The organism is Escherichia sp. E2586 (assembly GCF_005781105.1).
GTDB lineage: Bacteria > Pseudomonadota > Gammaproteobacteria > Enterobacterales > Enterobacteriaceae > Escherichia.
The window spans coordinates 114,218-171,888 of the sequence record NZ_VATN01000007.1 but is presented as its reverse complement, the minus strand read 5'-3'; the positions used below and the strand labels follow the sequence as shown (position 1 = coordinate 171,888).

45 protein-coding genes and 2 pseudogenes (2 of these 47 running past the window's edge) are annotated in these 57,671 nt (G+C 48.2%); 13 read left to right on the top strand and 34 right to left on the bottom strand.

What is annotated here, in order from left to right; all coding sequences use genetic code 11:
- From FEK50_RS08710 to tssB, 4 genes and pseudogenes are all read right to left on the bottom strand, one after another.
- A pseudogene (locus tag FEK50_RS08710) lies at window positions 1–421 on the bottom strand (OmpA family protein) (its annotated part extends 257 nt beyond the left edge of the window); the annotation flags it as partial.
- Between the two features lie 2 nt (window positions 422–423).
- Window positions 424–690: pseudogene (gene tssK, locus FEK50_RS08705) on the bottom strand (type VI secretion system baseplate subunit TssK); the annotation flags it as partial.
- Window positions 691–708: 18 nt separating this feature from the next.
- Window positions 709–2,256 carry a type VI secretion system contractile sheath large subunit gene (gene tssC, locus FEK50_RS08700; protein ID WP_130207939.1) on the bottom strand — a complete coding sequence of 516 codons (1,548 nt, stop codon included), beginning with the start codon at window positions 2,254–2,256 and terminating at the stop codon, window positions 709–711.
- 33 nt (window positions 2,257–2,289) lie between these two features.
- A complete protein-coding gene (tssB, locus tag FEK50_RS08695) occupies window positions 2,290–2,787 on the bottom strand; it encodes a type VI secretion system contractile sheath small subunit (protein ID WP_130207941.1) in 498 nt (165 codons plus the stop codon).
- A gap of 641 nt (window positions 2,788–3,428) precedes the next feature.
- On the opposite strand from tssB, the gene FEK50_RS08690 reads away from it, so the two are divergent.
- The 8 genes from FEK50_RS08690 (at window position 3,429) to FEK50_RS08655 (ending at window position 12,928) form a co-directional block, all read left to right on the top strand.
- Entirely contained in the window at window positions 3,429–3,920 is a 492-nt protein-coding gene (locus tag FEK50_RS08690; protein WP_131162482.1) for a hypothetical protein, read from the top strand.
- Window positions 3,917–4,252 carry a lysozyme inhibitor LprI family protein gene (locus FEK50_RS08685; protein ID WP_130207945.1) on the top strand — a complete coding sequence of 112 codons (336 nt, stop codon included), beginning with the start codon at window positions 3,917–3,919 and terminating at the stop codon, window positions 4,250–4,252. The genes FEK50_RS08690 and FEK50_RS08685 overlap by 4 nt, the downstream gene beginning before the upstream one ends.
- A gap of 722 nt (window positions 4,253–4,974) precedes the next feature.
- The gene (locus tag FEK50_RS08680; RefSeq protein WP_130258027.1) at window positions 4,975–5,958 is read left to right on the top strand and encodes a KpsF/GutQ family sugar-phosphate isomerase; all 984 of its coding nucleotides are present in this window, start codon (window positions 4,975–4,977) and stop codon (window positions 5,956–5,958) included.
- 71 nt (window positions 5,959–6,029) lie between these two features.
- Window positions 6,030–7,178, top strand: a complete 1,149-nt coding sequence (locus FEK50_RS08675) for a capsule polysaccharide export inner-membrane protein KpsE (protein WP_000905920.1) — start codon at window positions 6,030–6,032, stop codon at window positions 7,176–7,178.
- 23 nt (window positions 7,179–7,201) lie between these two features.
- Window positions 7,202–8,878, top strand: coding sequence for a polysaccharide biosynthesis/export family protein (locus FEK50_RS08670; RefSeq protein ID WP_032226219.1), 1,677 nt, complete (start codon window positions 7,202–7,204; stop codon window positions 8,876–8,878).
- A 9-nt stretch (window positions 8,879–8,887) separates the two neighbouring features.
- Window positions 8,888–9,628, top strand: a complete 741-nt coding sequence (kdsB, locus tag FEK50_RS08665; protein ID WP_131162483.1) for a 3-deoxy-manno-octulosonate cytidylyltransferase — start codon at window positions 8,888–8,890, stop codon at window positions 9,626–9,628.
- Window positions 9,625–11,652: a capsular polysaccharide biosynthesis protein gene (locus FEK50_RS08660; protein ID WP_131162484.1), complete on the top strand. Its 2,028-nt coding sequence runs from the start codon at window positions 9,625–9,627 to the stop codon at window positions 11,650–11,652. Before kdsB ends, FEK50_RS08660 begins: the two co-directional genes overlap by 4 nt.
- A 34-nt stretch (window positions 11,653–11,686) precedes the next feature.
- Window positions 11,687–12,928 carry a capsular biosynthesis protein gene (locus FEK50_RS08655; RefSeq protein WP_131162485.1) on the top strand — a complete coding sequence of 414 codons (1,242 nt, stop codon included), beginning with the start codon at window positions 11,687–11,689 and terminating at the stop codon, window positions 12,926–12,928.
- 120 nt (window positions 12,929–13,048) lie between these two features.
- Here the strand turns inward: FEK50_RS08655 and FEK50_RS08650 are convergent, their stop codons facing one another.
- From FEK50_RS08650 to glcD, 28 genes are all read right to left on the bottom strand, one after another.
- Window positions 13,049–14,389: a glycosyltransferase family A protein gene (locus FEK50_RS08650; protein ID WP_131162545.1), complete on the bottom strand. Its 1,341-nt coding sequence runs from the start codon at window positions 14,387–14,389 to the stop codon at window positions 13,049–13,051.
- A gap of 128 nt (window positions 14,390–14,517) precedes the next feature.
- On the bottom strand, window positions 14,518–15,687 hold the full coding sequence (locus FEK50_RS08645; RefSeq protein WP_130207959.1) for a nucleotide sugar dehydrogenase: 1,170 nt from the start codon (window positions 15,685–15,687) through the stop codon (window positions 14,518–14,520).
- Window positions 15,688–15,822: 135 nt separating this feature from the next.
- Complete coding sequence (locus tag FEK50_RS08640) at window positions 15,823–16,950, bottom strand: polysaccharide pyruvyl transferase family protein (protein WP_130207961.1); 1,128 nt, start codon at window positions 16,948–16,950, stop codon at window positions 15,823–15,825.
- Window positions 16,947–19,016, bottom strand: a complete 2,070-nt coding sequence (locus tag FEK50_RS08635; protein WP_131162486.1) for a glycosyltransferase — start codon at window positions 19,014–19,016, stop codon at window positions 16,947–16,949. Before FEK50_RS08635 ends, FEK50_RS08640 begins: the two co-directional genes overlap by 4 nt.
- 410 nt (window positions 19,017–19,426) lie before the next feature.
- Window positions 19,427–21,196: a sulfotransferase family protein gene (locus FEK50_RS08630; protein WP_131162487.1), complete on the bottom strand. Its 1,770-nt coding sequence runs from the start codon at window positions 21,194–21,196 to the stop codon at window positions 19,427–19,429.
- A 55-nt stretch (window positions 21,197–21,251) separates the two neighbouring features.
- A complete protein-coding gene (gene galE, locus FEK50_RS08625) occupies window positions 21,252–22,277 on the bottom strand; it encodes a UDP-glucose 4-epimerase GalE (protein WP_130207967.1) in 1,026 nt (341 codons plus the stop codon).
- A gap of 20 nt (window positions 22,278–22,297) precedes the next feature.
- The gene (locus tag FEK50_RS08620) at window positions 22,298–22,966 is read right to left on the bottom strand and encodes an ABC transporter ATP-binding protein (RefSeq protein WP_130207969.1); all 669 of its coding nucleotides are present in this window, start codon (window positions 22,964–22,966) and stop codon (window positions 22,298–22,300) included.
- A complete protein-coding gene (locus FEK50_RS08615; protein ID WP_130258018.1) occupies window positions 22,963–23,739 on the bottom strand; it encodes an ABC transporter permease in 777 nt (258 codons plus the stop codon). Before FEK50_RS08615 ends, FEK50_RS08620 begins: the two co-directional genes overlap by 4 nt.
- 1,142 nt (window positions 23,740–24,881) lie before the next feature.
- On the bottom strand, window positions 24,882–25,418 hold the full coding sequence (gene yghD, locus FEK50_RS08610) for a GspM family type II secretion system protein YghD (RefSeq protein WP_131162488.1): 537 nt from the start codon (window positions 25,416–25,418) through the stop codon (window positions 24,882–24,884).
- 1 nt (window position 25,419) lies between these two features.
- On the bottom strand, window positions 25,420–26,598 hold the full coding sequence (gene gspL, locus FEK50_RS08605; RefSeq protein ID WP_131162489.1) for a type II secretion system protein GspL: 1,179 nt from the start codon (window positions 26,596–26,598) through the stop codon (window positions 25,420–25,422).
- A complete protein-coding gene (gene gspK, locus FEK50_RS08600; protein ID WP_131162490.1) occupies window positions 26,595–27,572 on the bottom strand; it encodes a type II secretion system minor pseudopilin GspK in 978 nt (325 codons plus the stop codon). Before gspK ends, gspL begins: the two co-directional genes overlap by 4 nt.
- Window positions 27,569–28,174, bottom strand: a complete 606-nt coding sequence (gspJ, locus tag FEK50_RS08595) for a type II secretion system minor pseudopilin GspJ (RefSeq protein WP_131162491.1) — start codon at window positions 28,172–28,174, stop codon at window positions 27,569–27,571. Before gspJ ends, gspK begins: the two co-directional genes overlap by 4 nt.
- Window positions 28,171–28,542 carry a type II secretion system minor pseudopilin GspI gene (gene gspI, locus FEK50_RS08590; protein ID WP_131162492.1) on the bottom strand — a complete coding sequence of 124 codons (372 nt, stop codon included), beginning with the start codon at window positions 28,540–28,542 and terminating at the stop codon, window positions 28,171–28,173. The genes gspJ and gspI overlap by 4 nt, the downstream gene beginning before the upstream one ends.
- Entirely contained in the window at window positions 28,539–29,102 is a 564-nt protein-coding gene (gspH, locus tag FEK50_RS08585; RefSeq protein ID WP_131162493.1) for a type II secretion system minor pseudopilin GspH, read from the bottom strand. Before gspH ends, gspI begins: the two co-directional genes overlap by 4 nt.
- Window positions 29,103–29,105: 3 nt before the next feature.
- Window positions 29,106–29,561, bottom strand: coding sequence for a type II secretion system major pseudopilin GspG (gspG, locus tag FEK50_RS08580; protein WP_001087289.1), 456 nt, complete (start codon window positions 29,559–29,561; stop codon window positions 29,106–29,108).
- A gap of 16 nt (window positions 29,562–29,577) precedes the next feature.
- A complete protein-coding gene (gene gspF, locus FEK50_RS08575; protein ID WP_131162494.1) occupies window positions 29,578–30,801 on the bottom strand; it encodes a type II secretion system inner membrane protein GspF in 1,224 nt (407 codons plus the stop codon).
- The gene (gene gspE, locus FEK50_RS08570; RefSeq protein ID WP_000249356.1) at window positions 30,801–32,294 is read right to left on the bottom strand and encodes a type II secretion system ATPase GspE; all 1,494 of its coding nucleotides are present in this window, start codon (window positions 32,292–32,294) and stop codon (window positions 30,801–30,803) included. Before gspE ends, gspF begins: the two co-directional genes overlap by 1 nt.
- On the bottom strand, window positions 32,294–34,354 hold the full coding sequence (gene gspD, locus FEK50_RS08565; protein ID WP_130207989.1) for a type II secretion system secretin GspD: 2,061 nt from the start codon (window positions 34,352–34,354) through the stop codon (window positions 32,294–32,296). Before gspD ends, gspE begins: the two co-directional genes overlap by 1 nt.
- 29 nt (window positions 34,355–34,383) lie before the next feature.
- The gene (gene gspC / locus FEK50_RS08560; protein ID WP_131162495.1) at window positions 34,384–35,343 is read right to left on the bottom strand and encodes a type II secretion system protein GspC; all 960 of its coding nucleotides are present in this window, start codon (window positions 35,341–35,343) and stop codon (window positions 34,384–34,386) included.
- A gap of 15 nt (window positions 35,344–35,358) precedes the next feature.
- Window positions 35,359–35,769, bottom strand: a complete 411-nt coding sequence (gene gspS2, locus FEK50_RS08555) for a type II secretion system pilot lipoprotein GspS-beta (RefSeq protein WP_001324279.1) — start codon at window positions 35,767–35,769, stop codon at window positions 35,359–35,361.
- A 65-nt stretch (window positions 35,770–35,834) separates the two neighbouring features.
- Window positions 35,835–36,644, bottom strand: a complete 810-nt coding sequence (pppA, locus tag FEK50_RS08550; RefSeq protein WP_131162496.1) for a prepilin peptidase PppA — start codon at window positions 36,642–36,644, stop codon at window positions 35,835–35,837.
- Window positions 36,645–36,839: 195 nt separating this feature from the next.
- On the bottom strand, window positions 36,840–41,387 hold the full coding sequence (sslE, locus tag FEK50_RS08540; RefSeq protein WP_131162497.1) for a lipoprotein metalloprotease SslE: 4,548 nt from the start codon (window positions 41,385–41,387) through the stop codon (window positions 36,840–36,842).
- A 495-nt stretch (window positions 41,388–41,882) separates the two neighbouring features.
- Window positions 41,883–43,565 (bottom strand): glycolate permease GlcA, encoded by a 1,683-nt coding sequence (gene glcA, locus FEK50_RS08535; RefSeq protein WP_106991688.1) that lies wholly within the window; start codon window positions 43,563–43,565, stop codon window positions 41,883–41,885.
- A gap of 355 nt (window positions 43,566–43,920) precedes the next feature.
- Complete coding sequence (gene glcB / locus FEK50_RS08530) at window positions 43,921–46,092, bottom strand: malate synthase G (RefSeq protein WP_131162498.1); 2,172 nt, start codon at window positions 46,090–46,092, stop codon at window positions 43,921–43,923.
- Window positions 46,093–46,113: 21 nt separating this feature from the next.
- Window positions 46,114–46,518 carry a GlcG family protein gene (locus FEK50_RS08525; RefSeq protein WP_000853256.1) on the bottom strand — a complete coding sequence of 135 codons (405 nt, stop codon included), beginning with the start codon at window positions 46,516–46,518 and terminating at the stop codon, window positions 46,114–46,116.
- Window positions 46,519–46,522: 4 nt separating this feature from the next.
- On the bottom strand, window positions 46,523–47,746 hold the full coding sequence (gene glcF / locus FEK50_RS08520; RefSeq protein WP_131162499.1) for a glycolate oxidase subunit GlcF: 1,224 nt from the start codon (window positions 47,744–47,746) through the stop codon (window positions 46,523–46,525).
- Between the two features lie 10 nt (window positions 47,747–47,756).
- Entirely contained in the window at window positions 47,757–48,809 is a 1,053-nt protein-coding gene (gene glcE, locus FEK50_RS08515) for a glycolate oxidase subunit GlcE (RefSeq protein ID WP_131162500.1), read from the bottom strand.
- Window positions 48,809–50,308 (bottom strand): glycolate oxidase subunit GlcD, encoded by a 1,500-nt coding sequence (gene glcD, locus FEK50_RS08510; protein ID WP_125097517.1) that lies wholly within the window; start codon window positions 50,306–50,308, stop codon window positions 48,809–48,811. Before glcD ends, glcE begins: the two co-directional genes overlap by 1 nt.
- Window positions 50,309–50,558: 250 nt before the next feature.
- Between glcD and glcC the strand changes: the two genes are divergently transcribed.
- On the top strand, window positions 50,559–51,323 hold the full coding sequence (gene glcC, locus FEK50_RS08505) for a transcriptional regulator GlcC (RefSeq protein WP_130208005.1): 765 nt from the start codon (window positions 50,559–50,561) through the stop codon (window positions 51,321–51,323).
- 6 nt (window positions 51,324–51,329) lie between these two features.
- On the opposite strand, the gene yghO is transcribed toward glcC, so the two are convergent.
- Window positions 51,330–52,472, bottom strand: coding sequence for a protein YghO (gene yghO / locus FEK50_RS08500; RefSeq protein ID WP_171021407.1), 1,143 nt, complete (start codon window positions 52,470–52,472; stop codon window positions 51,330–51,332).
- 371 nt (window positions 52,473–52,843) lie between these two features.
- On the opposite strand from yghO, the gene FEK50_RS08495 reads away from it, so the two are divergent.
- Genes FEK50_RS08495 through FEK50_RS08480 form a run of 4 tightly spaced genes read left to right on the top strand, consistent with a single transcriptional unit; the run spans window position 52,844 to window position 56,928 of the window.
- Window positions 52,844–54,565: a fatty acyl-AMP ligase gene (locus tag FEK50_RS08495; RefSeq protein ID WP_240780288.1), complete on the top strand. Its 1,722-nt coding sequence runs from the start codon at window positions 52,844–52,846 to the stop codon at window positions 54,563–54,565.
- Window positions 54,562–55,476: an NAD-dependent epimerase/dehydratase family protein gene (locus tag FEK50_RS08490; RefSeq protein WP_131162501.1), complete on the top strand. Its 915-nt coding sequence runs from the start codon at window positions 54,562–54,564 to the stop codon at window positions 55,474–55,476. Before FEK50_RS08495 ends, FEK50_RS08490 begins: the two co-directional genes overlap by 4 nt.
- A gap of 31 nt (window positions 55,477–55,507) precedes the next feature.
- On the top strand, window positions 55,508–55,756 hold the full coding sequence (locus FEK50_RS08485; protein ID WP_001697422.1) for an acyl carrier protein: 249 nt from the start codon (window positions 55,508–55,510) through the stop codon (window positions 55,754–55,756).
- The gene (locus FEK50_RS08480; RefSeq protein WP_130259438.1) at window positions 55,756–56,928 is read left to right on the top strand and encodes an aminotransferase class I/II-fold pyridoxal phosphate-dependent enzyme; all 1,173 of its coding nucleotides are present in this window, start codon (window positions 55,756–55,758) and stop codon (window positions 56,926–56,928) included. The genes FEK50_RS08485 and FEK50_RS08480 overlap by 1 nt, the downstream gene beginning before the upstream one ends.
- 34 nt (window positions 56,929–56,962) lie before the next feature.
- Here FEK50_RS08480 and lptG read toward each other — a convergent pair whose 3' ends face one another.
- On the bottom strand, window positions 56,963–57,671 hold the 3' portion of the coding sequence (gene lptG / locus FEK50_RS08475) for an LPS export ABC transporter permease LptG (RefSeq protein ID WP_131162502.1). It continues 371 nt past the right edge of the window; 709 of the gene's 1,080 nt are visible here — the last part of the coding sequence; its start codon lies off the right edge, out of view — the gene reads right to left on this strand; its stop codon occupies window positions 56,963–56,965.

The window sequence follows — 57,671 nt, the reverse complement described above, 5'->3', positions numbered from 1 at the left end:
TTAGTTGTGCGTTCCCGGTGTTATCCGTGTGGCCAGCGACCACAATCAACCAGCCCGGTTTTGCTCTGACTCCCACCAGTGAATTAACCAACATTTTGGTGGACCCGGCCTTCAGCACCGATTTGCCGGAATCAAATAGCGACATACTGTCGAGGCGGATAATCTTCTGCCCCGGGACGATTTTTTGGATAACAGGTGAAGAGAACGACGGTGGTGCCAGGTCATCCATGACGGCTTCAATAACAGGTACAAGACGCAGTCTCTGATACAGTCCGAGGCGATAACGCACAGGCTCACCGCGACGATGCCAGTCATCCAGCAGTGCACCATCAGCGCGCAGACGCTGTTGGGCCTGGAGTTTAGGTTCTGCCGGTGTGTCAGTAAGATGGTGGTATAAGGCAAGGTGGTCGCCGACATTGCGACGGATAAATCACAAACCGGAGGAAGATTATCCGCCAGGTCGGTATCAACAATCGTGCCATCCTGGAAACGTACCACCAGACGGGTAGCATTTAGCCGTGACAGCGCCAGGGCGGCGGTGTCAAATTCAGCATTCACCACGCCCCAGGGATGGGAAATCCCCATCCTTGCAACGGTATCGGCAACGTGCGCATTCCAGCGGGCCTGCTGCTGGAACTGTTGCGGGGCCAGCGCAGCCCCGTCCTCCCAAAGTGGGCGAAAAATTTTCATCCTTGATTTCCCCTCGCCTTACGACTTGGCTTTTGGCATCTGGGAAACCAGTGATAGGTTGATGTCCATCCCTTCCACCTGGAAGTGGGGGATAGCAAAGAGTTTCACGCGGAAGAAGCCTGGGTTATCCCCGATATCTTCCACCAGCACTTTCGCGTCACGCAGCGGGTGAGAAGCCTGCAAGTCATCGCCCGGATCGGTCATTTCTGTCACAAGACCACGAACCCAGGTATTAAGCTCCAGTTCCAGCAGACGACGATCCTTGGTTGTACCAATGTTTTCCCGTTGAATCAGCTTCAGGTAATGAGCGATTCGCGACAGCAGGAAGATGTACGGCAAACGCGCATTGATGCGGCTATTTGCAGTGGCATCAGCAGTGTCGTAGAGCGCAGGTTTTTGCGTGGAGTTCGCCGAGAAGAAACAGGCATAATCGCGGTTTTTGTAGTACGACAGGGGAATAAATCCAAGATTTGCGAATTCAAATTCGCGGGTTTCCGGGATCATCACCTCTGACGGAATTTTGACCTGATTACCCGTACCGAGATCATACAGATGAATGGGCAAGTCCTGCACTGCCCCCCCGGCCTGTGGGCCACGGATTTGCACGCACCAGCCGTTGTTGATGAAGCTTTTCACCATGTTGGCCGCAAAAGCGAAGGAGGCATTGGTCCACAGGTATTTATCGTGATCCGGGCCTTTTACTTCTTCAACATAGTTAAAACTACGTACCGGTACTGTGTCCGGGCCATACGGCAAACGGCCCAGCACGCGAGGCATGACCAGCCCCATGTATCGGGAGTCATCCGTATCCCTGAAACTTTTCCATTTAATGTACTCGGCGCGATCAAAGTAGTTACCAATATCTTTGATGGCCGCGACCTCTTCCATTGACTCTTTCAGGAAAAATTTCGGCCCCGCAGAACCGATAAAGGGCATATGTGCCGCAGCAGACACTTTCGACAAATTACGCATCAGCGCCACGTCCTGCGCAGAAGCATCAAACTCGTAAGAGGAAATCAGCGCGGCAATCGGCTCGCCGCCCGGAGTGTCATACTCATCGATGTATGTGTGTTTGTACAAACCACTCTGGATAATTTCCGGGCTATCTTCAAAATCCTGGCGCAGGTCTTCTTTAGAGATATCCAGCAGTTCAACTTTCACGTTCTGGCGGAAATCGGTTTTATCAACCAACGATTTCACGCCCCGCCACAGGCTTTCTACCGCCTGAAAGGCCTCATGATGCATAACTGCATCAAGTTGACGACTTATCTGGTAATCCAGTTCAGCGATATGGTGGTCAATCAAATTTTTGTCGAGCTTTTCAACTTTAGAGCCGGATTTAGTCAGACATTCCAGGAACACTTGCATCCCGGCCGTTAAACGTTCATCCGCGGTCGCATCTGACATCGCCTGTGCATCCTGCCAAATATCCAGTGCACTCAACTCTGAGACTGGGCTCAGATTAATTTTTTCAAACAGGGACGCATAAACTCCACTTGCCACAGGACGTTCAAGGACCACACTCTCGCCAGCAGTGGCATTCTCATTATTTACAGACATCAACATATTCCTTATTAATCCGTTAAATCGTCATGATCGTTATGGCTGTTTTGGGGCCAGGGCTGAGAGTTCGGCTCTGAGTTCTGCGCTTAATGCCGGGTCCAGCAGAATATTTTCCAGTTCTTTGCGGAAAGCCTGGTTATCCAGAAGATTTGCTTTTAAATCACGAAGTAAATTACGCATGGAAAGCATGGCCTTCAGCTGCGGTATTTGTCGGGAGACTTGTTCCGGGGAGAAATCCTTTATACTGCGGAATGTCAGTTTGATGCTGTCTTCGCTATCGTCATCAGCAAGCGTATTTTTAACGATAAGATTTACTTTTGGGGAATAATCAAAAAGGACTGCATCAAAGTTATTTTTGTTAAGATTAACTTTTTTACGTTCTGATAATGGCGCGGATTCCTGACCATTACTAAAATCACCCGCAATAAGTAACTTAAGGGGTAATTCCATTTTTTTGCTTGCGCCACCTGTATGCAGTTCTAATTTTAGATTAATACGGGCCTTCGGGATCTCCCGCTGGAAGCTGTCACTCATAGTTCCCTCACGTAATTCAGTTAAAGTCAAATTAACAACAATATTTCCTTAACCAGATACTAGGGCAATATCAATTTCAAAAAAACAATATAGATCAATAAATTGAGTATAAAAAACAATAAGAAATCTGCCAAAAAACAAAAATAATTTCAGACATATCAAGCAATTAAAAACGACTCTATACATGTTCTGAATTATATTTTCATTACGTAACTACATTATTTTTATACCCTAACCCAGATTGTACAAAGTGCGAAATGTTGACTTATTATATAACAACATTTTTCATGATCCTCAGGCGGCAGCCCTGAGTGTTTTTGCGATGTAATATCGAAGTAATTCGTTTGTATATAAAACCTATCACTAAAGTAAACCGTGAATATTCACCGTGCACTGGCATTTTCTCTTTGCACGCTCCAGCTTAAAGTCAAACCAGTTTCTATTAGGTTAAATACCGTAGAAAGAAGGTTTACTTATTAATATTTTTATTTAAGACAATCGGAATTTTGCATTTTTGCATCCAAAAGCCTCTTCAGGAATACTCTGATTAAGCATAAACATTGATGCAGCGCAGCAAATTATTTATTTTCACCACTTATATTCACATAGACATTGTAATTGCACAGTAAAAGTAGGTACTTATGCGTAATGGAGTATTTCGGATTAGTAAGTATTTGGTTGTTATTACTGCGATATCCTGTATGTATACCGGATTTGCATTTGCAACGAACGTCACATTGAACTCTGTCCAGGTAAAACATCTGAATAGTGTTATCAATCGTGAGGTAAAAGGGACGAATGACCGTAATTTTGTCAATAACAACTGGACTGAAGCTCAGCGCGTAGCCGAATTTATTTGCCGACCGCTCGCACTAAAAGAGCTGCAGAAGCAGTACCCCGACGTAGATAAGGTTATTTTCGATCAGGGAAAACATAATATGCAGCGACTGCTCTCACCTGCACTACTGACAGGCAATGGCCAGTACCGTAGGGGGATTAGCTGGACGCCGTTTCACTTCGAATGTCAACTGTCAGTAAAAACCGGGGAAGCAACAGGATTCAGGCTGACGAGAAACAGAGCCCTGACCATGGCTCCAGGGCCAGTTATTCTTTCTGAAGGAGCCAACCAGTGAAAAATATACTTACGGCATTTCTCATCATTACGTTGCCTGCTTTCTCTGTCACGGCAGCCAGTTTTGACTGTCGACTGGCCCGCAGTGCGGATGAAAAAGCGATTTGTGCATCGCGTACCCTCAATGACATGGATGTGGAGATGAGCGTTAAATACAAATTTCTCCATGGGCTTTACGCAATGGGTGCCGCCGGGGAACTAAAAGAATCACAGGCACAGTGGCTGACAGAACGACGCCGTTGTGGCAGTGACAAACCCTGCCTGAGAGAAATATACAGAAAGCGCTTAACAACGTTGAACCATCTTTATGACGCGATTAACAAACCACTCTGAATCCAGAGTGGGCTCGTTGGTTGTTGGAAGTGCCTTCGTGCGAGGCACTTCCTTATCAGTGTGCACAGTTATTGGTTAGCGAATGATAATCCCCATCATTATTTTTTAATTTAATAATAGTTTCCACAGAAAATATATACGGTGATAAATGCGCCCCTGTTTGATTTAAAAACATATTTATCGCCATAAATAATCAAGCGCAAAACTATCATACTAGTCAATATTCACCGCAAAAAATTTGTTATTCTCTTCTGCTTTACAGGGGGATTGTCAACCTGTTTATTATATTCAGCTTAAATAGTTAATCACAAAATATCATCGCCATTACTGACGTGTTTTATTTATTGATAACAGTGACATACGTTCTTTTTTTATAAGCAAACAATCAATCGCTAAATTGTTTTTCGACTTAATAGTTAATCGCGAAACATTTTAATGATTGATAAAAATCCTAAATTCCTTGTTCATAATGTAGGTGTGTGTTAAATAGGTGGGCAAAATTTGGTTCCCCCTTCTCGCCTGTAATATTGCAGCATCTTCGCACTTCCACGAGACATTGCGACTTAATAAGAAGGTGATAAGCCCAACATAAGCACATGGGCTGACCATAGTTTTATATTCATTAAAACACTTTGTTATAACCAATTGATTTAATATCAATAATTTATTGTTGGTTCGGGTTTGTTGTGACTATGGCATTATTTCCGAGCAAAGGAGTTGATATGTCTGAAAGACATTTACCTGATGACCAGAGCAGTACTATCGATCCATATTTAATTACCTCGGTTTGCCAGACTCTGGCAGAACAAGGTGCTGCATTACAAAACTTGTCCAAACAGTTGGATTCCACTCAGTACCAGCGTGCTCTTGAATTGATAATTAATTGTAAAGGACACGTTATTCTTTCGGGAATGGGTAAATCAGGGCATGTTGGTCGAAAAATGTCTGCGACTCTGGCCTCTACGGGTACGCCGAGTTTCTTTATTCATCCCGCAGAAGCTTTCCATGGCGATCTGGGCATGATTACGCCTTATGATCTTCTGATCCTTATTTCTGCCAGCGGTGAAACAGACGAAATCCTGAAGCTCGTCCCGTCACTGAAGAATTTCGGCAACCGAATTATCGCCATTACCAATAATGGAAATTCCACGCTGGCGAAAAATGCCGATGCCGTGCTGGAACTCCACATGGCGAATGAAACCTGCCCGAATAATCTTGCACCAACAACGTCTACCACGCTGACCATGGCGATCGGCGATGCGTTGGCGATTGCCATGATCCACCAACGCAAATTTATGCCGAATGACTTTGCGCGCTATCACCCGGGCGGTTCATTAGGCCGTCGCCTGCTGACCCGCGTTGCGGATGTCATGCAGCATGATGTCCCTTCGGTTCATCTGGATGCGCCCTTTAAAACGGTGATTCAACGTATCACCAGCGGTTGCCAGGGAATGGTGATGGTAGAAGACGCAGAAGGCGAGCTGGCGGGCATTATCACCGACGGAGACCTGCGTCGCTTTATGGAAAAAGAAGATTCTCTGACATCCGCCACGGCGGCGCAGATGATGACGCGTGAACCGCTGACGTTGCCAGAAGAAACCATGATCATCGAAGCGGAAGAAAAGATGCAAAAACACCGCGTCTCGACGTTATTGGTGACCAACAAGGCGAACAAAGTCACTGGTCTTGTGCGCATTTTCGACTAATTAAGCAACAGGGCGCGAGAGTTAAGTCTCTCATTGAGTTTGCGCCCCACTGAAACTCTGATAATCGTTACATGTTGATAAAAGTGAAGTCTGCCGTATCCTGGATGCGTGCTCGTTTGTCTGCCATCTCACTGGCAGATATCCAAAAACACCTGGCGAAAATCATCATTCTGGCACCGATGGCAGTGCTGCTGATCTATCTGGCTATCTTCAGCCAGCCTCGCTATATGAGCGAATCGAAAGTTGCCATTAAACGCTCAGATGATTTAAACAGTGGCAGCTTAAATTTTGGTCTGCTATTGGGTGCCTCTAACCCGAGTTCCGCAGAGGATGCGTTATATCTGAAAGAGTACATTAACTCTCCAGATATGCTGGCAGCGTTAGATAAGCAACTGAATTTTCGCGAAGCGTTTAGCCACAGCGGGCTCGATTTTCTTAATCATCTTAGCAAGGATGAAACCGCAGAAGGCTTCCTGAAGTACTACAAGGACCGTATCAACGTCTCGTATGACGATAAAACCGGATTGCTCAATATTCAGACGCAGGGCTTTAGCCCGGAGTTTGCGCTTAAGTTTAACCAGACCGTGCTGAAAGAGTCAGAGCGCTTTATCAATGAGATGTCACATCGCATTGCGCGTGACCAGCTTGCCTTTGCGGAAACGGAAATGGAAAAGGCACGCCAGCGTCTGGACGCCAGCAAAGCGGAACTGCTCTCTTATCAGGACAACAACAACGTTCTGGATCCACAGGCACAGGCACAGGCAGCGAGCACGTTGGTGAATACGCTGATGGGCCAGAAGATCCAGATGGAAGCGGACCTGCGTAACTTGCTGACGTATCTGCGTGAGGACGCCCCGCAAGTTGTGAGTGCGCGTAATGCGATTCAGTCATTGCAGGCACAAATCGATGAAGAAAAAAGCAAAATCACAGCGCCACAGGGTGACAAGCTAAACCGTATGGCGGTGGATTTTGAGGAAATCAAATCAAAAGTAGAGTTCAACACTGAGCTCTACAAACTGACGCTGACCTCCATTGAAAAGACCCGTGTAGAAGCGGCTCGTAAGCTCAAGGTGCTGTCTGTGATCAGTTCGCCACAGTTGCCGCAGGAATCCTCTTTTCCAAACATCCCTTATTTGATCGCCTGTTGGTTACTGGTGTGCTGCCTGTTGTTCGGCACCCTGAAACTGTTGCTGGCTGTTATTGAAGATCACCGAGATTAACGCTGTCGCTGAATGAGTTTGTGATGAAATTATTTAAATCAATTTTACTGATTGCCGCCTGTCACGCGGCGCAGGCCAGCGCGGCCATTGATATTAACGCTGACCCAAACCTGACAGGAGCCGCACCACTGCCCGGTATTCTGAGCGGACAAAAGTCGGATACGCAAAACATGAGCGGCTTCGACAATACCCCGCCGCCCGCACCGCCGGTGGTAATGAGCCGTATGTTTGGTGCTCAACTTTTCAACGGCACCAGCGCGGATAGCGGTGCGACGGTGGGATTCAACCCTGACTATATTCTGAATCCGGGCGATAGCATTCAGGTTCGCTTGTGGGGTGCATTCACCTTTGATGGTGCGTTACAGGTTGATCCCAAAGGTAATATTTTCCTGCCGAACGTTGGTCCGGTGAAAGTTGCTGGCGTCAGTAATAGTCAGTTAAATACCCTGGTCACATCCAAAGTGAAGGAAGTGTACCAGTCCAACGTCAACGTCTACGCCTCCTTATTACAGGCGCAGCCAGTAAAAGTGTACGTGACCGGATTTGTGCGTAATCCTGGTCTGTATGGCGGTGTGACGTCTGATTCGTTACTCAATTATCTGATCAAGGCTGGCGGCGTTGATCCAGAGCGTGGAAGTTACGTTGATATTGTAGTCAAGCGCGGCAACCGCGTGCGCTCCAACGTCAACCTGTATGACTTCCTGCTGAACGGTAAACTGGGGCTTTCGCAGTTCGCCGATGGTGACACCATCATCGTTGGGCCTCGTCAACATACGTTCAGCGTTCAGGGCGATGTCTTTAACAGCTACGACTTTGAGTTCCGCGAAAGCAGCATTCCTGTAACAGAAGCGTTGAGCTGGGCGCGCCCTAAGCCTGGTGCGACGCACATTACGATTATGCGTAAACAAGGGCTGCAAAAACGTAGCGAATACTACCCGATAAGCTCTGCGCCAGGCCGTATGTTGCAGAACGGCGATACCTTAATTGTGAGCACTGACCGCTATGCCGGCACCATTCAGGTGCGGGTTGAAGGCGCGCACTCTGGCGAACATGCCATGGTGCTGCCATATGGCTCCACCATGCGTGCGGTTCTGGAAAAAGTCCGTCCGAACAGTATGTCGCAGATGAACGCGGTTCAGCTTTATCGCCCATCAGTGGCCCAGCGTCAGAAAGAGATGCTGAATCTCTCGCTGCAAAAGCTGGAGGAAGCATCACTTTCCGCCCAGTCCTCCACCAAAGAAGAAGCCAGCCTGCGAATGCAGGAAGCGCAACTGATCAGCCGCTTTGTGGCGAAAGCGCGCACCGTGGTTCCGAAAGGTGAAGTGATCCTCAACGAGTCCAATATTGATTCTGTTCTGCTTGAAGATGGCGACGTCATCAATATTCCGGAGAAAACATCGCTGGTTATGGTTCATGGCGAGGTGCTGTTCCCGAACGCGGTGAGCTGGCAGAAGGGAATGACCACCGAGGATTACATCGAGAAATGTGGTGGCCTGACGCAAAAATCGGGTAACGCCAGAATTATCGTCATTCGTCAGAACGGTGCGGCAGTCAACGCTGAAGATGTGGATTCACTCAAGCCTGGCGATGAAATTATGGTTCTGCCGAAATATGAATCGAAAAACATTGAAGTTACCCGTGGTATTTCCACCATCCTCTATCAGCTGGCGGTGGGTGCAAAAGTGATTCTGTCTTTGTAAGGAATTGAGATGAGCAAAGCAGTTATTGTCATTCCGGCCCGCTACGGCTCCTCGCGCCTGCCGGGTAAGCCACTGCTCGATATTGTTGGCAAACCGATGATCCAGCATGTTTACGAGCGTGCGTTGCAGGTGGCGGGCGTTGCGGAAGTTTGGGTGGCAACAGACGACCCGCGCGTTGAACAGGCCGTGCAGGCGTTTGGCGGGAAAGCCATCATGACGCGCAACGATCATGAATCCGGCACCGATCGGCTGGTCGAGGTGATGCATAAAGTCGATGCAGATATCTACATTAACTTGCAGGGCGATGAACCAATGATTCGCCCGCGGGATGTAGAAACGCTGTTACAAGGAATGCGTGATGACCCCGCGTTGCCAGTGGCAACGCTATGCCACGCGATTTCTGCCGAAGAAGCAACCGAGCCAAGCACGGTAAAAGTGGTGGTAACTACCCGCCAGGATGCACTTTATTTCAGCCGTTCGCCGATTCCGTATCCGCGTAATGCTGAAAAAGCGCGCTACCTGAAACACGTCGGTATTTACGCTTATCGTCGCGATGTGCTGCAAAACTACAGCCAGTTACCTGAGTCCATGCCGGAACAGGCGGAATCACTGGAGCAGCTACGGTTGATGAACGCGGGGATCAACATTCGCACATTTGAGGTTGCCGCAACCGGTCCGGGCGTTGACACCCCGGCATGCCTTGAAAAGGTGCGCGCCCTGATGGCACAGGAACTGGCTGAAAACGCATGATTGGCATTTACTCGCCTGGCATCTGGCGTATTCCGCATCTGGAGAAATTTCTGGCGCAGCCGTGCCAGAAACTTTCTCTGCTGCGTCCTGTTCCGCAAAACGTCGATGCTATCGCCGTGTGGGGGCATCGCCCCAGCGCGGCGAAACCGATGGCAATCGCCAAAGCAGCGGGAAAACCCATCATCCGTCTGGAAGATGGATTTGTGCGCTCGCTGGATCTTGGCGTCAATGGTGCGCCGCCGCTTTCTCTGGTGGTGGATGATTGCGGCATTTACTACGATGCCAGCAAGCCTTCGGCGCTGGAGAAACTGGTACAGGATAAAGCCGGAAATGCGGCATTGGCTGATCAGGCCAGAGAAGCGATGCACACCATCGTGACCGATGATTTGTCGAAATATAACCTGGCGCCTGCGTTTGTGGCTGAAGAGTCAGAACGTTCAGACATCGTTCTGGTTGTCGATCAGACATTTAATGATATGTCCGTGACGTATGGCAATGCTGGCCCGCATGAGTTTGCCGCCATGCTGGAAGCCGCGATGGCGGAAAATCCTCAAGCCGAAATTTGGGTGAAAGTGCATCCGGATGTCCTGGAAGGAAAGAAAACAGGTTATTTCGCTGATCTGCGCATCACGCAACGAGTACGTTTGATTGCCGAGAATGTCAGCCCGCAGTCGCTGTTGCGACACGTTTCCCGGGTTTACGTCGTGACCTCCCAATACGGCTTTGAAGCCTTACTGGCAGGAAAACCAGTAACATGTTTCGGCCAGCCCTGGTATGCAGGTTGGGGCTTAACCGACGATCGCCATCCGCAGTCCGCTTTGTTATCCGCCCGACGCGGTTCTGCCACGCTGGAAGAACTTTTTGCCGCAGCATACCTGCGTTACTGTCGCTATATCGACCCGCTTACGGGGGCCGCAAGCGATCTGTTTACCGTACTGCAATGGCTGCAATTACAGCGCAGCCATCAGCAGCAGCGTAATGGCTATTTATGGGCGCCAGGCTTAACGTTGTGGAAGTCGGCGATCCTGAAACCTTTCTTGCGTACCGCGACAAACCGACTGAGTTATTCACGTCGCTGTACTGCGGCCACCGCTTGCGTGGTATGGGGTGTAAAGGGAGAACAGCAATGGCAAGCCGAAGCGCAGCGGAAATCACTGCCGTTATGGCGAATGGAAGATGGTTTTCTGCGTTCATCCGGGCTTGGCTCTGACCTGTTGCCGCCGCTATCGCTGGTGCTGGATAAACGCGGGATCTACTATGACGCCACGCGCCCCAGCGACCTGGAAGAGCTGCTTAATCACAGCCAGCTAACGCTGGCGCAGCAGATGCGAGCTGAGAAGTTGCAGCAACGCCTGGTTGAAAGCAAACTGAGCAAGTACAACCTGGGGGCCGATTTCTCTCTGCCTGCCGAGTCCAAAGGTAAAAAAATCATCCTGGTACCGGGTCAGGTAGAGGACGATGCATCTATTAAAACAGGCACTGTCTCGATTAAGAGCAACCTTGAGTTATTGCGCACAGTACGCGAGCGTAATCCGCGCGCCTACATTATTTATAAACCGCACCCGGATGTACTGGTGGGAAATCGCAAGGGCGATATTCCGGCAGAACTGATTGCTGAACTTGCTGATTATCAGGCACTGGACGCAGATATTATTCAATGCATTCAGCGCGTAGATGAAGTGCACACCATGACATCATTGTCCGGGTTTGAAGCGTTATTACATGGCAAACAAGTTCATTGTTACGGCCTGCCCTTCTATGCCGGTTGGGGGTTAACCGTTGATGAACATCATTGCCCGCGCCGCGAGCACAGATTAACGATAGCAGACTTGATCTATCAGGCGTTGATTGTTTATCCAACATACATTCACCCAACACGGTTACAACCTATTACGGTTGAAGAAGCTGCGGAATATTTAATCCAGACGCCGCGCAAGCCGATGTTTATTACCCGAAAAAAAGCGGGGCGAGTCATACGCTATTACCGCAAATTAATTATGTTCTGCAAAGTTAGATTTGGCTAAATAATTTCACCATTGACTATTACACAGATTATTTATGCAAGACAACGCACTAACCGTTTTATTATCGGGTAAAAAATATCTGCTATTGCAGGGACCGATGGGACCTTTTTTCAATGACGTCGCGGAATGGTTAGAGTCATTAGGCCGTAACGCTGTGAATGTTGTCTTCAACGGCGGGGATCGTTTTTACTGCCGCAATCGACAATACCTGGCTTACTACCAGACGCCGAAAGAGTTTCCCGGTTGGTTGCGAGATCTCCACCGACAATATGACTTTGACACTATCCTCTGCTTTGGTGACTGCCGCCCATTGCACAAAGAAGCAAAACGCTGGGCAAAGTCGAAAGGGATCCGCTTTCTGGCATTTGAAGAAGGATATTTACGCCCGCAATTTATAACCGTTGAAGAAGGCGGAGTGAACGCATATTCATCGCTACCGCGCGATCCAGATTTTTATCGTAAGTTGCCAGATATGCCTGCGCCGCACGTTGAGAATTTAAAACCTTCAACGATGAAACGTATAGGCCATGCGATGTGGTATTACCTGATGGGCTGGCATTACCGTCATGAGTTCCCTCGCTACCGCCACCACAAATCGTTTTCCCCCTGGTATGAGGCTCGTTGCTGGGTTCGTGCATACTGGCGCAAGCAACTTTACAAAGTAACACAGCGTAAGATATTGCCGAGGTTAATGAATGAGCTGGACCAACGTTATTATCTTGCCGTTTTGCAGGTATATAACGATAGCCAGATTCGTAATCACAGCAATTATAACGATGTGCGTGACTATATTAATGAAGTCATGTACTCATTTTCGCGTAAAGCGCCGAAAGAGAGTTATTTGGTGATCAAACATCATCCGATGGATCGTGGTCACAGACTCTATCGACCATTAATTAAGCGGCTGAGTAAGGAATATGGCTTAGGTGAACGAGTCATATACGTGCACGATCTCCCGATGCCGGAACTATTACGCCACGCAAAAGCGGTGGTGACGATTAACAGTACGGCGGGGATTTCTGCGCTGATTCATAACAAACCACTCAAAGTGATGGGCAATGCCCTGTACGACATCAAAGGCTTGACGTATCAAGGGCATTTGCACCAGTTCTGGCAGGCCGATTTTAAACCAGATATGAAGCTGTTTAAGAAGTTTCGTGGGTATTTATTGGTTAAGACGCAGGTTAATGGGGTTTATTATGGGAAATGGGTTTTTAATAAGATAAAAACAGAAAAAAAAGATTGTATTATGATATCAAAAAGAACATTACAATGAGTTGTATTAACATAAATACTTATTAATACTCCCCCATAGTATAAGGCTCAATAAGTTATAATTAGAAAATGCAGGTGATTATAAAAAATAAATGGCATAGATTATACATGAAGTAATAGGTTATACACTGGCAAGATTAATATGAGCACATCGTAATGCAAACTTGATGGCATTAGTATCAACTAATATTGAGTCAGGTGCAGGGAATGGTCTGTTATCATTAGTAAAATCAGAATTTCCTATGTAAAGACTTTCTTTATTTCTTAACGAGTTTATGTGCCATCGTGACCAGGAATCCCAATATTTCTGGCGATCCGGTGAAATTCCCTGAGAGGAATAACCTGTTGTAGGTGAATTCATTAACGAGTCGGTACGATGACTTCCTAGTGTCAAAGGCAATTTAATACGATGTATAGAGGAGGCACCAAAAATTAGCTGAAGTCGAGCAATAAATTCACTATCAGCACCAGTTTTAACGCAGTCCCAAACGCCCGCTTTTTGCAATACCTCCGCCCTTCTAAACAGCAAAGAAGAAGGATTCAGTCGTTTTAGTGGATAAACCGCACGCGCATAGAAAATCCCATTATCTTGTAACCTTACCCAATCAGAAATTGAACAAATTAGTTTAGGATTTAACAATAAAGGTGATATCTGTCTAAATAATTTTTCAGGATGGGACCAGTCATCTGAGTCATGGCATGTCACAAACTCTCCCTTAGCTTGTATTAAACCTATTCGTTTTGCAGCATATGTTCCAACATTTTGTGGCAGGCTAATAATTTTTATTCGACTATCTTTGAGTGCTAATCTCTGAAGACGAAATAGCGTATCATCAGTGCTGGCATCATCAACAATAATTAGTTCAAATGAACGATATGTTTGATTAAGCAATGATATTACTGCATTTTCTACCCGCCTGTCGGTATTGTATGTTGTCATTAAAATAGAAACTAGGGGGCCCGTTTGGACAGTATAAGGAACCGATGTAACAATATTACAAGGTGACAAAGGAGATGAGTTATCTGCAAGTGCGACCGGAGATAAACCAAAGTACGTATAGTATGAGTTAAGTCTATTTAAAGAGGTTTTTGGTGTTTCTCTCAAAGCATTATTTTGTAAGAGCAATATATCAGGGGAAGAAATAAGACTACTGGAATCAATCTGAGAAAGTGTTGATATGGCTTTTTGAGTTAACCCAACTCTTAATTGAAGAGCTGCATATAAATCTAAAGGATAATTATCTATATTATCTAATAATGATAATGAAAACGTAGGAGAGTATGATGCCAGGGCCTTTGCCAACTCAATCTTTTGATGTGTGTCCGTGAACTCATCTTTGAACTCCGTAAGTAATTCTGGGGTTAAACTTATGTCACCACAAGCAATTTTAGCTATTTTAATCGCTAATTTACACCGCCAATCTGGCGGTGTATCGTTGATATTACGCAATGACCAATACATATTAAGATCATACATTGCTAAGATACGTTTTGACTGCCAAAACTGGCAGTCATCGTGTATTGAAGCTAAAGCATAAACATATCGTTTATTTTTTAAATGCCATAAAAACTTTAAATTCCTGAACATAATTAAGAATCGACACCAAATAAATCGCGTGTATAAATTTTCTCGCCTACATCGTCTAATTCTTGTGTGCGACGGTTTGCTACTATAACATCAACACGTTCTTTAAAAGCATTAATATCGCGCTCAACATAAGAACCAAAGAAATAAGGCTCTTTTAGTACAGGTTCATATACAACTATCTCAATTCCTTTGGCTTTGAGTCGTTTCATTACACCTTGAATACTACTTGCTCTAAAGTTATCACTACCTGCTTTCATTATGAGGCGATAGATTCCTACAACTTTTGGTTTACGACTTAATATATCCTCCGCAACAAAGTCTTTTCGGGTAGTATTGGCATCGACAATAGCCTGGATTAAGTTCTGCGGAACATCACGATAATTTGCAAGTAATTGCTTGGTATCCTTAGGTAAGCAATAACCTCCATAGCCAAAAGAAGGATTATTATAATGTTGACCAATTCTAGGATCTAAACCAACACCCTCTATAATTTGCTTTGTATCTAAACCATGAACGGAGGCATAAGTATCCAATTCATTGAAATAAGCAATCCGCATTGCAAGGTAAGTATTTGCAAAAAGTTTAATGGCTTCAGCTTCAGTGCTATTCGTTAACAATATTGGAATATCTTTTTTTATAGCACCTTCACAGAGAAGCTCAGCGAACTTTCTTGCTCGTTCGCTACGCTCTCCGACAACTATGCGAGATGGATACAGGTTATCATAAAGAGCTTTACCTTCACGTAAAAATTCTGGGGAAAAGATAATATTATTCGTGTTTAGATCGCGCTTTAGTCGTTCAGTAAATCCGACGGGGACTGTAGATTTGATTATGATAGTTGTATTTGGATTTATACTTAGTACATCACATGCCACTGATTCGACAGAGTGTGTATCGAAGCTATTATTAATAGGGTCATAATTAGTTGGTGTCGAAATTATAACATAATCAGCATCTCTATAGGCTTCGTATTTTTCTGTTGTAGCATATAGGTTTAATTTTCTATTTGATAAAAAATTTTGTATTTCAGGATCACATATTGGTGACAACCTTTCATTAATTAATGAAACTTTATCAAGATCTATATCTAGAGCAATAACATCGTGTTTTTGTGAAAGCAATGTAGCAATTGACATGCCAACATAACCAACACCGGAGATTGTAATTTTCACAATTAACTCACAATTTTATTATTTATACTGCCTTTTGTTGACATTATATCAAGCAAAAGCTTAGGATTATGATAAATAATAGAATAATTTACGTAAATTTTACTAAAACAAAAAACATAATTTTTATATCTTACATTAAACTTCTTGAAATGTTTTAATTTTTGGCAATCCATTGACTTCAAGATACTCGTTGAAATTATTAAATAATTTATTTATGTTCTTGAAAAATTTGTCATAACTTATATATGACTTAATTTGACTTAATGACATAGAATTAATAGCATCTAAGTCAATACTTGGCAGATTAAAAAACTCAGTCAATTCTAGCGTTCTCGCATCGTGGGTTAGCCATAATGCAGGAACACCACTAAGAACAGAGGCCATATTCACATGAAATCTAGTTCCGAATGTATAATCTACACATTCTCGATTGAACTCATACCACGTTTTTGTATTTCTAAATAATCTATATTTTGTTTTTATATACAAATCTAATTGTTCTTTATTAAGTGAAGACTCATTATTATTAACCATTGATTTAAAGTAATATGGTAACTCAGCGTCTTTTTTCTCTTTAATGAGATCAATATAATATTGATGAGTGCGTTTATTTACTGGCTCAATAAAAAATGAATTGCTTAGTACTGCTCTTTCAAAAAGTTGTTTCTCTGATACTCGTGACAAATTTGTCACATTTATAGACGCTACATTAAAATCTCTTTTAGTATATTTTTCATAAAGGACGCGTAATGCTATTGGATCAGAAAATAAAGATGGACAGCCGGTAACAAACACATTTTTTATATTGGTGCACTTTTCTATTACTTTCTTTGTAAACTCACCTCTTACGCCCAGATACATTGCTTTAAACGACAAAAAATCCAGTAATTCAATAGCCTCCTTACAAAGTTCTGCTTTATTTATATCCCGAACACTTGATTGAATACCAAGTCCAAAAACAATAATAGGCACATCATACTGCTTAAGAGAGTCAAGAAGCCTTTTGTATTTATCTGGACTTGGTTTTTCTAATGAAAGAGAGTTAGCAAGGGTAATAATCAAATGAGAGCATGTTTTATTTACAAAATCCTTAAAATTTGTTTCTCCTGATAAAATAAAACTACTATCTCTGTAATGTACTGCCCTTGAAAACATCCTTAATGGTGCTTCAGCATGAACCATGTTCCCAGAGTTTTCTGGAATTAAAAGTGGAAAATCGACAGGAAGTTCAGGTAAGCAGCCTATAACGCCTATATTTTTCATTCTAACTTATCCGCCATACTAATTTTTACAATTGAATATTCCCTACTTGAATCATCACTATTAACAGGCTTAAAGAAATATGAATTTATACCTTGACGAGTCAAAGATTCATTTATAACTTTAAAGTGATTATTTTTTTGTGCACCTATTTTTTTTATAGATGTATTATCTCCATGCAATACCCTGTTATAACATATTTTATTTATATGTTTGAATGGTCCCACCTCGCTAAGTTTTAGATAAATATCATAATCAACAGCATTGCTAATCTGCTCATTAAATCCATCCGTTAAATTCCATGCCCTGGCTGTAAACATTCTAAAATGATGGCAAATCATTGCCGTAGTAAATTTCTCTCGCGAGAATTCTGGCCAGTTATAACCATTTTCAATCAACTTTCCTTGACTATCAACATTCCTATTCGTTGTGTAGACACATACCAAGGATAGATCTCTTTTAAATTCATTTAAACAAAGTTCCACAGCATCAGGTTCGAGGTAGTCATCGGAGTCAAGTTGACCAATATAAAAACCACGGCACAATTTTACTGCTGCGTTGGAAGCAGCTCCAATTCCTTTATTTTTTTGTGTAATAAAACGTACTCGAGGATGATTTCCATAATGTTCTTCTAGAATTCTTAACGTGTTATCCGTAGAACCATCATTACAAATGCATACTTCCAGGTCAGTGATTGTTTGATTCAATGCACTATCGACACAACGTACAATATGGTCCGCACAGTTATAGGCTGGAATATAAATTGATACTAAAGGAACCTTCTTGAGTGTTGAGTTTTCTATTTTGTCCAGTTTTCTATAATAATATGGAACTTTTTCTTGTATTAATTGGATAGTGATAGATTTTCCAGTTGCTCGGTCTGTTTCATTTTCTTTACCTGGCGGTTCCTGATGATATGCCATTGCACCATCCACAGAACGGAAATAACATCCTTCTCTGTACAGACGGTATCCAAACTCGTTATCCTCTCCTCCCCAGTGTGTGAATTCTTCATCAAACCAACCTGCACGCTCAAGCCATTTTTTTGCAAATGCTACATTGCCACCGCTGAAATATCGAAATGGAGTATTACAGAGTCTTAAGTTATCTGTTTTCTCAAAATGTTCTAATCGCCAATCAACTGATTTACTTCGTTCAATTTTTCCCGCAACTTGGTTATTTGTAATAATTTCGGGTAGTTTCTCAAGCAAGCTTTCGTCTTCAAGGAACTCTAAATAATTATATTTGGTAGTGTCAATGTATTTTCTTGGACCGATCAGAGCTACATCATCATCTAATTCAAGTAACTCCATATAAGATTGTACCCAAAGAGGGTTTGGAGCCATATCGCAATCAAGTATAGCAACGAAGTTGTATCGTGCGGTTCTAAGCCCTAAATTTCTTACTGCACACAATTGATAGCCATAATCCTTCTGGCGCACATACTTAATATCAATTAGTTGCTCAAATTTTCTGATTATTTGTTCTATATTTTCTTTACTTCCATCGTCGGCAACAATTACTTCATAATTAAATTTCGTTTTTTGGTTACAAAGGCAAGCTAACGTTATTTCCAATATTTTTGAACGATTGAAGGTCGGTACGACAATACTGAGACCATCCATATTTTCATTCTTACCCTTCCCCTCTTTTACTGATTTTTTTTTGGTCAGCCATTTAAAATCATTAGTACTCTCTGGTAATTGGAATAAGTTCAAATCTTTTGGCCAATCAGAAGGTACAGGATTTATAGTTTTCGTTTCTGCTGTTTCTGATTTTCTTATAGTTGCTTTATGATATTTTATTATTAATTTGCTAATCTCCTTTTCATTTAATTTTTCAATATTAGAGTTTGAATACATGATCTGGGTTGCGGGGTCCCACTCAATATTTTTTTTTGCTTCGATAGCGTTAATGTCACCAAAATCCTGCAATGCATTTTTACATAAAATTATATTTGCCTTAACCCAACTAGCATCATATATCTCACCTGCTTTCTCAAATAATGACAATGATTTATGATATTCACCATTCTTATACAATTTAATTGCTTCGTTTAAAATACTCATATTTTTATAACCACCTTAATTTCAGCATATCTATTGCAATTATTTTTTAACTATTGAGTTATTGTAATATTTTATCGATATGATTGGTAAATTCATAAAGTGTATATTATTTTGAAAGATTTGAAACATATGAATAGGCCGAATAATATCATTTGCAATGGTATACATTAAAAAATAGTCATAAACAGCAGCGTAGATTTAAGCTTGTCTTTTGCGTTAACAATGTTCTACCATAATTAATACCTCGGACAAAACAACGCCATGTCATTATTTTTAGCATTAACTCAATTGATATTGAGTATCATTGTGGGCTTTGGCGACTGTTTAACTAATTAATAGTTATGTCTGCAATATTATACGTTATTAAATCATCACAAAAGAAATCATTATGCATAATGATTTTTTATATTTTACTTTATAACTTTATTCTTTTTGGCTTTCTTGAATTGGCGAACAGTTCTGTATATAGAAAATGGAAGAGTTATGAATCCGAAAATTGATCCTTTTTTCTGTACTAGTATTTTCCCCAACATATAAGATAAATGCTGTTTAACTCTATTCGCTTCATGAGCATCGCGGTACATGCACAGTGGTGGAAGATCACTCTGTTTTTCAGAAATATACTGCTTATGCCATATTTTTCGCTCCTTTACTATAGCTATTGGCATACTAATTACACCAAATATAGATTTAGAATGTTGAATCATGATAGCGCCGAGACGATATTCCAGCCCTTCTTTAATTCGCTCTGCTGCTCCATATAGTTCCGGAAATTGCTGTTGTTTCAGCTTTTGATTTTCCAAATAATATTGTTCTAGTTTTTCCTGAACTAGATGCAACTGCGTTAGCATCAAGTTTTTTTCTTTAGTTATTCTATCTAATTGTTGTTTTTGTAGATCTTGATTAGATTTTTCTTTCGCCAACTGATTATTAAGATCATCTAAATGTTTTTTTAATTCTTTAACATCAGAACTATCTTTCTCTTTAGTCTTTTGGTTATATTCAATTTTATTTTTTAAATTATGGAATTCACTCTCAATAAATCGTAACTCTTTCTCTTTTTTACAAATAAAAGAAGTTTGTTTTTTTAATTTACTTTTTAATTTTCGGTTTTTTGCATGCAGTTCTTTTTTTCGCGCATAATAATGCTCAAACTTTTCTTTCATCTGATTTAATTGTGATGAAAGTAGATAATGTGCCTCCGTTTGTTGAGCAAGGTCAATTTTATAGTCAGTAAGAGAAGTCTTATAAAGTTGGTGCAGCTTTGAAATTATTTCTATTGTAATCAATCTTTGTTGAACCAAACCAGTCCAAATAGTATTGGGATTAAGTTTTTCCTCGTTACCTGAAAGTGCAGGGATATCTGCTTCTGATTGAAGCTTTCTGTAGAGACATTGACTCTCCGGATATTGAGTTAGTATCATTTTTAATAAATAATCTTCAGCAATATTTTTATTGAAGAATTTATCACCTATTTTAATATCAATACCAGAAAGGGCCATAATTTCTTGTTTTGCCTCTTCATCTATTAATAAAGGTGACGCGGATACTTGTTCGCTATAAGAATGAATACTTGTATTTATATACTCTTGAAAAGAGCATATATTTAGCGTTTTTTTTAGTACTAATTGTAATTTTTCTAGAAAACCTTCTGTGTTATTTTTAATTTGATCTGTGCTGATTAATAAACAGCGATCCCGGTTTTTAGAATAAAAATCAAGCAAAGCAGTATTATAAGCTATCCAGTTATCAATTAAATGCTCTATCGTGTTATTAATAAATGACTCTTGACTATTAGCTGCTTGTTCCAGGACTGATCTTGGGTGATCATAAACCAGAATGAAAGTTAGGTTTTCATCGAGTGATGCCCAGTAATCTAACGTATAAATAGCATACGGATCTGACCACCCCCAGAATTTCCGCTCTAAATTATTAAGAAATAAGTCTAGAGCCATACCATGCCAGACAGCAGAGACCTGTAAAGGAGAAAATTCAGATATATTGGTAACTTCACTGATCTTGGGAGCATTATATGCTTTACAAATAATTTTGGTTATGTCTTGTGGACTTAGATTTTCTCGTTTTGATAAGCGAGGAATCCCCATTCCATATTGAAGAGAAATTTTTTCGGCAATATCTAAATTTGAATTTGGGTGCCCAACTATAATTATTTTGTTCATCAACTTACTCTGCTTAATAAATTATGTGCATTTAATGTGTTTTTAATAGATAATATTATATATCATTATAACCATTGGGATTTTTCAATTGCCATTGCCATGCGTCAGCTAACATTTGCTCTAAACTTCGTTTCGCTTGCCATTTTAAACATTTATTGGCTCTCAACGGAGATGACCAAGATTCAGCAATATCCCCCTCTCTCCTTTCCGTTATTTCATAAGGAATTGTTATGCCTGATATTTTTTCAAAGCAAGAGATTAGTTCTAAAACAGAATACCCTTTCCCTGTCCCCAAATTGAATGTATGGTAATTAGTTTGATGATTATTAGAAATATACGACAGAGCGGCTTCATGTCCCTCTGCCAAATCCATTACATGTATATAATCTCGTACACCTGTCCCATCTTTTGTAGGATAATCCCCCCCAAAAATCATAAGTTTTTCTAGTTTACCAATTGCAACTTGTGTTATATAAGGAACTAAATTACTCGGTATATCAGATGGGCTTTCTCCAATCATTCCTGATTCATGAGCACCTATTGGATTAAAATATCTCAGGCAAATGAAATTCATATTGCGGTATGTTTTTGCAATATCCCTAATCATTAGCTCTGATATATATTTCGATGTGCCGTAAGGATTTAAAGTACCACCTATAGCACAATTTTCAGTAATAGGTATTATATTACCATTGCCGTAAACTGTTGCAGAAGAACTAAAAATAAAGTTAGCAACGTTATTCTTGATGGCGAGATTAATTAGATGTAATGTTCCTAATACATTATTGCTATAATAAAAATCTGGTTTTTTTAATGATTCTGCAACAGACTTTGCTCCAGCAAAATGCATTATACATTCAATATTATGTTTTTTTATTATTTCAGAAACACTGTCTTCATTATTTATATTTAGCTCATATAATATAACTTTTTTTTTAGTGATAGCTTCAACCCTTACAATGGACTCTTTGGATGAATTACTAAGATTATCAATTATTACAACATTATGCCCTTTATTTAACAGGCATAAAGTCGTATGTGAGCCAATGTAGCCGGCCCCACCTGTAACCAATATATTCATTATTACCTCGAAATTAAATATCAGTGTTTATTTCTTTCTTTTTTATATTCCTCTATCCCTCCCTGAACATTTTCATGAAAACTAACCGCGTTATCATTTTTAAACACAATGGCCACATCACAAAAATCTTTCAATAAATTCATACTATGCGATACCATTAAAAAACTAGATTCTTTATGCCTTTCTTTAAACAATTGAGCGCATTTTTCTTTAAACCTGGCATCACCAACTGCGGTTACTTCATCGACGATATAATAATCAAACTTAAATGCCATGCTTAAACCAAAGCCTAAACGCGATCGCATACCAGATGAGTAAGTTTTAATCGGCATATCGAAGTACTTACCGAGTTCGGCAAATTCTTCAACAAACTCAATTTTCTCTTTCAGCTCTTCTTGCTTCGCGTATAACCGCGCAACAAATTTTACGTTTTCGCGTCCGGTTAAACTTCCCTGAAATCCACCTGCGAGGCCGACTGGCCATGATATTGTTTTATTAGTGATGATCTTTCCACTGTCGGGGCGGTCAATTCCGCCAATCATTCTCAGTAACGTTGATTTACCCGCTCCGTTGCGACCAATAAAGGCAACACTTTTTCCTGAAGGGATTTCGATGTTTAAATCCTTAAAGACATAATGTCGCCCTGTTGGTGTGCGATAGGACTTCGTCAAATTCTCAATCTTAATCATGATGTCAGCATTGCCTCTTCACGCGTTCGGTATAACGCCAGACCGATGAACAGGGTGACCAGAGTGAACATTGCCAGGTAGTTCAGACTCACGCCTTCGCTGATATAGCCAGGCATAACTGCCTCGCGGCTTAACTCTACGACATGTACTAATGGGTTCCAGAGTAGATACGACCAGTATTGCTTTGGAATCGAGTGTAAAGGGAACATGATGCAGGAGATGAAATACAGCGGCTTAAGTAGTATCGGCAGGACCTTTTGCATTTCAGGGAAGGTTTTGCCAACGACCATGAATATTAAGCCGACGCCACATGAAAGAATGATCAGCAGACTCCAGGTAAGCACAAGTTGTAAAAAGTTTGTTATTTCGAAATATTCGCCTGCCATCCAGACGATAAGCATGAGCAAAATATAAACAGTAACGTAAATCAGTGTCTCAAGCAGTGCGCGTGCAATGATCGTATCGATAGGTTTTACTGGTCGATAATTAAACAACCCCTGGTTCGCTTCAATAGCACCTACAGAACGTTTGCTGATACTGCTAAAGATAAAAAAGGGAATCAGGCCATTAAGTAAAAACACCGGGAATGAGATGTCTGGCATCGTGCGGTGCATAATGTAACCAAAAATGCCCAGCAATATCAGCAAATGCGCAGAGGGTTCGAGAATCGCCCACAGATATCCCAGACGGAACTTACCAAAGCGTGTTCGTATTTCTCGTAGAAATAATGCCTCTACGGTGACTTTCTGGACTTCAAATCCACTTCTTGCCATTTGGTGATGTGATCCTATTCTCTTCAGGTATGCTACCGCCCCTGGCTTAACAGCTACCAATACACTGGAGGTAATACTTGTTTATAACTGGATAAAATTCACTCGGACGGTTGACCTTTTTAATAGCTGCAAACAATTTCATCAGAAATTATTTCCGCAGGGATAAATAGATCTATTTCCGTCTCGTTTCTTCTAATCCATTCTTCAGGCATGACTGTATTCGGTCTTCTGGTAATTTCAGAAAACTGGCCGTTTTAGAATGTAGAGTTAATTTCTCAGGAAATTATTTCTACCTCTTTTTGCTTAACCAATATGGTTTGAAAAAGACGTAACGCAGCATGCGTTCTGGATTACTCCGGAACACACTTATTCCAAATGGGCCACTAATTTCGCAAGAAATTATTTTTTACTATTACTGTTAACTACTTGATTATAATGCCACCTATGAATTTTATGCGTAGCAACACCTGCAATCTGTCTCAAACCAGAACGCATGCGATTGATTACCAATAAATTGTTTAGTGAGAAACTATTTCCATATTTAAAATTCACTCATGTACTTCTTATTTATATCTACAGCACCCTCTTCGCAGTTATATTTGTGATCTCCATCACATTTAAACGGTGTTATTTAAGTTGCACCAATAATTCCGCAGGTAATTATTTTTATTATTTACTTTAACCAGCGTTACAGCCAGCATTAACCGTCGGTAGATATACCAAATCAGACATTTCTTAAAATCGACGAATAGTTTCCGCGGAAATTATTTTGCTTTCCCAAAATTCCCTTTCTGATTATCTCCAGGAATTTTACTAATTTCCAGGCTACACAAAATACAGATCACACAAGAATTATCCTATATGTTTTGGCCTATCAATTGTTACGCAATGATTTATTGCAACTATTAATAATCATAATGTGTCAAAACACTTAAGCATCTTTACAGTCTGTGAAAGGTGTCTATTCACAAGGGCTACATAGTGAAAAACGAATTCCTACAGTATTGTCGAACATTCCGTGGCGGCCTGGAAGGAGAGTGCATTCTTGCTACATCAGAACTCAGCCCGGTGAGCGGGTTTGACAGTTCCGCACTCACCATTGGGCTAAGGGTTATCAGGTGGGGTTAAGGAAATGGCAATACCTACCCCCGCCCAAACTCCAGTCGCTGCACGTTCACCATCCCTGGCTTCTCACCTGCACTGACATCAATTTGTGTCACCCGCAGCGCATATTTTTCGTTCAGCGTATTGAGCCAGTTCAGCAGGTCATTAAACACCACCGGTTCTATCCAGACCTGAATATTCTCCCCGCGCTCGGCTATCCGCTTGATGACCACGGAGTGCACGGAAGCACTGTCACTGATGACCCTCGATACCTGTGCAGGCGTTGTCGTGGCGGATTTTCGCGCCGCAATAATATCCGGCGCGGCGCTCTTCATCCGGGAGTTCATCGCCACCAGCTGTTGCAACATCGTCTCCTGTTGCTCAATCCGTTCGCTCAACGGCTGCCAGATGAGGACGTAATATCCGGCGCAAAACAGGAACACTGCCGCTGCCAGTAACATGCCTTTTTCACGCGGCGAACGCCCTGCCAGGTGTTGTGCCAGCCAGTGTTCGCCACGGCTTAACTGGCGTTCACGCCATTGCTGAAAATAGTGAATAAATTTATCGCGTAACATGTTATTTCCTCCGCAACGTTACGCCGCCGGAAACCGCATCACCCTCTTTCTGTAACGCGTCCTGTTGCACAACATAATCTGCCGCCAGTGCGCTACGCAGTTTGTCGAAACTGGCAAAGTTCGCGGCCCGCAGCTGGAGGTGAAGCGTCTGCCGTTTTTGATCAAAGGTGAAACCACGCATCTCGATGTCGGTAAGTGACGCTGATTTCAGGATACTGGCAATCGCTGACAATTCTGCGAGCAGCCGGGTATCGTCGGCCTGCGGGCGATATTTTTTCAGCGCCATCGTCACCTGAGAGCGTAAATTCACAATCCGCTTCTGCTCCGGGAACAACGTTAAGAACTGCTTCTCCGCCTGGGCGCGGCTTTGCGCCACCTGCTCGCTGACGCTCCATAATGTCACGCCCCGTTCCACTGCCAGCGCAACCAGAATCAGCAATATCGGCAGAATCATCACCCGCCAGCGCGCCCACTGTTTTCGGTAGCTGACACGAGGCTGCCATGGCCCTGTTAGCAGGTTCCCTTCCGGTTCGCCATAAGTGGTAATGGCGGGCAGGGCCGTAACGGTCAGGCGTTCGGCGTCCGCGCCAGCCCATGCAGATAGCTCTTCCGGTGCAATACCGACCACGGTTAGCGAAAGCGGTAAATCCTGCTCATTGAGCTGGGCGCGGAACATGACCGGAGCCAGCGCCCGCCCGGCGCTCCATCCCCGGCATTCATCGATGCGGCAGATAACCCGTTGCGCATCGCCAGCCATAAATCCACAAGGAATGGACATCCAGTCCGGCGCAACAGTCGCGCGGGTGATGCCGTTTTCCTGCAACCACTGCGCAATGTTGCGCATATGCTGTTGGTGAATCACTGCCACGGTTGCCAGTTGCTGGTCGATTTTCAACGGGGCGAAATGCAGTTCGTCAATATCCTGGTTCAGCTCTTCTTCCAGTAAGGCGGGCAGAATAGTCGGTATCTGCTTGCGGGCAACATCAGGCAGTTCAACCTGCCAGACGCTGATCCATTCGCCGGGGATGTAGAGTCGAATCGCATCGGTTTGCAGCCATTGCTGAAGACGTTCGTCGGCAGCGTCAGGCCAGGTGCCGTGCTCCACGTCGGGTGTATGGCGCTGCCAACGGATGGGGTCGGAGGCGCAAAGCGGGAAAAAAATCTCAAGCATGGAACTCACTCACTTTCTCCTGTCTGAAGCCAGAGAACAGAAAAGTGTTGTGGGCCCATGCGGACAATTAACGAATTCATCGTCAGTTCAATCTCATTCACGGTGATATCTGAACGCAGCCAGAAGTAATTGCTGTCCACGCTCAGGACGGTTTTTAGCTGTTTTTTAGTACGCTCATCGACGTCAGCAAGTAGCGGCTGTGCAAGAAACTGATCGACATCTTCCCAGCCCTTCGCCGGACGTTGTTGTAATAACGCCCGCGCCTGAACAGGACTTAACCACGGGTCAAACAGCGCCTCAAGAATCACACTTTGCGTGACGTCTAAGGTATTGATGTTGATTTGCTGGCGGGTCATCGGCAGCGCACAGACCAGCGGTTTCAGTTTTTGATAAAGCCCGGCGTCCATTCCCTGCACCACGCGCATCTCGCTGATATCCGCCAGCGGTTGATTCGCGGCGTAGAACGGCACCGAACGGGCGAGATACTCGCTGTCTTCACGCCCCAGACGCGTCTGCACGCTGCGGTCCTCGTCAATAAACTCCCACAGGCTTTCGGCTATCAGTTCGGCCCGATAAGCAGGCACATCCAGGCGCGAGATCAGGGCGATAAGCTGTTGCACCGCGAGCGGACGCGACGCCGTTGTCGGCTGAGCGAGAGCATTCAGGTTAAAGCAGGCCTGTGCGTCACGCAGAGTGACGGCGATTTGCCCCTGCGGCAGTGGGAAAAAACGAGGGCCTGAAGCCCACGGCTGCGTCAGATGCACACGTTGTTCATTTTTCAGGCTCAGACTGAGCGCGCTCAGCGCCAGGCTTTCGGCACTGGCGCTGTACCACAGCGCCTGCTGATACTCCTGCTGGCTGCGCGTTCGCCCAAGTTGTTGCTGCATCCGCCCGGAAAGTGTGATGGTTACCAGCATCATAACTGCCAGCAATACCAGCACCACGACCAGTGCCATTCCGCGTTTTGGTGGTGAGATGATCATGATAATTGCGGCCCGCGTAACAACCAGATGCGTTCAATCTCGCCCCATTGCGGCGAATGCAGGGTCATACGCACCGCCACAGGGATCGCCTGAAGTGATGACCAGGTTTCCTGCCAGCGCGTGCCGTCGTAGAACTGCAAATGGAGCGAATCCGCCGGGATTAATTTTTGCGTTGTTGGCTTCACGCTGCCTGCTGCATCGGTCAGCGGCCAGGATAACCGTTCGAGATAACCATCATGAATGCGGTAACCGACGGTGAGCAGATTACTGCGCGGCAGGCGCATCAACGGATTAACCACGCCGCCGCGCACAAAGCGCATCCCTTCACTCTCAGACGCCAACACGCCAGCGCCAGCCAGTAACGCTGATTCACGCTGGCCCTGCTCGCCTCTTACCGGACGCGGCATCATTTGTGTCAGATCGTGGGTCAGAAAACTCATCGTTTGCTGCATGAGGTTTAGTTTTTGATCGTGTCCGGCGACGGCGTTATTCACGCGCGTGACGCCGTTTGTCACCTGCTGCGCCATCAGTGCCAGCGAGGCAAAAATGGCAATTGCCACCAGCATTTCCAGTAACGTGAAACCAGCGCGAGTCCTTCTCACTGTTGGCCTCCCACGGCGCTAAACCAGGCGCGTCGTGACTGAATCACCGACGAAAAGTCTTCGTGACGGCTGACTTCAATATCCACCGCCTGAAGTAGCGCATTACCTGTATTCAGCGGGATCGTTCGCCAGTACCAGCGGCTTCCTGCCATATCGCTCTCGCCCTGATGTCTGACCGCCCGCTGCTCGCGGGTCATCAGGTAGAGCAGCGCGGTCTGGTTTTCGGCCACCCAGCCCGCTACCGTTTTCTCCTCAAGCACCTGCTGATTGTTCAGCGCGCCGCTGGCAATCTGTAACACTGCCGTGGCAGCCAGCGCAAAAATCACCAGCGCGAGCATCACTTCCAGCAAGGTAAATCCGCGCTTCATGGCATCCTCTCATCACATTGATTGAGGGATAACGCGCCATCGTGCGCCAGTTTTACCGCCCAACATGCGTTTTGCGCCGCAGAGTAAAAGCGCAGCGTAAACGGCGCGGCGGGTTCAAAAGGCGAAAAACGGATCTGCGGCGTCTTCTTTTTCGCCTCTTTTTGCAGCTCCAGTTCAATATCGTGCAGCGTCAGGCGACGACGTTGCAGCTCCAGCGCATATTCCTTCTGCCAGATATCACTTCCGGGTTGTAACAGCATCTGCACCTGCTTCGGCACCGTAACCTGTGCCGATAACCGGGTCGCGGAAACAGGCAACCACTGCCCCTGACGACGCTGCATAAACTGGTAGCCAGGTGGGTCGATTAACACACCGAGTGTTTGCCCTTCGATCACTGCCCTGTCCTTAAACTGCGCAAAGCGAGTCAGAAAATCCTGCGCCGCTTTTTTCGCAGGCGGTTCAGAATCGGTCGCAAATGTCTGTACCACGCCCGCACTGGCAAGGCCGATAAGGAAAATCACCAGCATGATTTCCAGAAGTGTGAATCCGCGTTCAGGCACTGATTACTGAAACTCCTGCAAATTCCAGTTACCGATATCTGCGCCAGCACCTTCCCCGTTTTCCTGACCATCCGCCCCTAAGGTGTAAACATCAAACAGCCCTTTTTCACCCGGGCTGAGATACTGATAATCATTGCCCCACGGATCCTTTGGCAGTCGTTTAATGTATCCACCGGTACGGTAGTTGCGGGCGTCAGCCATATTGGCCGGTTGCTGGATCAGCGCCTCCAGCCCCTGTTCGGTGGTCGGATAACGCCCGTTATCCAGTCGGTACATATCCAGCGCATTCTCCAGCGCCACGATATCGCTGATGGCTTTTTGCCGATCGGCTTTCTCTTTGTTGCCCAACAGGTTAGGCACCACCAGACTTGCCAGGACGCCAAGAATAACAATCACCACCATCACTTCCAGCAGGGTAAAACCTGCCCGTGGTTTTTGTGTGCGGGATAACGAATTCATGTGATAACTCCGTAAATTACATTCCAACCATATTGTTCAGTTGCAGCATCGGCTCGAGGATGGCGATGACGATAAACAGCACCACGCCCGCCATCATCACCACCAGCGCAGGTTCAAACAGTCCTAACGCCAGCCCCACCTGGGTATCAAATTCCCGTTCCTGGTTGACCGCGGCCTGTTCAAGCATGGTTTCCAGTTCGCCGCTCTGTTCGCCGGAGGCGATCATGTACAGCATCATCGGTGGGAACAGGCGCAACTCCGCCAGCGCAGCGCGCAGACTGCTTCCTTCGCGGACGCGATCTGCCGCCAGCAGCAGTTGCTGCTCAACATAGCGATTTGCCGACACGGCGGCAGCGGTCTGAATGCCTTCCAGTAGCGGAACACTGCTAGCGGTGAGGATGCTTAAGGTGCGGGAAAAACGCGCCGTATTCAGCCCGCGAGCGACACGCCCCGTCACGGGCAGGCGCAGCAAGGTTTTATCCCAGCGCAGGCGCATAGCGGGATTTTTGAGTAGCCGTTGCCCCAACACCAGAAGCCCCAGCAGACCAGCCAGCCAGTAAACGCCGCTGGCCTGTAACGCGTCACTCATGGCGATAAGCGCGCGGGTGGAGGCGGGCAGCGCGTGTCCGAGATGATCAAACTGTTCGATAATTTTCGGCACCACCGCCGTCAGCAAAATAGTGACCACGCCCGTTGCCACCACCAGCAGTACCAACGGATAGAGCATAGCCTGCAGCAGGCGTGATTTCAGGCGCTGCCGCTGTTCGGTGTAATCCGCAAGGCGATTGAGCACTACGTCGAGATGCCCGGATTTTTCTCCGGCAGCGACCATCGAACAAAACAGGGAGTCAAAGACGCGGGGATGTTCGCGCAGGCTGTCCGACAGGGTATAGCCTTCCTGAATCCGACTGCGCAGCGCCATTCCGAGGCTTTTCACATGCAGTTTTTCACTTTGCTCACTGACCGCCTGTAAGCAGGTTTCCAGCGGCATTGCTGCCTGCACCAGCGTTGCCAGTTGGCGAGTGAACAGCGCCAGATCTGCCGCCGCCACGCGTCGATGTGCATGTCGCCGACGCTGCAACATTCCCCCTGCCGATGCATTCATCCGGGCTTCAATGTTCACAGGGATAAGCTCTTTAGCGCGCAACAACTGGCGGGCATGACGCGCGGAATCCGCCTCAATCATGCCTTTGGTTTTGCGACCATTACGCTCCAGTGCCTGATAGTAAAACAGTGCCATTACGCCTCCATCGTGACCCGCAGCACTTCATCGAGAGAGGTTTCTCCGGCGAGAACTTTCTCAATGCCGTTGCTGCGGATACCTGCGGAGTGTTGCCGGACATAACGTTCCAGCTCCAGTTCCCCGGCCTGACGGTGGATCAAATCACGCAGCGTGGCGTCCACCACAATCAACTCATGAATGGCGGTTCGTCCGCGAAAGCCTTTGTGATTACAGGCGGGGCAGCCCTGCGGATGGTACAGCGTGACGGTACGCGCGTCGGTAATCCCGAGCAGGCGTTTTTCTTCGTCAGTGGCTGGCGCGGGCTGGCGGCAGTCGGGGCACAGCGTGCGGACCAGTCGCTGCGCCATCACGCCCGTCAGGCTGGAAGAGAGCAGGAAAGGCTCGACGCCCATATCCTGCAAACGCGTGATCGCTCCCACCGCCGTGTTGGTATGCAGCGTGGAAAGTACCAGGTGTCCGGTCAATGACGCCTGGACGGCGATTTCTGCGGTTTCGGTATCGCGGATCTCACCGACCATCACCACATCCGGGTCCTGACGCAAAATCGCGCGCAGGCCACGGGCGAAGGTCATACCAACGCGGGTGTTAACCTGCGTCTGACCTATCCCTTCAATCATGTATTCGATGGGATCTTCAACCGTGAGAATGTTGCGCGAATGGTTGTTCAGCTCCTGCAATCCGGCGTACAGCGTGGTGCTTTTGCCGGAACCTGTCGGCCCTGTCACCAGAAAGATGCCGTGCGGTTTGTGTAACAGCTGGCGCAACTGCACTGTCAGTTGCTGACTTAAACCCAGACGCTCCAGCGTCAGGCGGGCCTGGTTTTTGTCCAGCAGTCGCAGCACCACGCGCTCGCCCCAGGCAGAGGGCATAGTGGAGACACGCACGTCAATCGCCCGACCGCCCAGCAGCAGCGCAATGCGTCCATCCTGCGGTACGCGCTTTTCGGCGATATCCAGCCGTGCCATCACCTTGATACGCGATACCAGCAGCGAGGCCAGTTTGCGCCCCGGGCGCAGCATTTCATGTAATGTGCCGTCAACACGAAAACGGATCACCAGACTCTTTTCAAATGTCTCGATGTGGATATCCGAAGCGCCTTCTTTAATCGCCTCTGCCAGCATGGCGTTGATCAGTTTGATGATCGGCGCATCGTCGTCACTTTCCAGCAGATCTTCCGTTTCTGGCAGTTCTTCAGCGAGGGTAAAGAAGTCTTCGGCGGAACCGAGATCTTCCATCAGCTGGCGGGCCTCGGAAGAGTCCCGCTGCCAGACCGCATTCAGCCGCTGTTCAAATTCGGCCTCGTCGATTTGCCGCAGCGTAAAGGGCGCGTTCAGCCCCCGCTGCAGCTCCTGCAAAACAGAGAGCGACAACGGATGAACATGGAGGATCTCCAGCGACGCTTCGCACCATGCCACCAAGCTAAACCGACGGCTGAAACTGTAGGGCAGACGCACGGTGTTAGCGGTGGTTTCCTGTGCTACAGGCACCATTAACGCGCTCTCCCGGCGTTGAGGAACGCGCGAACTTCCGGCGGTAGAGACTGGTTTTGCGCTGGCAGCACCGGCTGCGCGGTGTGCGGCATCAGGCTTAAGCCTTGTTCATCGCGATAGATCTGCTCGGCGCGCATATAGTTATATTTGCGCTGCGACACGCCGTCTGCCGCCATACCGTCACGCAGAATGGTCGGGCGGATAAACACCATCAGGTTACGTTTTTCTTTTTTATCCGCCGTCGATTTAAACAGGTTACCAATCAACGGGATATCGCCAAGCAGCGGCACTTTCGCCACGCTTTCTCCCGCCTGGTCGTCCATCAGGCCGCCAAGCACGATCAGCTCGCCATCATTAGCCAGCACGGTGGTTTTCAGTTTGCGCTCACCAAACACGACATCGAGGCTGGTCTGTCCTTCCACCTTCGAGACTTCCTGCTCAATCACCATCTGTACCGCGTTACCTTCGTTAATCTGCGGCGTGACTTTCAGCATGATGCCGACTTTTTTCCTCTCTACCGTGTTGAAAGGATTGCTGTTATTGGAGCCAACGGTAGAGCCGGTTAATACCGGAACGTCCTGGCCCACCATGAAGAAGGCTTCCTGGTTGTCCAGCGTGGTGATACTCGGCGTGGAGAGGACGTTCGAGCTGGAGTCGTTTTTGACCGCCTGTACCAGCGCCATCCAGTCGCCTTTCACCACGCCAACCGCCGTACCGCTAAAGCCGGAAAGTAGCTGGGCGAGCGTGGAGAGATCGCCGTTGGTATCCGGGTTAATGGTGGTGGCACCGTTTTCGCTGATCACCGTCGAGCCTTTCTGCGGTTTCGCCTGAGAAATGGCTGCCCCCAGCGTGCCAATAGGGATCTGCGTACCGTTAGCAAACTGCATTAATCCAGCATCTTTCGACGCCCACTGCACGCCGAAATTGATATTGCTGCCTTCGGCAACTTCCACGATCAACGCCTCGACATGCACCTGAGCACGGCGAATATCCAGTTGTTCAATCACGCTTTGCAGCGACTGCATGATGTCCTGCGGCGCAGTAACAATCAGGGCATTACTGTGTTTGCTGGCGGCGATGGAGACAACCTCACGCCCGCTACCGACCGTGCCTTCCGCCTCTTCTTTAGCCGCCGTGAGCGTGCCGCTGACCTGCTTCAGCACATCGACCAGATCTTCCGCTTTGCTGTATTTGAGATAGAACACCTGGCTGTTGCCGCTACGCTCCATTTCTGAATCCAGCCGACGGATCAGGCGGCGCATTTTGTCTCGCGTGGCGGGGTCACCGCTGACAATCACACTGTTGGTGCGTTCGTCGGCGACAATTTGAGATTTCAGCGTTGCTGGCTGGTTCTCGCCGCTATTTTTAGTCAGGCTTTCCAGCACGCGGGCGATTTCCGAAGCCGAGGCGTTATCCAGCGGGATTACCTCTTCAGTGCGATTTCCCGCATGATCCACACGCTGGATCACTTCCGTCAGGCGCTCCACGACGGAGGCACGTCCGGTGAGCATAATTACGTTGGAGGGATCGTAATTGACGACGTTGCCGGACCCCGCACTGTCGATCATCTGGCGCAAAATCGGCGCCAGCTCGCGGACCGAAACATTGCGTACCGGCACTACTTTGGTGACCATTTCATCGCCCGCGTAGTTGTCGCTACCTTCACCGACCAGCGGCAGCGGCTCGACTTTCGCGGCACTGGATTTCACCACCTTCAGCACGTCGTTTTCCATCGGTACGACGGCATACCCCTGTGCTTCCAGCAGGTTAAGGAATAGCTGGTAATACTGACGTTCATTGAGTGGGGTCATGGTGCGAATACTCACTTTCCCCTGTACGCCCGGCCCCATAATGATGGTCTTATTAAGGTTAGCGCCGACGGTTTCGATGAACGATTTCAGGTCGGTATCTTTAAAATTAGCGGTGAAAGTGGCTTCTTCCGCCCAGACCGGTGAACTACATAATGCCGCTGCCAGCACCAGCGGCAGTAAACGCTTTTTTGTTTTGAGGCCAGTTGTCTTCTTACGCCAGACCGACAACGTAATATCACGCCAAAACACGATGAATGATTCTCCTGGATTAAATGCGGTTAGCGCAGCGCGATGGAAATGTCGTAGCGCGCACCCTTGCGTAAAACCGTAAGTTGAATGGAATCCATTGAAGGTAACTGCCGCATCAGAGCAATCATTGCTCGTGGATCAGTGAAATCCTGCTGATTTAGCGCAATGGCGATATCGCCTTCCTTGAAACCGCTGGCATCGAACAGAGAACGATCTGCCCCCGGTTTCACTGCATAACCGACAATCCCCTCCTTACGCACAGGCGTAAGCTGGATATAGTTAAAAATTTTCTGCGGATCTTTCGCCAGCGCCTGACGCACGGCAGCCGGGATCTCAACGGGCGCACTGACAGCAGGCTCAGCAACAGCTTGCTTTGCTTCGTCACTGGCGGCTTTTTTGTTGGTCACGGCTACGGTGGAACGCTCCTCTTCAGCCAGGCTCAGGCGCTCTATTTTTCCCTGATAGCGCAGCATCACATGGTCGCGGTTGATTTCCTCAATCACCGCGTTGTGAGAGCCAAGCCGTTCGCCCTGCAAATAAACCTGTTGTTTGCCGCCTTCTTCAATAACCGCGCCGGGTCTGGCACCAAAGGCGATCCCACGCAGCACCACGTTAAGACGCGTTTCTGCCACAGGCGCAGGTTCGGGTTGTTTTACCGGCGCGGCGACGGGCTGATATTTGCCAAACCAGTTTTGTTGGCTGATTAATTGCACGTCATTTTTATCGAACGGTTTTGCATCCACACGGGCCGGTTTATTCGCCGATGAAGAAGCCGATGTATATTCCGCAGAAAAGGAGATATAGCGCCAGAGTGAATGCGCCATTTTTGCAGAAATAATAAGCAGCATCAGCCAGAACATCCCGCGGGCAATTTTGCGCAGGTGCTCTTTGTCTGTATTAAGAGATTGTCTCTGGCTAAGTGTGTGACGAATTTTTGTCAGCCATTGAATGAGATAAATTCGTGCGTCACGAAAAACAACCCGCGCCAATTTATATACCCGACGTTATGCTTTGACTATTCCACAGGTGGTACGATCCAGTTTCCGCTGATACTGGTTACCTGTGCGTGTATCATTAATCGTTATGCTGTAATTAATTCCCTCGGTGATCATTAATTTCACCGTCGGATCAGCGCACATTTGTCGTTGGTAGCTGGTTAAAAAGGCGTCAGGCGTCTGCGTGGTCTGAGTACCTGCTTCGCTGATAATGGTCATTTTTACCGTCGTGCCGCTACTTTGCGCCAGCACTAAGGTATATCCCGCAGATTTAATCGGCAGGTTTTGGCTGATATTTTGCGCCTGTTTTTTCGCCAGTAAACTGGCATTTTCATTATGGCTGGCGCAGCCACTTAATAATCCTGTAACGCTCAACAATAGCGATATTAATACCCTCCCTGGCATTTGTTTTATCGACATGGTAAATAATCTCTAAGGTTATTAATAAGAGTTAAAATGTCACTTCGATAATGACATGGTTATCATTAAAACAATGCCTGTAGATAAAGTGTTGCTATACCGCCCAGACTTAAACACGGTCCAAAAGGCAGTGTGGTTGATCCTCTTTTTGTAATAACGGCATATATCAGGCCGCAGCATGAGGCGATTAAAGCAACATTGGGCAGCGACAACGGCCCCACCCAACTACCTAACGCAGCGAACAATAATACATCGCCCATGCCTAATGCTTCTTTACGCAGAACTATTCCGGCTATCCAGCGCAGGGAGTAAAAAGTGATAAACCCCACCAGTACGCCGGTGACTGCGTCTTGTAGCGTTAACGGACTCTGTTGCGCCCATGCCGCAATCAGCCCGGTCCACAATACGCCCTGAGTAAAAACATCGGGCAGCCATTGGTGATCGAGGTCGATGATGCTCGCGGCAATCAGCCAGGCGGATAATATCATCACCGCCAGCCCCCATCCACTTTCCGGCCACACCTGACTCGCAAGCAAAAAAGCGAGTGCCGTCAATAACTCGACCAGCGGATAACGCTTGCTGATTTTCGCCCGACAGTCGCGGCAGCGCCCTTTGAGCATCAGCCAGGAGAGCAGCGGAATGTTGTCACGTATCCGGATGGTCTGCTGGCAATGCGGACAGTGCGAGCGCGGCAGCGCAAGGCTTATTTTTGACTGCGTACTCGGCATTTCACCGTGAAACTCCGCCATTTGTTGACGAAGCATGATGGGGTAACGCCAAATCACCACATTCAAAAAACTGCCGATGATTAATCCTCCGACGGTTGCCAGTATGGGCATCGCCGCAGGGTATTGCTGAAAAACATCAAAAAGCATGGTTAAAGGTTATTTGTTGTAACTTGCCGGATGCGGCGTAAAACGCCTTATCCGACCTACAGGTGTCTGCCAACGCAAATAATCGCGGCTTCTTCCCTTCAGGTCCGATAAGCTGGCGCATCGGGCAAATGTGTTAACCCGGTGCGCCTTATTTCATGCCGGATGCGGCGTGAACGCCTTATCCGGCATACAGGCTTACTCGGCAGACATCTTATGCTCGGTAACCTTGTTAATGGTTTCCGGCCCTTGCTGCGGTTTCGGCAGATCAAGCGACGCCAGCGTCTTGTAAGCCGACTGGCTCACACCGCCCTCGAAGTTCATCTCGCTCGCTCCCGGCAACTGGTAAGCATTCGCGCCCGGATTCCATTGCTTAAAGAACTCCGAAAGATCCGTCTGAGCGACCCAGGATGCACACAGCATCAGCTTGTCGGCAGCGTTACCGTTGGATTCGGCACAGTAATTTCTTTCGCCAAACTTGGTTTTGCCAACATCATCGCCGCGTGCTTTACGGTGCATCAACTGGAACAGGTTCCAGCCTTTCATCCCTTCACGATCGCTGTAGAACTTAGGCAGGTCACCTTCTGGATACCACTGTTTGATATCAAAGTTTTTCTCTGCCCATTCCTTCAGCTGCGCGTACATCAGCAGACGGTCACCCGCACCGCCGCGCGCCCATGCCTGACCGTTGCTCTCGTCCAGATATTCCGGCGCGACGGTAATATCTTCAGCGACACGGTTCATCTTGCCGAGATAGCGATCCTGCATGTACAGCGCCAGCACGTTGTTCGCCACTTCAGTTGCGCCCGGTACAGTCAGGGGTGTTTCTGCGGCGTTATGCCCTACTTCATGCCAGATCAGCCAGTCGTTCAGCGGCGTCGTCGGCAGCGTGGTGCTGTTCGTCGAGAAGCTGCTGTTCATTACCGGATAACCAGAGTGCGCATCACCAATGGAGATCTGCACATCGTTGGCGAAACGATGTTTATGACCCGTCAAGTTTTTATAGGTAAACATCCGGTGCTTACCGCTTTCGCCATCACGACCGTAGAAGTCATTCATCGAGCTGGCAAAGGTATCCAGTTCCTTAGCGAATTGTTCTACGCCATCCGTGAAATTGCTGGCCTCAAGGTTCTTCTTCGGCGTGGTATACACGAACGACGCAGACTCCAGCTCGCCCAGCGGCGCAGGGGATTTCAGATCGTTTTTCCATTTACCGTCTTTATAGAACGGTGCTTTTACCACGCCAGTAAAGGTGAAGTTGGCTGACTCATTCGTTGGGCTGTTACCCTTGATATAAATCAGACCACCGTAAGGAACCGTAAACTTCACCTCACCATTGGCTTTCAGCTCATAGGTTTTCGTCACTTTTGGCGGACGGTTCAGAGCAACTTCATGCTTCTCACGTCCGGTCAGGTCGTCAGCCAGCGCCACGGTGACAGTCACAGGAACGTTCGCCTTAGACTCAATAGTGACCTCTTTCTGAGCCGGAGCCCACAGGCCAGTAGACTGCATGTTACCTGCAAACCATTTGGTCGGATTCGAGTACAGGCTGATGGTTTCAGTAACCTTCTCACCTTCTGCCGATACCGCTCCCGGATACTTCTCGACATCAACTTTGATGTTCAGATCCCACCAGGAACGCCCCAGCATCAGGCGCGTCAGCGGTTTTTCCATATAGTTGAGCGGATAGCTCGGGTTCATCATGCCCGCTTTGCCGCTACTTTCACCGTAGATCATCTTGTTATCGACAAGCGATTGTTTCAGCTCTGCGGAGCACTGCGTGCCGCCAGTATAGGCATTGTTGGCGTAGCAGTTCAGGAACTCGGTGAACGTTTTAAAGCCCAGCTCGTCATCCTTGCCGCTGTCATAGCTGTATTCAATTTCATTCCACAGCCAGACCGACATGTTCTGGTACAGACGTTCCAGATCGACGCTGCTCAGACGCTCACCTTTGCGACCATTGGTACGGAAGTAGAGCTCATGCTGGTACAGACGTTGAATGTTGGTGCCTAAATCCGCCGCCTGCACCATTGCTTTCGCAGTGTCGGCGTCAAGATTCAGTTGCGTATACTGCGGAACATACATGCCACCCGTTACCGGAACGTTCGTGCCAGGACGGTATTCCAGACAGTTGATTTCGTAGTGATATGTCGAGTCCTTACACTCCTCTAATCCCTTGAATTTTTCCAGAATTTTCTTCTTCGCAGCATCCAGAGATTCTTTTGTTGTGTATTCCGCCTCATCAATAAAGGCATAACGTTTGACCTGTTTGCCATCGACATCTTCCAGCCAGCTGGCCACTTCCAGTTTCGGCTTGTCATCAGGCTTGTTGTCTTGCTGGTATTTCCAGATAACTTCTTTCGTTGTTTCATCAATGGTATACGGCGGTTTTCCATCGACAAACGGATAACGTTCATATACCCAGATACCTTTTTCGCGCTGTTGGCGTACGCGATCCGGATACCCCTGAGGATCGTTATTCACCACCGACTTGTTCAGTGCCATTGACAGACCCGCGGCATCCAGCAGACGCACAAAGCCAGACGCGCTCTCTTCCTTAAGATTGCTCATCACGTTTTCCATGATCAGCACCGAGCCACCTTTGTTCAGATAGGCGATCAGATCGGTCACATCCTGCTGGCTCAGCTTCGGTTTGCTGGTATCTGCACGCAGAGGCACTGCATAGGGATCGCCCCCCACCTGAGTCACATACTCAAAGCCGTTAAGGATCAGCAGCGGCATTTTCTGCGGATCGAGATCGCCATAGCTACTTAAATGCTCAACGGAGATACCCGCGAAATCCGGATGGAAGCCGAACTCAGCACTGTTTCCTGTAACCTGACCATGACGTTTGAAATAGACAGTATCCAGGTTAGTACCCACGGTCATGCTGGCTTTCGCGTCCGGCGTCCATTTATCATCGGACAGATAGCGCAACACGTTCTGCATAAAGTGCTTCATGTCATTTGAATCACTGTTACGCATACACTGACCGCTTTTATCAACACCGCCTTCCCAGCTGTAACCGTTCGGGCAACGCAAAATGCTGTTGTAGTGTGGGTTACCGATAACCATCAGTTTGCCCTCACCGACTTGCCCCAGCGAGATAAACGGCAGGTTGAAGGTGGCAGTTTCGCGTGTCACGTTCTCCGGGCGCACAATAGAAGGCGCTTCAGTAATGTACGCCAGCTCATTTTTATCCCAGGCGCGTTTTTCGCCGAAGGCCAGCCAGTAGTTTTTATCATTACGCGCCATCAGAATCGGGAATGCCGCGTTGGAGATATTTACCACCGCCTGACCGCGCGCATTACCGGTGCTGCCATAGAAGTTGGTGGAGTCATGGAAAACATGGAACTTGCTGACAGATTTGTAGCTCTGATCCACGCCCCACAGCTTGTTGATAACGCCCTGAATCTGACCTTCGTTAACATTGCGCGTCGTCAGCGAGAACCAGCGAGCCTCGTTACAGCCGTCGGTTTTCGCACAAATCGCGGTATCGATCTCTTTGGCCTGACCCGTCTTAAACTGCTCGATAAATTCGTTTGGCAGCACAACGTTTTGATCGCCTTCATCCAGCGTCGCGCCATTGGACAACGAGAGATTGATAATCTCGTTGATCACGTTGGGATATTCGGCAAAGACCTTGCGTACATCGTCCGGAACAACACGGGTATTATTTTGCCCGGCTTTCGAATAGCGGTGGATCAGCTGATCGATATTTGCCCCGCGAACTTCATCGCCCAGTTCCGTCAGTGCAATAGTCGACTTGTTACCGCGCACTGAGCCAAGTTCAAAGGTGTCGATGCCAAAGGAGATGGTTTCCCCCCAGCTAAAGGAAAACTCGCCGTTTTCTCCGGTTACACCACGCCCTGAATTGGTGTAGTAGTTGACGCCAACAACGCCATTCCCCTGGCTATCTACCAGTCGGCCTTCGGAGAGAATGATTTCCGTAGGTTGATACTGATAAAACTGTTCCGCGTTAGCCGACACGAAGGAAGCGTTCAGATCCGGTTTTGTTCCCGGTGTGGTGACTGGCACAACCGGTGAAGTATGAGTGGATGGCGCTTTATCAGTCGCGGCATTGTTTTCCACCTCTTCATTGACCAGCTTTTTGAACTCTTCCGGTGCCAGATCGATTTGCTTATACAGCGAGTCGAAGCGTTTACTCTCGATCACCGAGGAGAACGTCAGGCAAACCTGTTCTGTATCCGCCGGACAACTGTTCATGGAGGTTACCAGCGAGAGCGCATTGCTTTTCTTGTCATCAGACCCCGCCAGTTCTTGCGCATCCTCAAGGCTAAACGACACTTTTTCAACCGCACGCAAGCTACGCGCAGATTCTGACTGAGTGTTGAAGGTGGCAATTGTCGTGTTACCCGCCACGCAAGTAACGTTCTCGCCAGGTGTAAAAGTAAAGCCGTCGCTGGATTCACCATTACATTTAGCACCGATTACCCGCTGGCTTCCGCCCAGGGTCAGATAACCTGTTTTCGTAGGAACAGGTTCTGGCTCCGGTTCTGGCGTTGGCTCTGGCTCAGGTGTCGGGTCCGGAGTAGGTTCAGGCTCCGGCGTCGGCTCCGGGGTTGGCGTTGGGTCGGGTTTCACTTCCGGCAAAGACCCGGTTCCAGAATCTACAGGCGGAGTATCGGAGGAAGAACCTGAACCGCCGCCATCACAACCGGTTAATAAGGTTGCGCTTAAAATAGCCGCTAAAAGCGATTTTTTATATTTAAATTTCTTATTCATTAATAACGCAAGTGACAAAATATAGTTAAAAAATTCGTAACTGGGGAAATAGTTTTATGTTTTACCTTCTCTAGTAACTTCCTCCATTCTTAAGAAAACTGCATTATTGATAACGAAACAGGTGAAATTTATAAGAATATCCCCTATTCGATGTCAGACGGGGTATTTATAAAATGATTCAACAAACAAAAAAGTAACAATTATTCACAATGTAACTATCCCAAGTTGTTGATAGTTTTAACGATTGCGATTGCAAAAGCAACAGATAGCACGGTGTTTGCTCATCAAGCGAACACAATTAATACAGACTTGTTTTGCGTGACAAAAAAATAGCTATTCTCACTCCCTTAATTATTTAGCGAGTTATCTGAACACGAAATATTATTTATGCATGGATAATAAACAACGAAATTATTTTACAATTATTTAGTCAGGATAATGAAACGTGAGTAGAAAGAAGCCGGATGATATTGACGATCATCCGGCATTATTGACTTACGAAACTAACATTCCGGTAAACACATATGCCTGCAGCAGGGTGATAATGCCGATAACGCTGGCAAAAATCAGACTGTGCTTCACGGTGTAGCGGAACAGTTCAGATTCTCGGCCCACCATGCCCGTCGCGGCGCAGGCCACGGCGATAGATTGTGGGGAGATCATCTTGCCAGTTACGCCGCCGCTGGTATTTGCTGCCACCAGCAGAGTGTCAGAGACGTTGATTTGCTGCGCCGTGGTTGATTGTAGTGAACCAAACAGAGCGTTCGAGGAGGTGTCCGAGCCGGTAAGGAATACCCCCAGCCAGCCGAGGAATGGCGAAAAGAACGGGAACATCACACCAGTACCCGCCAGTACCAGCGCCAGCGTGGTAGACATACCGGAATAGTTGGTCACGAAGGCAAATGCCAGCACCATGCCAATCGACAGTATCGGCCACTTCAGGCTAATTAGCGTTTCTGCAAAGACGCCAATACCTTTCTTGATCCCCACGCCGAGGATGAAGATAGAGATAATCGCTGCAATAAAAATAGCGGTGCCGCCAGCAGAGAGCGGGTCGAATTTAAACACCGCGTCCATTGGCGTCGGCTGGGCGACAATGGGGGCCGCTTTCAAGACTTGTTGATGCAAATGAGGGATCTGGAAATTAATCACCAGCGAATAAAACGCGCCGCCCGGAGCAAATAACGCTTTAAACGGTTTCATGGTCCAGATGGTGACCAGTACCGTTAAGATTAAAAACGGTGACCACGCGCGAATGATTTGCCCCAGACTATATTCTGACGGTACCGGGCCGCCAGAAGACGGTTTATTCACCACCATCGCACCTGCGGATTGCCCCATGCTGATTGCCGTTTCGGTATTTTTCGGTCGCCAGACTTTAAGGAATAAAGAGAGTGAGACGATACTCACCAGCGCCGAAGTAATATCCGGCAGCTCAGGACCAATGTAGTTAGAAGTAAAGAACTGGGTAACCGCAAAGCTACCACCCGCAACCAGCGCCGCTGGCCACGTCTCTTTCACCCCTTTCCAGCCGTCCATCATCGCCACCAGCCAGAACGGCACCAGTACCGACAGGAACGGCAACTGACGTCCCGCCATTGCACCAATGTGGAACGGATCGATTCCGGTCACCTGACCTGCGACCAGAATTGGCACGCCCAACGCACCAAACGCCACCGGCGCAGTGTTGGCTATCAGACATAGCCCCGCTGCGTATAGCGGTTTGAAGCCCAGCCCCACCAACAGTGCGCCAGTAATCGCCACTGGCGCGCCAAAGCCCGCGGCACCTTCTAACAGCGCGCCAAAGGAGAAACCAATCAGTAACACCTGCAAACGCTGATCGTCGGTGATGGAGATAACTGAGCTGCGGATAATATCGAACTGACCGCTAGCAACGGTTAATTTATACAGGAAAACCGCCGCGACAATAATCCAGGCAATAGGCCATAAACCATAAATAAAGCCATAGCCCGCAGCAGCAAATGCCATATCAATCGGCATTTTAAAGGCGAATATCGCAATCAGGATAGATAATATAAGGGTTATTGCTCCAGCGACATGCCCTTTCAGACGTAATACCGCAAGTGCAACGAAGAAGAATATTATTGGGATCAGGGCAACCAGAGCGGATAGCCCCAGTCCTCCCATCGGCATATACATTTGGGTCCAGGTAACCATATTGTTCAGTCTCTTATTATCTTTATATGCTTGATATGATTAAGGTTGTAATAAGCAAAAGAGGACTGAACTGTAAAATATAGGCGTTATACTTTACAGCAACAGTACGCTGCTAACGCAATTGCTACCTCTGGCATAACAAGTATATCGGGTAAGGGTTTCTGTTCCGCACACGCAGGTGCAGAGTATCGTTAAGATGTCCATATTGTTGTTTTAGGCCCGCTAGTAATGCGCTGCGGGTATTTAATTTTGTTAAACCCTGATAATCGCTCCGGTTATTTCCGGGATAAATGTACTACCGCAGTTACTATAATAGCCCCGACAATAAAACTTGCCGGGGCTTTTTTTGACGCTATTAATGACTTTCTTTTTCGCGTAAACGCCAGGCGTGTAATAACGGTTCGGTATAACCGTTTGGCTGTTTCACGCCGAGGAAGATCAAATCGCTGGCGGCTTTAAAAGCACACGAGTTAGCGAAATTCCCCGCCATCGGACGATAAGCCGGATCGCCAGCGTTTTGCTGATCAACCACCTTCGCCATGTTCTCCAGCGACGCCTGCACCTGCTCTTTGGTCAGGATGCCGTGACGTAACCAGTTGGCAATATGCTGGCTGGAGATGCGCAGCGTTGCACGGTCTTCCATCAGCGCCACGTTGTGAATATCCGGCACTTTTGAACAACCAATCCCCTGCTCTACCCAACGCACCACGTAGCCCAGAATTCCCTGCACGTTGTTATCCAGCTCTTGTTGGATCTCTTGCGCCGACCAGTTAGCATTTTCAGCAACCGGAATGGTCAGCAGATCGTCCAGCAGCGGTTCAAATTCAGCATTGAACTCGGTCTGAGCAATGTTGGCTTGCACGCTCTGCACGTTGGTTTGGTGGTAGTGCAGCGCATGGAGCGTAGCGGCAGTTGGCGACGGAACCCAGGCCGTGTTTGCCCCGGCACGTAACTGGTCGCCCTTCTGGCTGTACATGTCTGCCATCAGGTCCGGCATTGCCCACATGCCTTTGCCGATTTGCGCTTTGCCACGCAGCCCACAGAACAGACCGGAAAGCACGTTATTGCGCTCGTAGGCTTTGATCCACGGCGTCGATTTCATCTGGTTTTTACGCAGCATCGGGCCAGCTTCCATCACCGAATGCATCTCATCGCCAGTACGGTCGAGGAAACCGGTATTGATGAACGCCACGCGGTTGCGCGCCTGAGCGATACAGCTACGCAAGTTCAGCGAGGTCCGGCGTTCTTCATCCATAATGCCCATTTTCAGGGTATTCGGTGCCATACCGAGCATTGCCTCAACGCGGGTAAACAGTTTGTTGGCGAACGCCACTTCCTGCGGACCGTGCATTTTCGGCTTCACAATATAGACGCTGCCAGTGCGCGAGTTTTTCTGCACTTTTAAATCATAGAGGGCAATCGCGCCAGTCATGACGCCATCAAGAATACCTTCCGGAATTTCATTGCCTTCGCTGTCCCAAATTACGGGAATGGTCATCAAATGACCTACGTTACGGATAAACAGCAACGAGCGTCCGTGCAGAGAAATTTCAGAGCCATCGGCGGCGGTGTACTGACGATCGTCATTCAGTTTACGCACGATTTGCCGACCGTTTTTCTCCATTTTCTCTTGCAGAGTCCCCTGCATCAGGCCCAGCAGATTGCGGTACAGCAGGATTTTATCTTCCGCATCAACCGCAGCGACTGAATCTTCACAGTCGAGAATGGTACTGATGGCGGCTTCAACGATAACGTCGTTGATGTGCGCCGGATCGTCTTTGCCAATCCGCCCGTTGACATCGATTTGCAGCTCAATATGCAGGCCGTTATTTTTCAGCAAAATGCAGGTCGGCGCAGCGGCATTGCCACGGTAACCGACAAACTGTGCCGGAGTACGTAACGTGGTTTCTTTACCATTTTTCAACTGGATACGTAATTGTTTGTCGACCACCTTAAACGCCACGACATCCTGATAGCTGCCGTTTTCCAGCGGTAGTGATTCATCGAGGAAATGCCGAACCCAGGCGATAACCTGCTCACCGCGCTGCGGATCGTAGCCGCTGACCATCGCCCCTTCCTGCGGGATGATGTCGCTGCCGTATAGCGCGTCATACAGTGACCCCCAGCGAGCGTTTGCCGCGTTCAGCGCGTAGCGGGCGTTCATCGCCGGAACCACCAGTTGTGGCCCCGCCTGACTGGTGATTTCGCTATCGATGCCCGTGGTTTCCACCGTAACGTGGTCCGGCTGCGGCACGAGATAGCCCAGTTCACGCAGGAAAGATTTATAAGCCGCTTTGTCTTTTACCGGCCCCGGATTGCTGCGATGCCATTCGTCCAGCGCTGCCTGAATGCGATCGCGTTCTGCCAGTAATTGACGATTTTCTGGCGCCAGATCGTGAACGATCTCATCAAAATTGCGCCAGAACGCCGCAGCGTCCAGCCCTGTTCCCGGTAAAACTTCTTCATCCACAAAACGTTTAAAATTGGCGTCAATGCGTAAACGGCCCTGGGTTATGGTTTGACTCATTGTTTATCTCCTCGTTTTCGCTTATTTCGCCAACACCGCTGCTGCCGCTTTCGCGACCTGCGCATCCTGTGCTCCGGTTAAACCAGAAACGCCCACGGCACCAATAATTTGTCCATCAACAACAACCGGTACGCCACCTTCCAGCGACGTCAGTAACGGCGCAGTCACGAACGCGGTACGTCCGTTGTTCACCATCTCTTCATAGCCCTTAGTTTCGCGACGCCCCAGCGCGGCAGTACGCGCTTTCTCCTGAGAGATGTAGGCCGCTATCGGCGCGCAATCGTCCATGCGACTTAACGCCAGCAGATGACCGCCGTCATCGGCAACAGCAATGGAAACAGACCAGTTATTTTTCTGCGCTTCTTCCTGACCTGCGGCAATAATTGCACTCGCCATTTGCTGGCTAAGAATGACTTTAGTTTTCATTTTGTTATTCCTTTTCAATGGCTTGTTCTACAATTTCAATCCAGTGACGCACAGAGGTTCGACCGGCGCTCGCCAGATGCGTCTGGCAACCAATGTTGGCGGTGACGATCATTTCCGGTTTGCCGCTTTCCAGCGCATTCATTTTGTTATCCCGCAGCTGGCGCGCCAGATCGGGATGCGTTAACGCATATGTTCCCGCCGACCCGCAGCACAGATGGCTGTCGGGAACATCGGTTAAGGTAAATCCAAGACGAAGTAACACTTTTTCCACTTCGCCATTGAGCTTTTGCGCATGTTGCAGGGTACACGGGCAGTGGAAGGCCAGTTTTTTATCGCCGCGAATTGCCAGTTTTTCCAGCGGTTCCTCGCGCAGAAGTTCGACTAAATCGACCGCCAGCTCACTGACCTGACGCGCTTTATCGGCATACAACGCATCGTTTTTCAGCATCTGCCCATACTCTTTAACGAACGCGCCGCAGCCGCTGGCGGTTTGCAAAATTGCCTCGGCACCTGCTTCAAGCGCGGGCCACCAGGCATCAATGTTATTTCGCGCCCGCGCTAACCCTTTCTCTTGCGCATTAAGATGATAGTCCACCGCGCCACAACAGCCTGCTTCGTTAGCTGGCATGACGCTGATCCCCAGACGATCCAGCACCCGCGCGGTTGCCGCGTTAGTGTTGGGCGAAAGTGTAGGCTGGGCGCAACCTTCCAGCATTAAAACCCGGCGCTTATGACGCAGCGGTGGACGCGGTTTGGCTTTCACCGTTTCAGCGGGTAATTTTGCTCTTATCTGTTCTGGCAAAAACGGTCGCAGCACCAGCCCTACCTGCGTCAATGCGCGAAAGACCGCCGGACGCGGCACCACCTGACGCAGCCCTTCGCGCAGCATTCGCTCCGGCAGTGGGCGTTTCACTTTCTGCTCGACAATATCACGCCCGATGTCCAGCAAATTGTGATAGCGCACACCAGAAGGACAGGTGGTTTCACAATTGCGGCAAGTGAGACAGCGATCGAGATGCTCCTGTGTTTTAAGCGTAACTTCGTTGCCTTCCAGCACCTGTTTAATCAGATAGATGCGCCCGCGCGGCCCGTCCAGTTCATCGCCCAATAGCTGATAAGTTGGGCAGGTTGCGGTACAAAATCCGCAGTGAACACAGGCGCGCAGGATGCTGTCGGCTTCCTGCGCTCGCGCGTTCTGCCGCATCTCTTCGGTTAACCGGGTTTGCATAGCCTGCTCCTTAAAGTTCCGCGTACATGCGACCGGGGTTAAACACGCCGCAAGGATCGAGCTGCTGTTTAAGCTGCTGGTGATAGCGGAATAAAGGAGCCGGTAGCGGGGCAAAGCCGCCATCTCCGGCACTAAAGCGGGTTGCATGACCGCCAGCGTTGCGGGCGATGCGATGGATTTGATTGTCATCGGCTGTCGATTTCAGCCAGCGTAACGCGCCGCCCCAGTCGATCAGTTGTTCGCCGGGTAAATCCATCATCGGCGCATCAGTGGGTAATGAAATGCGCCATAAGGTACCTGGTAACGAGAGGAACGGCAGTTGTTGTTCACGCAATTGCTGCCAGAACTGACCCGCAACCTCTTCGCCCCCCAGCAGTTCACGTGCCGCTTTCACCGATCCTTCACCGCCTTCAAGGCGGATCCACAACGCGTTGTCGAAGTAACATAAGCCACTAATGGGTAGCGGCTGAAGTTGCCACTGGGCGATTTCACTCATGGCTTCTTGCAGGCTGATTTCCCGACGCAGGCTCAGGGTGGCGCGCGGTCGCGGTAACACTTTCATTGAGATTTCAGTGAGCACGCCAAGACAACCGTAGCTTCCGGCCATTAATCGCGAGAGATCGTATCCGGCAACGTTTTTCATCACTTCGCCGCCAAAACGCAGATGTTTTCCTGTGCCGGTAATGATGCGCGTGCCGAGGACAAAATCGCGGACCGAACCGCTCCACGGGCGACGCGGCCCCGCCAGCCCGCAGGCGACCATCCCGCCCCAGGTGGCTTCTTCACCATAATGCGGCGGCTCGCAGGGGAGCATTTGCCCCGCGCTTTCCAGCGCCGCTTCAATCGCCACCAGCGGCGTTCCGGCACGCGCGGTTATCACCAACTCGGTCGGGTCGTAATTAACAATGCCGCGATGACAACGCACATCCAGCGTTTGCCCGGTGACAGGACGGCCTAAAAAGGCTTTGCTATTGCTTCCCTGAATCACCAGCGGCGTTTTATTACTAATCGCCTGATTCACCTGCTCCAGCAGCGCCTGGCTGTAATCACACTCGCGTAGCATCAGAAACGCTCCAGTTCAGGGAAAGGTAAATGACCGTGATGCACGTGCATGGCACCAAATTCAGCACAGCGGTGTAGCGTGGGGATGTTTTTTCCTGGGTTCAGCAAACCATCGGGATCAAACGCCGCCTTGACTGCATGGAAGGTCGTGATTTCATCGCTGTTGAACTGGGCGCACATTTGATTGATTTTTTCGCGCCCGATACCGTGTTCCCCACTGATGCTGCCTCCAACTTCAACGCAGAGTTCGAGGATCTTCCCGCCCAGCTCTTCCGCGCGGGCAAATTCACCGGGTTCGTTGGCATCGAAAAGGATTAACGGGTGCATGTTGCCGTCTCCGGCATGAAAGACGTTGGCGACGCGTAAATCATATTGCTGCGATAAACGGGCAATGCCTTCCAGTACGCCAGGTAGCGCGCGGCGTGGGATGGTGCCGTCCATGCAGTAGTAATCGGGAGAGATGCGCCCCACCGCCGGAAAAGCGTTCTTGCGGCCAGCCCAGAAACGTACGCGCTCTGCTTCATCCTGTGCCAGACGGACGTCAGTCGCGCCCGCTTTCAGTAAGATGTCGTTAACTCGCTCGCAGTCTTCCTGTACGTCAGACTCCACGCCGTCCAGCTCGCATAACAAAATCGCTTCGGCGTCGACGGGATAACCGGCATGAATAAAATCTTCTGCCGCGCGGATCGACAGGTTATCCATCATCTCCAGCCCGCCGGGGATAATGCCATTGGCGATGATGTCACCAACCGCAAGTCCGGCTTTTTCTACCGAGTCAAAGCTTGCTAACAGAACCCGTGCCACGGGCGGCTTCGGCAGCAGTTTTACCGTCACTTCGGTGGTCACGCCGAGCATACCTTCCGATCCGGTGAACAGCGCCAGCAGGTCAAAACCAGGCGAATCCAGCGCGTCCGATCCCAGCGTCAGCGCCTCGCCGTCCAGCGTTTGCACTTCAATTTTCAGCAGGTTATGTACGGTCAGACCATATTTCAGGCAGTGGACGCCCCCCGCGTTTTCCGCCACGTTGCCGCCAATCGAACAGGCGATTTGCGAGGAAGGGTCCGGTGCATAATAGAGATTATGCGGTGCTACGGCCTGGGAGATCGCCAGGTTACGCACGCCCGGCTGCACGCGCGCACGGCGCCCGACGGGGTTAATGTCGAGGATCTCTTTAAAGCGCGCCATCACCAACAACACACCTTTTTCCAGCGGCAGCGCGCCGCCAGAAAGCCCGGTGCCTGCGCCACGGGTCACCACCGGCACACGCAGGCGGTGGCAAACGGCCAGAATCGCCGTCACCTGTTCCATCTGCTTAGGCAGAACAACCAGTAATGGACGCGTGCGATACGCGCTCAACCCGTCACATTCGTAAGGAGTGATCTCCTCATCGGTATGCAGGATCTCCAGTCCAGGGACATGCTCACGCAGTGCCATCAGTACCGATGTGCGGTCGACATCGGGTAAAGCGCCATCAAGACGCTCTTCGTACAAGATGCTCATGAGTAGGGTTCGCTTTGTTGTGTTGTGTGGCAGCTGATTTTTGCGCGCTGCTTCTGTGAACAGTTATTAAGCGGGGTTTTCGTTTTCGTCTATCTCTTTAGCTACCGGTCAGACCATTTTTTTTCCATCTCTGTGACTTCGCGTTGGTTAACTTAATGTTAAATTGATGTAACATAATCACTTACGTGATGTACGTGTTTCGCGAGTTAAGAACAGAAAAATTGGTCCTACCTGTGCACGAGGTCCGGGAATGAAAGATGAACGTCGCCCTATTTGCGAAGTAGTTGCTGAGAGTATCGAACGGTTAATTATCGACGGCGTACTGAAGGTCGGTCAGCCGCTTCCCTCGGAGCGTCGGCTGTGCGAAAAGCTCGGCTTCTCGCGTTCCGCACTGCGTGAAGGGCTGACCGTGCTGCGCGGGCGCGGGATTATTGAAACAGCGCAGGGTCGCGATTCTCGGGTCGCGCGGCTTAATCGGGTCCAGGACACCAGCCCGCTAATTCATCTGTTCAGCACGCAGCCGCGAACGCTGTACGATCTGCTTGACGTTCGCGCATTGCTGGAGGGCGAATCGGCAAGGTTGGCGGCTACGCTGGGAACCCAGGCTGATTTTGTTTTGATAACCCGCTGTTATGAAAAAATGCTCGCTGCCAGTGAGCACAACAAAGAGCTTTCGCTGATCGAACATGCACAGCTGGATCACGCTTTCCATCTCGCCATTTGTCAGGCTTCCCACAATCAGGTGCTGGTGTTTACGCTGCAATCATTGACCGATCTAATGTTTAATTCGGTGTTTGCCAGCGTGAATAATCTCTACCATCGACCACAGCAAAAAAAGCAGATCGATCGCCAGCATGCGCGGATCTATAACGCGGTGTTGCAGCGACTCCCGCATGTCGCCCAGCGCGCCGCCCGCGATCATGTGATGACCGTGAAAAAGAATCTCCACGATATCGAACTGGAAGGCCACCATTTGATTCGTTCGGCGGTGCCGCTGGAAATGAACCAGAGTTAGCTGGAGTTAAATCTGCTTTTCATACAAGCGGTAACGCTTGTACGGCTCCGCCCCAATGCGTTCCAGCATGTTATTCATGCCTGTATTGGTTTCGAGGATCCATGACATTTCCAGCGCATCGATCTTCCGGCGAGCAAACGGATCATGTAAGGCTTCAATCAATAACAGAGCAATCACCGGGCCGATGCGGCTGAACTGATACTCGTCGCGAACCCCCATTAGCGGCACTCGCGCGGTCCGCACACCGCTGACTTTCAAGCGCCACAGCAATTTTGCCCAGCCGAAGGGAAAGAGCGATCCGTTCAGATCGGCAATCGCCTCGTTGATGTTCGGTAAGCCGACAATAAACGCGCAGGGTGCAGAATCAATCTCGGCGATGTAGATCATATCGTCCGGCACCAGATACTTAAGTTGATCGCCCATGGTCGCAAATTCATGTTCGGTAAACGGCACAAATCCCCAGTTGTGCTGCCAGCCGGAGTTGAAAATCTCACGCAGGATCTGCATCTCTTCGGCAAACCGCTGACGATTGATGCAGCGAATGGTCACCTTTTTGCGCACCTGATCCATCAGTTTTTTTAGCGCCGGAGAGAAAGTGAGATCGGTTCGCTGCATCCACCACGCCAGTAAATCAATACCTTTGTGATAACCCAGTTGTTCAATATGCGCGGCATACCACGGTTTACCGTGCGGCATCATCGCACAGGGTGGTGTGTCAAAACCTTCAATCAGTAATCCGCTTTCCTGATTGATATTCAGGCTAAAAGGCCCGGTGATGTTGCGTGCACCTTGTGACTTCAGCCATGCTTCCGCTGCGCCAAATAAAGCTTTAAAAACCTGCAAATCATCAATGGCGTCAATCATGCCGAAATGACCGGTATCCTCGCCGTAACGCTCGCGGTGCAAGGTATCGATTTGCGCGGTAATGCGCCCTACTACCTGCCCCTCTTTTTTCGCCACCCATGCCTGCCAGATGATATGGTCCGTTCCCGGATTCTTTTGTGACAAATGCTCACTGCGTTCAATGCATAAAGGAGGGATCCAGTTTGGATCATCGAGATAAAGTGACGACGGAAAAGCGATAAATGCTTTTAAGTCGTTTTTATTTATTACTTTTTCAATTTTAATCATCAGCAGATCGCATTCCATATTTACGTGGATAACAAATAATTAACGGTGAAAAACAGGCAGTAAACGCAACGAATGGCACCTTAATAATCCACCCAATGAATACAAAAGAAGACAAAACAATATTTATTAATGATGTTGATAAAACCAGTGACTGCGTTAAACAGTCAATAATGTCTCTTATAGACTTAAGCGACCCGACAAGGCATCACCTTAATACATTCATAAATTAAATATTATTCACAATAAAAAATAACAGAGCAGAACTTATTATCTTAATCAATGTTCAATATCACAACGATGAAAATACTATCTCATTTATCTTTTATGCATATATAATCCACCGCATTATTGTCATTTTATTTTTGATATCCAATTTTCTTGTGGTGTATATGTCCAATAAAATCTTTACGCATTCTTTGCCTATGCGCTATGCCGATTTTCCAACGCTGGTTGATGCTTTGGACTATGCCGCTCTGAGTAACGCCGGAATGAATTTTTATGACAGGCGTAGCCAGCTTGAAGATGAACTGGAATATCACACTTTAAAAGTGCGCGCGGAAACAGGAGCCAGGCGGCTGCTATCGCTGAACCTGAAAAAAGGCGATCGCGTGGCGCTGATTGCCGAAACCAGTAGCGGGTTTGTCGAGGCATTTTTTGCCTGCCAGTATGCTGGATTAGTTGCCGTACCATTGGCGATTCCAATGGGCGTCGGTCAGAGGGATTCCTGGAGCACCAAACTGCAAGGTTTACTGGCTAGCTGCCAACCAGCCGCGATAATCACTGGCGATGAATGGTTGCCGCTGGTCAATGCCGCGACACATGACAACCCCGAATTACATGTTTTAAGCCACGCCTGGTTTAAGGCATTACCGGAAGCCGATGTTGCACTCCAGCGTCCAGTTTTAGACGATATCGCCTACCTCCAGTACACCTCCGGCAGCACCCGTTTTCCCCGTGGCGTCATCATCACTCATCGCGAAGTGATGGCCAATCTACGGGCCATCAGCCACGACGGCATTAAATTACGTCCGGGCGATCGCTGTGTCTCCTGGCTGCCTTTCTACCATGATATGGGGCTGGTCGGTTTTCTCCTGACGCCTGTTGCCACGCAGCTTTCGGTGGATTATTTGCGCACCCAGGATTTCGCCATGCGCCCACTGCAATGGCTTAAATTGATCAGTAAAAATCGTGGCACTGTTTCCGTTGCGCCGCCGTTTGGCTATGAATTGTGCCAGCGCCGCGTGAATGAAAAAGATCTCGCTGAACTGGATCTCTCCTGCTGGCGCGTCGCGGGTATTGGCGCTGAACCCATCTCCGCAGAACAACTCCATCAATTTGCTAAATGTTTCCGTCAGGTTAACTTTGACGATAAAACGTTTATGCCCTGCTACGGACTGGCAGAAAACGCGCTGGCTGTCAGTTTCTCCGATGAAGCCTCCGGAGTTGTGGTCAACGAAGTGGATCGCGATATCCTCGAATACCAGGGTAAAGCCGTGACGCCAGGTGTTGAAACACGTGCCGTATCAACTTTCGTCAACTGTGGTAAGGCATTGCCGGAACATGGCATTGAAATCCGTAATGAAGCAGGTATACCAGTAGCGGAACGTGTGGTGGGCCATATTTGCATCTCCGGCCCCAGCCTGATGAGCGGTTACTTTGGCGATCAGGCTTCACAAGACGAAATTACCGCGACGGGCTGGTTAGATACCGGCGATCTCGGCTATCTGCTGGACGGTTATCTGTATGTCACCGGGCGCATTAAAGACCTGATTATTATTCGTGGGCGTAATATCTGGCCGCAGGATATTGAATACATTGCGGAACAGGAGCCAGAAATTCACTCTGGCGATGCCATTGCGTTTGTTACCGCCCAGGAAAAAATCATTTTGCAGATCCAGTGTCGGATCAGCGACGCAGAGCGCCGCACGCAGCTTATCCACTCGCTGGCGGCGCGGATACAAAGCGAATTTGGCGTAACCGCGGCTATCGACCTGTTACCGCCCCACAGCATTCCTCGCACATCTTCCGGCAAGCCCGCCCGCGCAGAAGCCAAAAAACGTTATCAGAAGGCCGTTGCCGCCAGTTTCCATGTGCAGGAATCTCTCGCATGAATCAAACTGTCGCGGTAACGGGCGCTACCGGGTTTATCGGTAAATATATTATCGATAATCTGCTCGCCCGCGGCTTTCACGTCCGCGCATTGACGCGTACTTCCCGCGCTCACGTCAATGACAATCTCATCTGGGTGCGCGGTTCGCTGGAAGATACGCATTCACTTAGCGAGTTGGTTGCTGGTGCCGGTGCTGTGGTCCATTGCGCCGGGCAAGTACGCGGACACAAAGAGGATGTCTTTACTCGCTGTAACGTTGACGGCAGTCTGCACCTGATGCAGGCGGCAAAAGAGAGTGGCTTTTGCCAACGTTTTCTTTTTATCTCTTCGCTGGCGGCGCGCCATCCCGAACTCTCCTGGTACGCGAAATCCAAACACGTCGCCGAACAACGACTAGCAGCAATGGCGGACGAAATTACGCTGGGCATTTTTCGCCCAACAGCAGTCTATGGCCCCGGCGATAAAGAGTTAAAACCACTGTTTGACTGGATGCTGCGCGGCCTGCTGCCACGGCTGGGCGCACCAGATACACAGCTCTCTTTCCTGCACGTCACCGATTTCGCGCAAGCTGTGGGTCAGTGGTTAAGCGCCGATTCCGTACAGGCGCAAACGTATGAATTATGTGATGGTGTCGCCGGTGGCTATGACTGGCAGCGCGTGCAACAACTGGCCGCCGCCGCCCGTCAAGGAGCTGTACGGATGGTCGGCATTCCTCTGCCGTTGCTCACCTGCCTTGCTGATGTCAGTACCGCGTTGAGTCGCCTGGCCGGTAAAGAACCTATGCTGACCCGCTCGAAAATTCGTGAATTAACCCACGCCGACTGGTCGGCAAGTAATAACCGTATTTCTGAAGATATTAATTGGTTTCCCGGGATTAGCCTGGAACACGCATTACGCAACGGGCTATTTTGATTGTCTTGTTTAAAGGTGTGTTAACGTTTCTATGGTAAATCGTGAAATAGTAATGGATTACATCCTTTCCTGTTTACAGGATTTGGTCGAAAACGGTGTGGAAATTAAGCCTGACAGCGATCTCGTCAACGATCTCGGCCTGGAGTCGATTAAAGTGATGGATCTCTTAATGATGCTGGAAGACAGATTTGATATTTCCATTCCTATTAATATTCTGCTGGATGTCAAAACCCCTGTGCAATTAATGGAAACACTACTTCCATGGCTGGAGAATAAATAATGGGGCTATACGATAAATATGCGCGTCTTGCGGGCGAGCGACTGCAATTTAGCGATAACGGGTTAACGCCGTTTGGCACCTGTATTGATGAAGTGTATTCCGCCACCGAAGGGCGCATTGGCGATAAAAAAGTGATTCTGGCCGGGACCAATAATTATCTCGGTTTAACCTTCAATCATAATGCCATCGCCGATGGTCAGGCAGCGTTAGCAACGCAAGGCACCGGCACCACCGGTTCACGTATGGCTAATGGTAGTTATGCGCCGCATCTGGCGTTAGAGAAAGAGATCGCCGAGTTTTTCAATCGCCCTACCGCTATCGTTTTTTCAACCGGTTATACCGCTAATTTAGGTGTCATCAGCGCACTTGCCGACCATAACGCCGTGGTGTTGTTGGATGCTGACAGCCACGCCAGTATTTATGACGCCTGTTCTCTCGGCGGCGCGGAAATTATTCGTTTCCGCCATAATGACGCCAACGATCTGGAACGTCGCATGGTTCGCCTCGGTGAACGGGCAAAAGAGGCGATTATCATCGTTGAAGGCATCTACAGTATGCTCGGTGACGTCGCACCGCTGGCGGAAATCGTTGATATCAAACGTCGTCTCGGCGGTTATTTGATTGTCGATGAAGCGCATTCATTTGGCGTGTTAGGCGCAACGGGGCGCGGACTGGTTGAAGCCGTTGGCGTTGAAGATGATGTGGATATTATCGTTGGCACCTTCAGTAAAAGCCTGGCTTCTATTGGTGGTTTTGCCGTGGGTTCGGAAGCGATGGAAGTACTGCGCTACGGCAGCCGTCCGTATATTTTTACCGCCTCCCCTTCTCCTTCCTGCATTGCAACCGTGCGCTCGTCGTTAAGAACCATTGCCACTCAACCAGAGCTGCGGCAAAAACTGATGGATAATGCCAACCATCTGTATGACGGGCTGCAAAAACTGGGTTACGAGTTAAGCTCACATATTAGTCCGGTAGTGCCGGTAATAATCGGTTCGAAAGAGGAGGGTTTACGCATCTGGCGTGAGCTTATTTCGCTGGGCGTGTATGTGAATCTTATCCTGCCACCTGCCGCGCCTGCTGGTATTACGCTGTTGCGCTGTAGCGTAAACGCTGCCCACAGTTGTGAACAAATCGATGCCATCATTCAGGCGTTCGCTACTCTGAAGCAGTAACGTGAGCCCACCGTGGTGTTGCGCCACGGCGGGTTTAATGTTGCCTGTCGTACCAATACACCAGCATTAACGCCACCAGCACAAACGCTACTGGTAAACCGAGTGCGGTAGCGGGCGCACTCAACGCAAATAGCAATCCCAGATTGACCATGATTTGATAGCTAATCCAGGTAAGCAAGCCAACGATGACGCCTACAGCAAGGCGGCTGCCCATCCCTGGTGAGCGCGGGGCGCTAAAGGTAAAGGGCACAGCCAGTAAAATCATCGCCAGAGTTAAAATGGGTTGCCCCAGCTTCTCCCACAGTGCAAGGTGGTATTCGCTGCTGGGTTGTCCGGTTTCCTGCAAATAATGGATGTAATGATTGAGCTGACGGACAGAAAAAGTATTCCCCGGCATCGATAACTCTTCAAGATTCATACTGGTGAAGGCCGATTGCCAGGCAAGATTATCTAATGTTTCCTGCGTTTCTTTGCCATTCAGCCATTTTTTATGATTCACGCCGTGCAGGATCCACGTTTTGTCGTCTTCAATGGTGGCACTGCGTGCATAAATGTAGGATTCGAGCGAGAGATCGTCGCGATAGTGAAATATCTCTATGCCTACCGGCTGGCCCTGTTCATTCAGCGATTTCACCGTTACAAATTCATTGCCGCGCCTGGCCCATAGCATATTGCCGGTAATGTCATCGTCATCCCCCAACGCTATCGCGGTAGATTTGATTTGCAGTGCCTGTTGCTGCAAT

Coding starts and splice junctions, on each gene's coding strand:
- tssC (WP_130207939.1), bottom strand. CDS start 2,256: ATGTTGATGTCTGTAAATAATGAGAATGCCACTGCTGGCGAGAGTGTG.
- tssB (WP_130207941.1), bottom strand. CDS start 2,787: ATGAGTGACAGCTTCCAGCGGGAGATCCCGAAGGCCCGTATTAATCTA.
- FEK50_RS08690 (WP_131162482.1), top strand. CDS start 3,429: ATGCGTAATGGAGTATTTCGGATTAGTAAGTATTTGGTTGTTATTACT.
- FEK50_RS08680 (WP_130258027.1), top strand. CDS start 4,975: ATGTCTGAAAGACATTTACCTGATGACCAGAGCAGTACTATCGATCCA.
- FEK50_RS08675 (WP_000905920.1), top strand. CDS start 6,030: ATGTTGATAAAAGTGAAGTCTGCCGTATCCTGGATGCGTGCTCGTTTG.
- FEK50_RS08670 (WP_032226219.1), top strand. CDS start 7,202: ATGAAATTATTTAAATCAATTTTACTGATTGCCGCCTGTCACGCGGCG.
- kdsB (WP_131162483.1), top strand. CDS start 8,888: ATGAGCAAAGCAGTTATTGTCATTCCGGCCCGCTACGGCTCCTCGCGC.
- FEK50_RS08660 (WP_131162484.1), top strand. CDS start 9,625: ATGATTGGCATTTACTCGCCTGGCATCTGGCGTATTCCGCATCTGGAG.
- FEK50_RS08655 (WP_131162485.1), top strand. CDS start 11,687: ATGCAAGACAACGCACTAACCGTTTTATTATCGGGTAAAAAATATCTG.
- FEK50_RS08650 (WP_131162545.1), bottom strand. CDS start 14,389: ATGTATTGGTCATTGCGTAATATCAACGATACACCGCCAGATTGGCGG.
- FEK50_RS08640 (WP_130207961.1), bottom strand. CDS start 16,950: ATGAAAAATATAGGCGTTATAGGCTGCTTACCTGAACTTCCTGTCGAT.
- FEK50_RS08635 (WP_131162486.1), bottom strand. CDS start 19,016: ATGAGTATTTTAAACGAAGCAATTAAATTGTATAAGAATGGTGAATAT.
- FEK50_RS08630 (WP_131162487.1), bottom strand. CDS start 21,196: ATGAACAAAATAATTATAGTTGGGCACCCAAATTCAAATTTAGATATT.
- galE (WP_130207967.1), bottom strand. CDS start 22,277: ATGAATATATTGGTTACAGGTGGGGCCGGCTACATTGGCTCACATACG.
- FEK50_RS08620 (WP_130207969.1), bottom strand. CDS start 22,966: ATGATTAAGATTGAGAATTTGACGAAGTCCTATCGCACACCAACAGGG.
- FEK50_RS08615 (WP_130258018.1), bottom strand. CDS start 23,739: ATGGCAAGAAGTGGATTTGAAGTCCAGAAAGTCACCGTAGAGGCATTA.
- yghD (WP_131162488.1), bottom strand. CDS start 25,418: ATGTTACGCGATAAATTTATTCACTATTTTCAGCAATGGCGTGAACGC.
- gspK (WP_131162490.1), bottom strand. CDS start 27,572: ATGATCATCTCACCACCAAAACGCGGAATGGCACTGGTCGTGGTGCTG.
- gspI (WP_131162492.1), bottom strand. CDS start 28,542: ATGAAGCGCGGATTTACCTTGCTGGAAGTGATGCTCGCGCTGGTGATT.
- gspG (WP_001087289.1), bottom strand. CDS start 29,561: ATGAATTCGTTATCCCGCACACAAAAACCACGGGCAGGTTTTACCCTG.
- gspF (WP_131162494.1), bottom strand. CDS start 30,801: ATGGCACTGTTTTACTATCAGGCACTGGAGCGTAATGGTCGCAAAACC.
- gspE (WP_000249356.1), bottom strand. CDS start 32,294: ATGGTGCCTGTAGCACAGGAAACCACCGCTAACACCGTGCGTCTGCCC.
- gspS2 (WP_001324279.1), bottom strand. CDS start 35,769: ATGTCGATAAAACAAATGCCAGGGAGGGTATTAATATCGCTATTGTTG.
- pppA (WP_131162496.1), bottom strand. CDS start 36,644: ATGCTTTTTGATGTTTTTCAGCAATACCCTGCGGCGATGCCCATACTG.
- sslE (WP_131162497.1), bottom strand. CDS start 41,387: ATGAATAAGAAATTTAAATATAAAAAATCGCTTTTAGCGGCTATTTTA.
- glcA (WP_106991688.1), bottom strand. CDS start 43,565: ATGGTTACCTGGACCCAAATGTATATGCCGATGGGAGGACTGGGGCTA.
- glcB (WP_131162498.1), bottom strand. CDS start 46,092: ATGAGTCAAACCATAACCCAGGGCCGTTTACGCATTGACGCCAATTTT.
- FEK50_RS08525 (WP_000853256.1), bottom strand. CDS start 46,518: ATGAAAACTAAAGTCATTCTTAGCCAGCAAATGGCGAGTGCAATTATT.
- glcF (WP_131162499.1), bottom strand. CDS start 47,746: ATGCAAACCCGGTTAACCGAAGAGATGCGGCAGAACGCGCGAGCGCAG.
- glcE (WP_131162500.1), bottom strand. CDS start 48,809: ATGCTACGCGAGTGTGATTACAGCCAGGCGCTGCTGGAGCAGGTGAAT.
- glcD (WP_125097517.1), bottom strand. CDS start 50,308: ATGAGCATCTTGTACGAAGAGCGTCTTGATGGCGCTTTACCCGATGTC.
- glcC (WP_130208005.1), top strand. CDS start 50,559: ATGAAAGATGAACGTCGCCCTATTTGCGAAGTAGTTGCTGAGAGTATC.
- yghO (WP_171021407.1), bottom strand. CDS start 52,472: ATGGAATGCGATCTGCTGATGATTAAAATTGAAAAAGTAATAAATAAA.
- FEK50_RS08495 (WP_240780288.1), top strand. CDS start 52,844: ATGTCCAATAAAATCTTTACGCATTCTTTGCCTATGCGCTATGCCGAT.
- FEK50_RS08490 (WP_131162501.1), top strand. CDS start 54,562: ATGAATCAAACTGTCGCGGTAACGGGCGCTACCGGGTTTATCGGTAAA.
- FEK50_RS08485 (WP_001697422.1), top strand. CDS start 55,508: ATGGTAAATCGTGAAATAGTAATGGATTACATCCTTTCCTGTTTACAG.
- FEK50_RS08480 (WP_130259438.1), top strand. CDS start 55,756: ATGGGGCTATACGATAAATATGCGCGTCTTGCGGGCGAGCGACTGCAA.